General features: G+C 47.4%; 61 protein-coding genes and 1 pseudogene (2 of these 62 only partly in view). 31 read left to right on the plus strand and 31 right to left on the minus strand.

Annotated features, from left to right (window positions below; genetic code table 11):
- The 14 genes from cpxA to trmL form a co-directional block, all read left to right on the plus strand.
- Positions 1 to 40 carry the 3' end of an envelope stress sensor histidine kinase CpxA gene (gene cpxA, locus JL661_RS17835; protein WP_004236627.1) on the plus strand. The gene continues 1,331 nt to the left of window position 1, outside the view, so the window shows 40 of its 1,371 coding nt (coding positions 1,332–1,371); its start codon lies beyond the left edge, outside the window; it ends in the stop codon at positions 38 to 40.
- A gap of 500 nt (positions 41 to 540) precedes the next feature.
- Positions 541 to 1,437, plus strand: a complete 897-nt coding sequence (locus JL661_RS17840; RefSeq protein ID WP_046024810.1) for a choline kinase family protein — start codon at positions 541 to 543, stop codon at positions 1,435 to 1,437.
- A complete protein-coding gene (locus JL661_RS17845) occupies positions 1,421 to 2,356 on the plus strand; it encodes a DMT family transporter (RefSeq protein ID WP_036417418.1) in 936 nt (311 codons plus the stop codon). The genes JL661_RS17840 and JL661_RS17845 overlap by 17 nt, the downstream gene beginning before the upstream one ends.
- Positions 2,353 to 3,039 carry an NTP transferase domain-containing protein gene (locus tag JL661_RS17850; RefSeq protein ID WP_036417419.1) on the plus strand — a complete coding sequence of 229 codons (687 nt, stop codon included), beginning with the start codon at positions 2,353 to 2,355 and terminating at the stop codon, positions 3,037 to 3,039. The genes JL661_RS17845 and JL661_RS17850 overlap by 4 nt, the downstream gene beginning before the upstream one ends.
- 14 nt (positions 3,040 to 3,053) lie before the next feature.
- Positions 3,054 to 4,229 carry a CDP-glycerol glycerophosphotransferase family protein gene (locus JL661_RS17855; protein ID WP_079549407.1) on the plus strand — a complete coding sequence of 392 codons (1,176 nt, stop codon included), beginning with the start codon at positions 3,054 to 3,056 and terminating at the stop codon, positions 4,227 to 4,229.
- Between the two features lies 1 nt (position 4,230).
- A complete protein-coding gene (locus tag JL661_RS17860; protein ID WP_062773242.1) occupies positions 4,231 to 5,319 on the plus strand; it encodes a glycosyltransferase in 1,089 nt (362 codons plus the stop codon).
- A 106-nt stretch (positions 5,320 to 5,425) separates the two neighbouring features.
- Entirely contained in the window at positions 5,426 to 6,394 is a 969-nt protein-coding gene (locus tag JL661_RS18705; protein ID WP_350813835.1) for an EpsG family protein, read from the plus strand.
- 9 nt (positions 6,395 to 6,403) lie between these two features.
- Positions 6,404 to 6,874 (plus strand): glycerol-3-phosphate cytidylyltransferase, encoded by a 471-nt coding sequence (gene tagD, locus JL661_RS17870; RefSeq protein ID WP_036417425.1) that lies wholly within the window; start codon positions 6,404 to 6,406, stop codon positions 6,872 to 6,874.
- Entirely contained in the window at positions 6,874 to 7,875 is a 1,002-nt protein-coding gene (locus tag JL661_RS17875) for a sulfotransferase family protein (RefSeq protein ID WP_036417427.1), read from the plus strand. Before tagD ends, JL661_RS17875 begins: the two co-directional genes overlap by 1 nt.
- A 25-nt stretch (positions 7,876 to 7,900) precedes the next feature.
- Positions 7,901 to 8,710 (plus strand): glycosyltransferase, encoded by an 810-nt coding sequence (locus JL661_RS17880; protein WP_036417429.1) that lies wholly within the window; start codon positions 7,901 to 7,903, stop codon positions 8,708 to 8,710.
- Between the two features lie 4 nt (positions 8,711 to 8,714).
- Positions 8,715 to 9,863: a glucosamine inositolphosphorylceramide transferase family protein gene (locus tag JL661_RS17885; protein WP_062773456.1), complete on the plus strand. Its 1,149-nt coding sequence runs from the start codon at positions 8,715 to 8,717 to the stop codon at positions 9,861 to 9,863.
- Entirely contained in the window at positions 9,860 to 10,474 is a 615-nt protein-coding gene (locus JL661_RS18710; protein WP_218480992.1) for an oligosaccharide flippase family protein, read from the plus strand. Before JL661_RS17885 ends, JL661_RS18710 begins: the two co-directional genes overlap by 4 nt.
- An 854-nt stretch (positions 10,475 to 11,328) precedes the next feature.
- On the plus strand, positions 11,329 to 12,279 hold the full coding sequence (locus JL661_RS18515) for an NAD-dependent epimerase/dehydratase family protein (protein WP_062773462.1): 951 nt from the start codon (positions 11,329 to 11,331) through the stop codon (positions 12,277 to 12,279).
- A 55-nt stretch (positions 12,280 to 12,334) separates the two neighbouring features.
- The gene (gene trmL, locus JL661_RS17900; RefSeq protein ID WP_036417437.1) at positions 12,335 to 12,838 is read left to right on the plus strand and encodes a tRNA (uridine(34)/cytosine(34)/5-carboxymethylaminomethyluridine(34)-2'-O)-methyltransferase TrmL; all 504 of its coding nucleotides are present in this window, start codon (positions 12,335 to 12,337) and stop codon (positions 12,836 to 12,838) included.
- A gap of 73 nt (positions 12,839 to 12,911) precedes the next feature.
- Here the strand turns inward: trmL and cysE are convergent, their stop codons facing one another.
- From cysE to JL661_RS17920, 4 genes are all read right to left on the minus strand, one after another.
- Complete coding sequence (gene cysE, locus JL661_RS17905) at positions 12,912 to 13,712, minus strand: serine O-acetyltransferase (RefSeq protein ID WP_024473667.1); 801 nt, start codon at positions 13,710 to 13,712, stop codon at positions 12,912 to 12,914.
- A 34-nt stretch (positions 13,713 to 13,746) separates the two neighbouring features.
- Entirely contained in the window at positions 13,747 to 14,760 is a 1,014-nt protein-coding gene (gpsA, locus tag JL661_RS17910) for an NAD(P)H-dependent glycerol-3-phosphate dehydrogenase (protein WP_004240117.1), read from the minus strand.
- The gene (secB, locus tag JL661_RS17915) at positions 14,760 to 15,233 is read right to left on the minus strand and encodes a protein-export chaperone SecB (protein ID WP_004236643.1); all 474 of its coding nucleotides are present in this window, start codon (positions 15,231 to 15,233) and stop codon (positions 14,760 to 14,762) included. Before secB ends, gpsA begins: the two co-directional genes overlap by 1 nt.
- A 71-nt stretch (positions 15,234 to 15,304) precedes the next feature.
- Entirely contained in the window at positions 15,305 to 15,742 is a 438-nt protein-coding gene (locus tag JL661_RS17920; protein WP_004236644.1) for a rhodanese-like domain-containing protein, read from the minus strand.
- A gap of 354 nt (positions 15,743 to 16,096) precedes the next feature.
- Between JL661_RS17920 and envC the strand changes: the two genes are divergently transcribed.
- Together envC and JL661_RS17930 are read left to right on the plus strand one after the other, a co-directional pair.
- Positions 16,097 to 17,380 (plus strand): murein hydrolase activator EnvC, encoded by a 1,284-nt coding sequence (gene envC / locus JL661_RS17925; protein ID WP_062773465.1) that lies wholly within the window; start codon positions 16,097 to 16,099, stop codon positions 17,378 to 17,380.
- 6 nt (positions 17,381 to 17,386) lie between these two features.
- Positions 17,387 to 18,460 (plus strand): divergent polysaccharide deacetylase family protein, encoded by a 1,074-nt coding sequence (locus tag JL661_RS17930; RefSeq protein ID WP_032098033.1) that lies wholly within the window; start codon positions 17,387 to 17,389, stop codon positions 18,458 to 18,460.
- Positions 18,461 to 18,503: 43 nt separating this feature from the next.
- Here the strand turns inward: JL661_RS17930 and JL661_RS17935 are convergent, their stop codons facing one another.
- The gene (locus JL661_RS17935; RefSeq protein WP_223302436.1) at positions 18,504 to 19,433 is read right to left on the minus strand and encodes a hypothetical protein; all 930 of its coding nucleotides are present in this window, start codon (positions 19,431 to 19,433) and stop codon (positions 18,504 to 18,506) included.
- A 225-nt stretch (positions 19,434 to 19,658) separates the two neighbouring features.
- On the opposite strand from JL661_RS17935, the gene rfaD reads away from it, so the two are divergent.
- From rfaD to rfaC, 3 genes are read left to right on the plus strand one after another with little or no spacing between them, the layout of a single operon-like run.
- Positions 19,659 to 20,597: an ADP-glyceromanno-heptose 6-epimerase gene (gene rfaD, locus JL661_RS17940; protein ID WP_024473670.1), complete on the plus strand. Its 939-nt coding sequence runs from the start codon at positions 19,659 to 19,661 to the stop codon at positions 20,595 to 20,597.
- A gap of 10 nt (positions 20,598 to 20,607) precedes the next feature.
- Positions 20,608 to 21,669 (plus strand): ADP-heptose--LPS heptosyltransferase RfaF, encoded by a 1,062-nt coding sequence (rfaF, locus tag JL661_RS17945; protein WP_004236651.1) that lies wholly within the window; start codon positions 20,608 to 20,610, stop codon positions 21,667 to 21,669.
- Positions 21,654 to 22,631: a lipopolysaccharide heptosyltransferase RfaC gene (gene rfaC, locus JL661_RS17950; RefSeq protein ID WP_004236652.1), complete on the plus strand. Its 978-nt coding sequence runs from the start codon at positions 21,654 to 21,656 to the stop codon at positions 22,629 to 22,631. Before rfaF ends, rfaC begins: the two co-directional genes overlap by 16 nt.
- Before the next feature lie 2 nt (positions 22,632 to 22,633).
- Here the strand turns inward: rfaC and JL661_RS17955 are convergent, their stop codons facing one another.
- From JL661_RS17955 to rfaQ, 4 genes are read right to left on the minus strand one after another with little or no spacing between them, the layout of a single operon-like run.
- The gene (locus JL661_RS17955) at positions 22,634 to 23,611 is read right to left on the minus strand and encodes a polysaccharide deacetylase family protein (RefSeq protein WP_004236653.1); all 978 of its coding nucleotides are present in this window, start codon (positions 23,609 to 23,611) and stop codon (positions 22,634 to 22,636) included.
- A gap of 11 nt (positions 23,612 to 23,622) precedes the next feature.
- On the minus strand, positions 23,623 to 24,744 hold the full coding sequence (locus JL661_RS17960) for a glycosyltransferase (RefSeq protein ID WP_004236654.1): 1,122 nt from the start codon (positions 24,742 to 24,744) through the stop codon (positions 23,623 to 23,625).
- Positions 24,744 to 25,871, minus strand: a complete 1,128-nt coding sequence (locus JL661_RS17965) for a glycosyltransferase family 4 protein (protein ID WP_004236655.1) — start codon at positions 25,869 to 25,871, stop codon at positions 24,744 to 24,746. The genes JL661_RS17960 and JL661_RS17965 overlap by 1 nt, the downstream gene beginning before the upstream one ends.
- A complete protein-coding gene (gene rfaQ / locus JL661_RS17970) occupies positions 25,868 to 26,941 on the minus strand; it encodes a putative lipopolysaccharide heptosyltransferase III (protein ID WP_004236656.1) in 1,074 nt (357 codons plus the stop codon). The genes JL661_RS17965 and rfaQ overlap by 4 nt, the downstream gene beginning before the upstream one ends.
- A gap of 224 nt (positions 26,942 to 27,165) precedes the next feature.
- Here rfaQ and waaA point away from each other — a divergent pair, with 224 nt between their 5' ends.
- The 3 genes from waaA to coaD are packed head-to-tail and all read left to right on the plus strand — an operon-like array spanning position 27,166 to position 29,704.
- Positions 27,166 to 28,443: a lipid IV(A) 3-deoxy-D-manno-octulosonic acid transferase gene (waaA, locus tag JL661_RS17975; protein WP_032098072.1), complete on the plus strand. Its 1,278-nt coding sequence runs from the start codon at positions 27,166 to 27,168 to the stop codon at positions 28,441 to 28,443.
- Complete coding sequence (locus JL661_RS17980) at positions 28,443 to 29,222, plus strand: glycosyltransferase family 2 protein (protein ID WP_049247130.1); 780 nt, start codon at positions 28,443 to 28,445, stop codon at positions 29,220 to 29,222. Before waaA ends, JL661_RS17980 begins: the two co-directional genes overlap by 1 nt.
- Positions 29,219 to 29,704 carry a pantetheine-phosphate adenylyltransferase gene (gene coaD, locus JL661_RS17985; RefSeq protein WP_049247131.1) on the plus strand — a complete coding sequence of 162 codons (486 nt, stop codon included), beginning with the start codon at positions 29,219 to 29,221 and terminating at the stop codon, positions 29,702 to 29,704. Before JL661_RS17980 ends, coaD begins: the two co-directional genes overlap by 4 nt.
- Here the strand turns inward: coaD and mutM are convergent, their stop codons facing one another.
- From mutM to radC, 6 genes are all read right to left on the minus strand, one after another.
- The gene (mutM, locus tag JL661_RS17990) at positions 29,705 to 30,514 is read right to left on the minus strand and encodes a bifunctional DNA-formamidopyrimidine glycosylase/DNA-(apurinic or apyrimidinic site) lyase (RefSeq protein ID WP_036417443.1); all 810 of its coding nucleotides are present in this window, start codon (positions 30,512 to 30,514) and stop codon (positions 29,705 to 29,707) included.
- 10 nt (positions 30,515 to 30,524) lie between these two features.
- Complete coding sequence (locus JL661_RS17995; RefSeq protein WP_049247132.1) at positions 30,525 to 31,775, minus strand: O-antigen ligase family protein; 1,251 nt, start codon at positions 31,773 to 31,775, stop codon at positions 30,525 to 30,527.
- Positions 31,776 to 32,708 carry a glycosyltransferase family 2 protein gene (locus tag JL661_RS18000; protein WP_223302435.1) on the minus strand — a complete coding sequence of 311 codons (933 nt, stop codon included), beginning with the start codon at positions 32,706 to 32,708 and terminating at the stop codon, positions 31,776 to 31,778.
- 430 nt (positions 32,709 to 33,138) lie between these two features.
- Complete coding sequence (gene rpmG, locus JL661_RS18005; RefSeq protein WP_004236665.1) at positions 33,139 to 33,306, minus strand: 50S ribosomal protein L33; 168 nt, start codon at positions 33,304 to 33,306, stop codon at positions 33,139 to 33,141.
- An 11-nt stretch (positions 33,307 to 33,317) separates the two neighbouring features.
- Positions 33,318 to 33,554, minus strand: a complete 237-nt coding sequence (gene rpmB / locus JL661_RS18010) for a 50S ribosomal protein L28 (protein ID WP_015422374.1) — start codon at positions 33,552 to 33,554, stop codon at positions 33,318 to 33,320.
- A gap of 247 nt (positions 33,555 to 33,801) precedes the next feature.
- Positions 33,802 to 34,476: a RadC family protein gene (gene radC, locus JL661_RS18015; RefSeq protein ID WP_004236667.1), complete on the minus strand. Its 675-nt coding sequence runs from the start codon at positions 34,474 to 34,476 to the stop codon at positions 33,802 to 33,804.
- 196 nt (positions 34,477 to 34,672) lie between these two features.
- Here radC and coaBC point away from each other — a divergent pair, with 196 nt between their 5' ends.
- The 3 genes from coaBC to slmA all read left to right on the plus strand — a co-directional run bounded on the left by coaBC (position 34,673) and on the right by slmA (position 37,021).
- Positions 34,673 to 35,887, plus strand: coding sequence for a bifunctional phosphopantothenoylcysteine decarboxylase/phosphopantothenate--cysteine ligase CoaBC (gene coaBC / locus JL661_RS18020; protein WP_004236668.1), 1,215 nt, complete (start codon positions 34,673 to 34,675; stop codon positions 35,885 to 35,887).
- Positions 35,865 to 36,323, plus strand: a complete 459-nt coding sequence (gene dut / locus JL661_RS18025; RefSeq protein ID WP_004236669.1) for a dUTP diphosphatase — start codon at positions 35,865 to 35,867, stop codon at positions 36,321 to 36,323. Before coaBC ends, dut begins: the two co-directional genes overlap by 23 nt.
- A 104-nt stretch (positions 36,324 to 36,427) precedes the next feature.
- The gene (gene slmA / locus JL661_RS18030) at positions 36,428 to 37,021 is read left to right on the plus strand and encodes a nucleoid occlusion factor SlmA (RefSeq protein WP_004236671.1); all 594 of its coding nucleotides are present in this window, start codon (positions 36,428 to 36,430) and stop codon (positions 37,019 to 37,021) included.
- A 73-nt stretch (positions 37,022 to 37,094) separates the two neighbouring features.
- Here slmA and pyrE read toward each other — a convergent pair whose 3' ends face one another.
- Together pyrE and rph are read right to left on the minus strand one after the other, a co-directional pair.
- Entirely contained in the window at positions 37,095 to 37,742 is a 648-nt protein-coding gene (pyrE, locus tag JL661_RS18035; protein WP_004236672.1) for an orotate phosphoribosyltransferase, read from the minus strand.
- An 80-nt stretch (positions 37,743 to 37,822) separates the two neighbouring features.
- Positions 37,823 to 38,551: a ribonuclease PH gene (gene rph / locus JL661_RS18040; RefSeq protein ID WP_004236673.1), complete on the minus strand. Its 729-nt coding sequence runs from the start codon at positions 38,549 to 38,551 to the stop codon at positions 37,823 to 37,825.
- A gap of 124 nt (positions 38,552 to 38,675) precedes the next feature.
- Here rph and JL661_RS18045 point away from each other — a divergent pair, with 124 nt between their 5' ends.
- The 3 genes and pseudogenes from JL661_RS18045 to JL661_RS18055 all read left to right on the plus strand — a co-directional run.
- Positions 38,676 to 39,539, plus strand: a complete 864-nt coding sequence (locus JL661_RS18045; RefSeq protein WP_032098039.1) for a YicC/YloC family endoribonuclease — start codon at positions 38,676 to 38,678, stop codon at positions 39,537 to 39,539.
- Positions 39,540 to 39,685: 146 nt separating this feature from the next.
- Positions 39,686 to 40,012: a hypothetical protein gene (locus JL661_RS18050; RefSeq protein WP_073970199.1), complete on the plus strand. Its 327-nt coding sequence runs from the start codon at positions 39,686 to 39,688 to the stop codon at positions 40,010 to 40,012.
- A pseudogene (locus JL661_RS18055) lies at positions 39,945 to 40,335 on the plus strand (LysE family translocator); the annotation flags it as partial. The gene JL661_RS18050 and the pseudogene JL661_RS18055, both read left to right, overlap by 68 nt.
- Before the next feature lie 51 nt (positions 40,336 to 40,386).
- Here JL661_RS18055 and JL661_RS18060 read toward each other — a convergent pair.
- From JL661_RS18060 to JL661_RS18070, 3 genes are all read right to left on the minus strand, one after another.
- A complete protein-coding gene (locus JL661_RS18060; protein WP_004236677.1) occupies positions 40,387 to 41,787 on the minus strand; it encodes a nucleobase:cation symporter-2 family protein in 1,401 nt (466 codons plus the stop codon).
- Between the two features lie 320 nt (positions 41,788 to 42,107).
- Positions 42,108 to 43,100, minus strand: coding sequence for a dicarboxylate transporter/tellurite-resistance protein TehA (tehA, locus tag JL661_RS18065; protein WP_004236678.1), 993 nt, complete (start codon positions 43,098 to 43,100; stop codon positions 42,108 to 42,110).
- Positions 43,101 to 43,207: 107 nt separating this feature from the next.
- Entirely contained in the window at positions 43,208 to 43,669 is a 462-nt protein-coding gene (locus tag JL661_RS18070; RefSeq protein ID WP_062773468.1) for a hypothetical protein, read from the minus strand.
- A gap of 121 nt (positions 43,670 to 43,790) precedes the next feature.
- On the opposite strand from JL661_RS18070, the gene JL661_RS18075 reads away from it, so the two are divergent.
- Positions 43,791 to 44,234 (plus strand): DUF411 domain-containing protein, encoded by a 444-nt coding sequence (locus JL661_RS18075; protein WP_015422372.1) that lies wholly within the window; start codon positions 43,791 to 43,793, stop codon positions 44,232 to 44,234.
- Here JL661_RS18075 and JL661_RS18080 read toward each other — a convergent pair.
- The 3 genes from JL661_RS18080 to JL661_RS18090 form a co-directional block, all read right to left on the minus strand.
- Positions 44,228 to 45,136: a LysR family transcriptional regulator gene (locus JL661_RS18080; protein ID WP_046024821.1), complete on the minus strand. Its 909-nt coding sequence runs from the start codon at positions 45,134 to 45,136 to the stop codon at positions 44,228 to 44,230. The genes JL661_RS18075 and JL661_RS18080 overlap by 7 nt on opposite strands.
- A 63-nt stretch (positions 45,137 to 45,199) precedes the next feature.
- Positions 45,200 to 46,159 (minus strand): acetyl-CoA carboxylase carboxyl transferase subunit alpha, encoded by a 960-nt coding sequence (accA, locus tag JL661_RS18085; protein ID WP_062773471.1) that lies wholly within the window; start codon positions 46,157 to 46,159, stop codon positions 45,200 to 45,202.
- A gap of 102 nt (positions 46,160 to 46,261) precedes the next feature.
- A complete protein-coding gene (locus JL661_RS18090) occupies positions 46,262 to 47,665 on the minus strand; it encodes an MFS transporter (RefSeq protein WP_032098043.1) in 1,404 nt (467 codons plus the stop codon).
- A gap of 89 nt (positions 47,666 to 47,754) precedes the next feature.
- Here JL661_RS18090 and JL661_RS18095 point away from each other — a divergent pair, with 89 nt between their 5' ends.
- Both JL661_RS18095 and JL661_RS18100 read left to right on the plus strand, forming a co-directional pair.
- On the plus strand, positions 47,755 to 48,414 hold the full coding sequence (locus tag JL661_RS18095) for a helix-turn-helix transcriptional regulator (RefSeq protein WP_004236684.1): 660 nt from the start codon (positions 47,755 to 47,757) through the stop codon (positions 48,412 to 48,414).
- A gap of 38 nt (positions 48,415 to 48,452) precedes the next feature.
- Positions 48,453 to 48,881 carry a TOBE domain-containing protein gene (locus JL661_RS18100; protein ID WP_004236685.1) on the plus strand — a complete coding sequence of 143 codons (429 nt, stop codon included), beginning with the start codon at positions 48,453 to 48,455 and terminating at the stop codon, positions 48,879 to 48,881.
- A gap of 59 nt (positions 48,882 to 48,940) precedes the next feature.
- Here JL661_RS18100 and JL661_RS18105 read toward each other — a convergent pair whose 3' ends face one another.
- The 8 genes from JL661_RS18105 to fdnG all read right to left on the minus strand — a co-directional run.
- Entirely contained in the window at positions 48,941 to 49,174 is a 234-nt protein-coding gene (locus tag JL661_RS18105; RefSeq protein WP_004240163.1) for a GT-D fold domain-containing glycosyltransferase, read from the minus strand.
- A complete protein-coding gene (locus tag JL661_RS18110; protein WP_223302433.1) occupies positions 49,128 to 49,376 on the minus strand; it encodes a hypothetical protein in 249 nt (82 codons plus the stop codon). Before JL661_RS18110 ends, JL661_RS18105 begins: the two co-directional genes overlap by 47 nt.
- A gap of 389 nt (positions 49,377 to 49,765) precedes the next feature.
- Positions 49,766 to 51,628 carry a selenocysteine-specific translation elongation factor gene (gene selB, locus JL661_RS18115; RefSeq protein WP_036417463.1) on the minus strand — a complete coding sequence of 621 codons (1,863 nt, stop codon included), beginning with the start codon at positions 51,626 to 51,628 and terminating at the stop codon, positions 49,766 to 49,768.
- Positions 51,625 to 53,007, minus strand: coding sequence for an L-seryl-tRNA(Sec) selenium transferase (gene selA / locus JL661_RS18120; protein ID WP_032098047.1), 1,383 nt, complete (start codon positions 53,005 to 53,007; stop codon positions 51,625 to 51,627). The genes selB and selA overlap by 4 nt, the downstream gene beginning before the upstream one ends.
- A 20-nt stretch (positions 53,008 to 53,027) precedes the next feature.
- The gene (fdhE, locus tag JL661_RS18125) at positions 53,028 to 53,954 is read right to left on the minus strand and encodes a formate dehydrogenase accessory protein FdhE (protein WP_004236692.1); all 927 of its coding nucleotides are present in this window, start codon (positions 53,952 to 53,954) and stop codon (positions 53,028 to 53,030) included.
- Between the two features lie 139 nt (positions 53,955 to 54,093).
- Entirely contained in the window at positions 54,094 to 54,744 is a 651-nt protein-coding gene (gene fdoI, locus JL661_RS18130; protein ID WP_004236693.1) for a formate dehydrogenase cytochrome b556 subunit, read from the minus strand.
- Positions 54,744 to 55,685, minus strand: coding sequence for a formate dehydrogenase subunit beta (gene fdxH / locus JL661_RS18135; protein ID WP_004236694.1), 942 nt, complete (start codon positions 55,683 to 55,685; stop codon positions 54,744 to 54,746). The genes fdoI and fdxH overlap by 1 nt, the downstream gene beginning before the upstream one ends.
- Positions 55,686 to 55,696: 11 nt before the next feature.
- Positions 55,697 to 56,856 carry the 3' end of a formate dehydrogenase-N subunit alpha gene (fdnG, locus tag JL661_RS18140; RefSeq protein ID WP_079549259.1) on the minus strand. It continues 1,888 nt past the right edge of the window, so the window shows 1,160 of its 3,048 coding nt (coding positions 1,889–3,048); the start codon falls outside the window, past its right edge; the stop codon is at positions 55,697 to 55,699.

Consider the following 56,856-nt stretch of genomic DNA (forward strand, 5'->3'; position numbering starts at 1 on the left):
ACTTCGCCTGGAAATCTGGCTGCCGCTGCACCCACGCTGAGGCTCTCTGTAGTTACCGGGGAAATCAGCCCCCGGTAACTCTTCCTTCTTAAGCAGGAATTACCATTGCCATCAATATGATGTAATAAAACATTTCTGCTGTGATTGTGCATGTACCGATTAGAAAAAGTAATAAACCATAGCTATGGCTTAAAGTAACACTTTTTCTGCTGTTAACACAAAAAAGACAGATTTAAAGAAAAATATTGCCACATTAAACCGGATAAAGTTCGTTTAATGAAAGACTCACGAGTGTTATCATGCTTGACCTGTTCGTGTAATCGGACTAGCCTTTGGCTGCACATATAAACAGAGCTGATTGATTGGGTATAAACAACCCCCCAATTTATTGAAAAATCAGCCCTCTGTAACACACCAAAACTCTTACTGACTCGATTCTTAAATAGAATCAGTAAGATACACTCGCAATAGCGCACTCTGGGAGCGGTAACCCAGTGCGGTAGCTATTCTTTTAATAAATATGATGGCTGACATTTATTTATGGCAGATGATATCCATACAACTATTGCAGATATTGTACATTCTGCAATAGCTGAACCTCCGGTCAAAATAGAAAAAATCGGCGGAATGACAAATACAAACTATTATTGTGAAACACAAAATACGAAAACAGTTGTCAGACTACCGGGTGAAAATACTAATGTTTTGATTAACAGAGGAAATGAGAAGGCTAACTGTGAGTTAGCTACTGAACTGGGAATAAACCCCAAATTATATTATTACAATACCAACAATGGTATAAAAGTAACTGAATATATAAATAATGCTGTCACACTAACACCAAAAATAATCAACAAAGATGTAAATCTGGAAAATATAGCATTATTACTACGAACCTTGCACCAGTCAGATTTAAAATTTGAAAATCATTTCAATGTTTTTGAAGAATATAAACGTTATCTGAGTGACTTAAATAAAAATCAGATCAGCTATCCTGACTTCACAGAGACTGAATCTTATTTTTTATATTTTGAAGAAAGATTGAATAAATTAGGTCTGAATATCTGTCCTTGCCATAATGACCCTGTCCCTGAAAATTTCATCTATAACGATAATGGTTATTATCTCATCGACTGGGAATATTCCGGAATGAATGACAATATCTGGGATATTGCAGCACTTTGTGAAGAATCACATTTATCTGATAACGATGAGAATATTTTTTTAAATCATTATTTAAACGAATATTCTTCTGAATCAGAAGCGATAAAAGAAAAAATATTAATTTATAAAGCATGCCAGAATTTTCTATGGTCAATATGGACTTTAATCAAAGAAAAAAATGAAAATTTATTTGGAACCTACGGTATTGACAGATACAAAAAATGCCAAAAACAAATGAATCTCCATAGGAAAAAATATGCAACTACTGAATAAGTCTATTATTGTTGGTTTAGCATCAGGAGTACTCTGGGCACTTGATACAATACTTGTAGACTATAATATATCATCAGTCGATACACTAAAATATGCTATTCTTTTCTCTATTTGTATCGCCTTCCTTCATGACCTATTCTCATCGTTATGGTTATTTTCGTTTATAACTCTATCTGGAAGAAGTAAAAAATTAGTTAACTCCCTGAAACAACGAGATAGTTACATAATCTGCCTTGCGGCTCTCAGTGGTGGCCCTATAGGTATGAGCTGTTATATTTTAGGTATCTATTACAGTAATGCTTCAATAGCTGCTACCATATCCACTATTTACCCGGCATTAGGTTGCTTGTTTGCTTATATATTTCTGAGAGTAAAAACAACTTTTGTAAATTTCCTGGGACTTTTACTGGTTATTATTACTACTGCATATATTGGCCTAAACCTTGATAGTTTTAACCAAATATCATTACTTGGATTTTTATTTTCACTAGGCTGCGCAGTGGGCTGGGGACTGGAAAGTACCATTTGTTCTTATGCATTAAAAAATAATCTCAGCTATGAAATTGCATTATTTCTCAGGCAATTAACCTCATCCGTTATTTACTTCCTGATAATTGCATTATTCTTTAAAACAGAAGCACTCGCTGTCGCTGATATCATTCTGAATAATTCTCTGATATTGACAATGGCTGTAATTGCAATTTTTGGCGCCCTTTCATACCTGTTCTATTATCGTGCAATAGGTGAATTAGGTCCAATAAAAGCGATGGGGCTAAACATCAGTTATTCTGCCTGGGCAATTCTTCTTGGCCCATTATTAGGGTATGAGTTATCGCCTTTATTATTAGTGCTTTCAGCTATTATTATAGCCGGAGCGCTTATTACAAATCTGCAATCAAAGGAAGTTTTAGCAAAATGAATGCTGTGATCTTAGCTGCTGGTCTTGGTTCCCGGTTTGGTGATATAACAAAAAAAACACATAAGGCTCTTTTACCTATCGGTGGAATACCTAATATTGAAAGAACAATTCAATATCTGTCAGAATTCGGTATTACTGAAATAGTTATTGTCACCGGTCATCTCGCACATCAGTTTGAATATCTGCAAGAAAAATATGGCTGTATACTGATACATAATGAACAGTATCAAGAGTACAATAATATATATTCATTTTTGAAAATAGCCGATTATTTTAATGATACTCTGGTTATTGATGCTGATGTTGTACTGCTGAAAAATATCTTTATCAAAAGTGAACACAGCCTTTATTATACTGTAAAACGTACAACTCCTGAACATGAATGGATTCCTGTATTAGGCAGAAATGGATATATCGAACGAATAGATATCAAAGAACCAACAGCCCCCTCTTTATTAGGTATTTCTTACTGGAAATCAGCTGAATCAGAAAAAATTTTAGCTGAGCTACCAAAATTTACTGATGTAACGAGTCTAAATAATTCAAAGCTCTATTGGGATAATATCCCTATGTCTATAATTCATGACCTAAACATGAAAACTTATGAAGTTTCATCTGATGTCGCTGGCGAAATGGATAATATAGAAAATTATAATAGCCTTGTTATGTTATATAATAATTAATTAAAAACAAACCCATGAATAAAATAAAATTAATTCTTATAACAATAAGAAATATGTTAATATCTTTAACTAACAAGCCTGATAATAACATAGCAATATTCAGTTTTGACAAAAATAATTTTAAATTCAACTCTCGGTCATTATTTGAATATATCATTGATAATAAAAAAGAAGATTTTGAAATAAAATATATTATAAATGATGATGCCAAAAGGAATGATCTAATAAAAGAATATGGTGATTACTTTATAACAACAAAGTACAAAGAAGATATAAAATTAATATCCCGAGCAAAAATTTGGATCACTGATGGTGGCTTTCCGTTAAAAACACCTTTTAATCATAAGAACAGAATACTTGTGAATTTATGGCATGGAATACCACTAAAAAAAGTGGGCCTAATGGGTTATAGCGGAATTAATAAACTCCGGGTAGCACTTACTCTAAAAATGTTTGCACGGCATTATACATTATTCTCATCAACATCTGATAATCTTGCAGAGATATATTCAAAAAGCTTCTTAATTAAGAATTCTGTCATAAAAACGATGGGGCAACCACGAAATGATAAGCTTTTTGAGGAACCAAAGAATTTAAGTTACTTTATTAAGGATATTCCGGAGTATAAAAAAATTATACTGTATGCTCCGACATGGCGGGCAGGAATTTATGGTAAAAGCTGGATCGGGGAAGATACCCAATTTTTCCCATTTGAAGATTTTTCCCAGACTCAGTTAGAGCAATTTCTTGAGGAAAACCAATATTTATTATTATTACGTCCTCATCATCTTCAAAAAATAAATATTTCAGAATCAAAATGGATACGCTCTTTCAGTTCTGATGAGTGTGAAGAGATTATGGATGTTATGCCCCATTTTGATCTTTTAATCACCGATTATTCCAGTATATATTTTGATTTCCTATTATTAAATAAACCAATTATATTTCTCCCATATGATATTGAAACATATCAAAGCCAGGTAGGACTGAATTTCGACTACAACTTTTCCACTCCGGGTCCTAAGCCAAAAACTCAAAATGAGTTTATTCATGAAATACATCAGTCTCTAACTAATAATGAATATTTCCTGGAAAAAAGAGAACTTATTAATAATTACTTTAATCAAGTTAAATATGGTAGCAGCAAGCTTATCTACGACTATATTGTAAATAACCTTAGAAATAAATAATATGAAAAAAGATATTGTTTTCCTGACAGAAAGTATGGTTGGTGCTGGTGGTGTTGTCAGGGTTATAACAACATGGGCTAACTATTTCAGTACACATGGATATAAGTGTAAAATAATCTCTGTTGTTAAAGGCGAACCTTATTTTCCTTTACACGAAGGTATTCAATTTAAGATTAAGACATTCTTTTTTAAATGGAAACTACTTTCACTTCCTTTAAATCTACTGGCAATAATCCCAATATTAAAAGAGTGCAAAAACTCAATATTAGTTGTCAATAAATCTGCGTATATCGAACCTATTTATATTCTCAGGAAGTTAGGATTATTTAAAGATATTCAGCTGGTATATTTTTCTCACGGCGGCAATGCTGAATTTGAATTATTTTACATGTCCCGATTATTCACCAGACATCGTGTAAAAATGATCTTTTCAGTATTTGATAATGTAGTGTGTTTATTTAAAAATACAGATACAACTCCTGAATGCGTTATAGATGAGAAAATTACATTTATTGCTAATCCATGCCCACTTGAAATATATAAAAGAGACCTATCTCAGGAGTATAAAACGGTATCATTTATTGGCCGAGTCACGAAAGAAAAAGGTGTAGATACTTTAATTAAGTCCTGGAAAAAAATAGAAAGTGAACATCCTGATTGGAAATTATCAATAATTGGTGATGGTAAAGATAAAACTAATTTCATAACACTTGCAAGTGAATTAAACTTAAGAAATATCAGTTTCCTTCCTTCTACTAATGATATCAGTAAATATTTGAAAGAGACTACCATTAGTGTTCTTCCCTCTCTATTTGAAGGAATGCCAATGAGTATAATTGAAGCTCGTTCCCAAGGGTGTGCCTTAGTATCGACAAGTACTAACGGTGGAATAAAGCTAATTGATAATTTAAAAAATGGATTACTCGTAAATATAAATGATACATACGATTTAACTGAAAAAATAAATCAACTTATCACTGATAAAAACCTACGTAACGCATTGATTTTACAGGGTTATGATGACGCTCTAAATTATGATATTCAGGTAATCGCAAACAACTGGAAAGGTATACTTGGACATGATTTATGAGTACTCCCCTCTATTTATTATAATATTGTCATTATCATTTTTAACTATTTCTATTATATTTGATATACAAAGTAATAAGAAATTATCCGCTTTAATTGCATTGGTAATGATACTATCCTATGCAATACTATTTGGATTGCGGGATTATTCAATTGGCTCAGATACTAAAGCTTATATTGATAATTTTTTAAATCGGAATTGGGATTTTGAGTTACTATTTACCCTTTTAACAGATGCATTACGATTTATTTCAATAAATGAGAGAATATATCTTATTTCCATTACAGTACTATATGGAATATTTATATATTACTCTTATTATATTCTTGGTAAAAACATTAATGAGCATATAGTAATATTTATATGGTGCCTCCTATTTTCTCAAAGCTCAATAATTGGAACCATAAATTATTTTAGGCAAGTACTTGGCTTTTCTTTTTTCTTAGTTGGCTTTAGCCTATATATTAAAAACTTAAAGTTTAGCACAGCATCTATTTTCATAATGACATTGTCAATATTTATCCATTCTTCAAATGCATTGTTAATACTTATAGTAATAATATCTAAATATCTCAATATCCGTCTGATTATTTTAATATTATTACTCTCCTTGGCTACATTTATATTTGATGTTGGCGGGTACATATCTCGAAATTATAATGATTACTATATAATTAGTCGCACTATATCTCGGCATATCTATTTTAATGATCGTAGATCTATATCTACTATATATTTAAATATCATTATGTATGGTTTTCATCTATTAGTATTCTTATATCTATTAAAAAATAAAAATATTCCTGTTGTTCATAACAAATTATATAGAGCAATAAAATTCTATATCTTAGTATTCGCATTAGCAATATTTATGTCATTTAATAGGGAAATGGCAATTCGATATTATTTATTATTACCATTCTTAATCCCTATTATTTATATGTTATCAATGAAAATAGAAGGTATTAATAAAATAATAAAACCATTTCTGGTAACGATTACTCTAGTTCACTTAGGATACTTATTAAGTCGTCCATGGTTTATCGATCAACTTTCAGGTAATATCACACCCTAGAGAAGCAAAATGAAAAAAGTTATTACATATGGAACCTTTGATTTATTTCATATCGGACATGTTCGATTACTCAAAAGACTGAAGTCTTATGGTGATTATTTAGTTGTTGCGATCTCAACAGATGAATTTAATAAGCTCAAAGGAAAAGAGTCATTTTGTTCTTTTGAGGAAAGGAAAGAAATTGTTGAAGCCTGTAAATATGTTGATGAAGTAATACCTGAGTGTAATTGGGAACAGAAAGAACTGGATATAAAAAAATATAATATAGATATTTTAGGTATGGGGAATGATTGGGAAGGAAAATTTGATAGCCTAAAAAATATCTGTGAAGTCATTTACCTTGACAGAACTGAGAATATCTCAACCACTAAAATAAAAAAAGAATTATCTGTTATTACGCCGGATAAAGTTAAAGAGCTTGAAATTTCTGTTAATAACATATTCGATATTATTAAATCAATTTCAAAGGTCAATAATTAATGAAAGTACCAAAAGTAATAACGTGTACTGGTTATGGCGGCACAGGCTCAAGTGTTATTTCTGATCTACTCGGTGAGTTTAGTAATGTTTCTTCCATGGGTAACTTCGAATTCAGATTTATTCAGGATCCTAATGGTATAAGAGACTTAGATTATGGTATTAATGAAAATAATAATCGACTAACAACCAGTTATCATATAAATAATTTCATTGCTTATATAAATTATTTAAGCAAAAGTAAAGTATATAATTATGAATCATTTTTCAATGGTCAATTTAAATCAATATCAGATAAATTTATAAATAACATTGTCGATATTAAATGGGATGGTTTTTGGCACCAAGATATCATTGACTCATCTTTTTTCAGAAAATTCATTTATTATTCTGAACGAATAATTCAGAAAAAAATACTGCGAATGAAAGAAGGTGGTGCCAATTTTTATGGGTCTCTTTTTAATAAAAAAATGTATTATTCCTCCGGAAAAAACTTTCATCAACACGTCAAAAACTATATGAACGAGCTTATTTTAAGCTCTAACCATAATAATAAAGATTTCGTTGTATTTGACCAAATAATACCCTCTGATAATGTTGATAAATATACTAACTATTTCAATGAAATTAAAGTGATTATCGTTGATCGAGACCCCAGAGACTTATATATATTGAACAAAGCATTGTGGAAAGAAAAATGGATTCCATCTGACAATTTAGATACTTATATAGAATGGTTCCAGCTTTTAAGAAAAAATAAGACCGAGCACGAAAATGTAATTTATCTGCAGTTTGAAGATTTTATTTATAATTATGACTCTACCATTAGAACTGTATGCGACTTTTGTAATATAGACATTGCTAACCACCAGTGGAAAAATAAATATTTCGATCCTTCGGTTTCTATAAAAAATACCAATCTGATTGAGCGATTCCCTCAATTTAGGGATGATGCAAATATCATTAAAAATAGATTAATGCAATTCTGCTACCACCAATACTAATACATTATTTAATAAATATTAAAATATGAATTATAACTTTTCAGTTTTACTCTCTATTTACTATAAAGAAAATAGCCAATTCTTTGACGCTGCTTTAAATAGTATTTATACACAAACATACTTGCCTAATGAAGTTATCATTGTTCATGATGGGAAATTAACATCTGAACTATATAGCGTGATTGAAAAATGGGAAGCATTACTACCCATTCAGAATGTTATATTAGATAATAATTGTGGCCTTGGTATCGCATTAAACATCGGTTTAGAACAATGCTCTAATGATATTGTGATGAGAGCTGATACTGATGATATAAACTTACCAAATCGATTTGAGATCCAATACAAATATATGACTCAGAATCCTGAGATAACCTTATGTGGATCACATGTTAATGAATTTGAAGCATCTTCAGATGAAATCATCAGAGTAAAAAAAGTTCCTATTGGTGATAATATTGTTAAAGTAATAAAAAAAAGAAATCCATTTAACCATATGGCAGTTTGCTTTAGGAAAAAACATATTATTAATGTTGGTGGGTATATGGATCTTCCTTATATGGAGGATTACTATTTGTGGCTCAGGCTTTTAAATAAAAACTATAACCTCGTTAATCTCGATACTATCTTAGTTTCTGCCAGGGTCGGTGAAGCCATGATTAATCGCAGAAAGGGTTTTAAATATGTAAAATCAGAAATCACCATGTTAAAGTATATCCTCAACTCTGATTTAGAAAAGAAATACACTTCAATTCCATATTTTTCATTAAGAATACTAAGCCGTATTCTACCAACTTATCTTCTATCAAAAATATACAGCAAATTAAGGAATTAACTTCATGGTTTCGCTTAAAATAGGCAGTGGTAGAAGCCTATCATTAGAAATTATGTTATCTACTATTTTTTATGACAGCTTATTGTTTGAAATAACAGACGATAATGGTGAAAAGATAAATTACTCCCTTCTCCCAAACCGTATTTCTTTCAAAAAAAATAAGATATTAGTTGATAGTAAAATTTGCATGTTACAAGAGCGTTATGGCTATAAAATAAATATACGCAACCCATCATACTCTCGTTCTATATTTACTCCATTACTATACGCTATATTATTTTTTAAAACATTATTTACTAAAATTTTCATCCCCAGCCAATGGATTCTTGCATTTAAAGAAAAAAGCACCGATAAATGGTCAAAAATAAAGTTTGATAATAATGAATTAATGGCTGACCCTTTTATATACTATCATAACTCAAAATATTATGTTCTATATGAAGCATTAAATTATGATACTGATAAAGGCTATATTTCAATTGGTACACTAGATGTTAAAAACAAAGAAATAATTGATAATCATATAATTATTGAAGAGAATTATCATCTTTCCTATCCATTTATATTGAAAATAAATGATGAGCTATATATTATTCCTGAATCATCATATAACAACACTATTGATTTATATAAATGTATAGAGTTCCCTTATAAATGGGAAAAAATAAGAACACTCATTGATAATATATCTGCTGTTGATACTAATTTAATTAATAAAAATGGGCTATGGTACCTATTAACCTCTGAAAAAAAAATGGGTGTATCATTTGGTGATGAACTTAGTCTATATGTTACAGACGACCCATTAAGTGGAACATTCTTACCTGTTATCGGGAATCCTGTTGTTCATGATATTTCAAAGTCACGGAACGCCGGTGAGATATTAAATAATATAAGAGTTTCTCAGGATTGTTCAAAACGTTATGGTTACCGCGTTAATTTTATGGAAATAAATGAGCTATCGGAGAATAATTATAGTGAACGTTATATAAAGAGCTTGAAATTACCATTTGGAACAATAGCAATGCATACCTATAATAGCGCAGAAAATATTGAAATAGTTGATTTAAAAATCATAAATATATCTCCTTATTTTTTGTATAGGAACCTTTGCAGAATAATTAAAAAACTAAAAGCAAAAATATTAAAATGAAAAAATCGATAACCTTGAATGGTGTATATAAACTTGCTTTAAATTTATTCAGATTTACCTTACCAGCATTGATAATACCTTATGTATATAGAACATTATCACCTGATAACATCGGTTCTGTTAATTATGCTGAAAGTATATACTCATATTTTAATGCACTCGCCGTTCTCGGATTATCATTCTATGCCATAAGAGAACTAGGTAAAGTAAGAAGCAACAGATTAAAATCTTCTTTTTTATTTTCTAATATCTTTACTATCAATATACTTTTAGTTACCTTTTCGTTATTTCTATATTTATTACTAATCTTCTTTGTAATTAAAGATCCAAAAGTACAAATCATATCATTGGTTCTTGCTTTAAAGTTATTTTTGCTTGCATTTGATATTGAGTGGGTCAATGAGTCACATGAAGATTATAAATTTATTTCAATAAAAACAATGTTATGCCGCAGCGTATCATTGATTTTAATGTTTTTCCTTATTACATCATCTGACAATTATCTTATCTATGTCTGGCTGAATGTTTTCTTTGACCTAATAAATGCTCTTTTTTCTTTCTATTATATTGTTTTTTATAAAAAAAAGAGTTTTTTTTCTCATTCAAATTAGTTAGACTCAATAAGTTATTTTCACATTTTAAAAGGATAGCATCTACATTATTTTTAGTTGATGTTGGTTTTTTATTTTTTGCCTTTGATAAGGTTGCTCTGGGAGCATTTGTTTCTAATACTGAAGTGGCCTATTTTGCACTATCTGAAAAAATTATTGTCTTGGTAGTTGTTATTTCATCAACTATTACTCAAGTTACTTTACCCAGGTTATCTATACTTGCAAAAACTAACCGCGCGGAATTTTTATTGCTTATAAATAAAATATATACTTCCTTAATGATGATAGTATTACCATCTTTCATCGGTGTATATTTAATGGCTTCCGAATTTTTATTCATATTCGGCTCTTATGAGTTTATGCCAGCTCTCGATACTATAAAAATATTTTCATTCTACATACTATTTTTTTCACTATTAAAAATATTGGCTACTCAAACACTATTTGCACTTAACAAAGAAAAAGTATATATCATTCTTCTTATAGCTTTTGCTTTAGTAAATGCTATCGTGAAATTAGTTTTCCAAGAAAGTATAAATTCATCTATAAGTATTCTAATTACACTATCACTACTACTACTGATGTCAATTATCATTTACTTCCACATCAGAAATAAAGAAAAAATAAAAATACCTATTATTAACAAAAACATATGCATATATATCACTGGCTGCCTGCCTATGTTTTTTATTCCGTTTCTTCGTGAGCACATACATAATGTATTTATATTTTCTATTCTGTCTATGATTTTTTCTATATTTTCTTATACAATAGTACTATTGTTTTTTAAAGAATCTATTTCCCAATCTCTCATTAAAAAAAATATTGAAACGATAAAATTACCCGGAGTTAAAATGATCATCATTATCGGCGGCTCAGGCTTCATTGGTACTCGCCTGTCCACACAATTACAAAAAGACAATATCCCGTTCAAAATCGTTGATATTGAGAAAAGTGCTGCATTTCCTGATCATTGGGAATTTGGGGACGTCACTAAACCGGAATCTCTGGTTGAGCCACTGACAGGTTCCGACGTTATTATTAATCTGGCTGCAAAGCACAAAGATAATGTGCATCCTATCAGTCTTTACTATGATGTAAATGTCGATGGCGCTAAACATGTATGTGATGTCGCAGCTCAGCTTGGAATCAAACATATCGTCTTTACATCTTCTGTTGCCGTTTACGGTTTTGTTGAAAAAGAAACCGGTGAAGATGGTCAATATGAGCCATTCAATGATTACGGTAAATCCAAATTAGCTGCCGAACATGTTTATGATGCCTGGCAGGCAGAAGAAGCAGATCGCACACTGGTGACAATCCGCCCGACTGTAGTATTTGGTGAAAACAACCGTGGCAATGTCTATAATTTATTCCGCCAGATTGCATCCGGTCGTTTCCTGATGATTGGTGGCGGTAAAAACCAAAAATCAATGGCTTATGTTGAAAACATTGCCGCATTCTTAAAATTTGCTACTAACTTTAATTCAGGTCGCCATGTATTTAACTATGTCGATAAACCTGATTTTAATATGGAAGATCTTACAGATATAATCTGCAAAGCTATGGATAAGCATAAGTCTAATATCCACGTACCATATAGTGTTGGTCTGTTGGGTGGTTACTGCTTTGACATTCTGGCAAAAGTGACTGGTAAGGAATTCCCGATAAGCAGCATCCGCATTAAAAAATTCTGTGCCCGTACTCAGTTTAAATCCGATTTTATTGCTGATACCGGATTTGTTGCCCCAGTGAGCCTGGAACAGGGAATTGCTAATACTGTTCGCCACGAATTTAAGAAGTAACATTATAACACCATGTTTTATTTGATAAACTATTGCCCCTTAAGAGAGGGGTAATATGCTCAACATCGTCTTATTCGAACCAGAAATACCACCTAACACCGGCAATATCATCCGGTTATGTGCCAATACCGGCTTTCGGCTGCATCTTATCCATCCGCTGGGGTTTACCTGGGATGATAAGCGTCTGCGCCGGGCCGGGCTGGATTACAGTGAGTTTGCGGATATCAAACATCATCATGATTATTACGCCTTTCTCGACAGCGAGGGGCTGAGTTCTGATAATGCGCAGTCGCCAACCGGTAACCGGGTGTTTGCACTGACCACTAAGGGCACACCTCGTCACAGTAATGTCAGCTATCAGGCCGGTGATTATCTGCTGTTCGGGCCGGAGACTCGTGGGTTGCCGCCTTATGTCCTGGATAATATGCCTGTGGATCAGAAAATCCGCGTGCCGATGCTGCCGGACAGCCGCAGTATGAATTTATCCAATACCGTTGCAGTAATTGTATTTGAAGCCTGGCGGCAGCTGGATTATGCAGGGGCGTTATTACGGGATTAATGTGTTCTGTATTTCAGTCACAAAAAAGACAGCCTTGGCTGTCTTTTTTACTTTTGGCTGCTGAATCAGGAAACTAAATCCCCTCACACCCGTTAAAGTGCTGATCCATATCCAAGGACGGTTTATCGCAGCCCGGTTTGCCGACAATCTTTGCCGGTACACCTGCAACGGTGGTGTGTGCCGGGACCGGGTGCAGAACCACGGAGCCTGCGCCGATTTTGGCACCGCGTCCGATTTCGATATTGCCGAGGATTTTGGCACCAGCACCAATCATCACGCCTTCGCGGACTTTCGGGTGGCGGTCGCCGCCGGTTTTGCCGGTACCACCGAGGGTGACGGATTGCAGGATAGAGACATCATTTTCCACCACCGCGGTTTCGCCGATGACAATGCCGGTTGCGTGGTCAAACATAATGCCGTGGCCGATTTTTGCGGCCGGGTGGATATCCACACCAAATGTCACAGAAACCTGGTTCTGAAGGTAGGTTGCCAGCGCGCGGCGGTTCTGGTTCCACAACCAGTTGGCGATGCGGTATGCCTGTAAGGCGTGGAAGCCTTTCAGGTAGAGCAGCGGCGTGGAGTATTTATCCACTGCCGGATCCCGCAGGCGGACGGCTTTGATATCCATTGCGGCAGATTTAATCATCTGCGGATCATTGTGATATGCCTCTTCCACCACTTCACGGACAGAAATTGCCGGCATGGTCGGGGTTGCCAGTTTGTTGGCCAGCATAAAACTGAGCGCGCTGCCCAGATTTTCATGCTTGAGTAATGTCGCATGGAAAAAACTGGCCAGCATCGGCTCACAATCAGCAAAGTCCCGCGCTTCCTGCTTTATATAGCTCCAGACCTCTTCCAGTTCTTCGTAGGACATAATTACCTCACAGACTTCGGATAAAAAAACGGGCTTAAAAGTGCTCACCTTCTTCTTTGGTGGCTCGCCCCAACAGGGCACGGGCAGCTTCGAGCACATCTTTATTGCAGTAGAGTATTTGATAGATTTGCTCGGTGATAGGCATTTCAACGCCTGCACGCTCTGCCAGCGCACGAACTTCTTTGGTATTACGGTATCCTTCCACCACCTGACCGATGCGCTCCTGTGCTTCATCCACACTCACGCCCTGCCCCATCATCATGCCGAAACGGCGGTTACGGGACTGGTTGTCAGTACAGGTCAGCACGAGGTCACCCAGGCCGGCCATACCCATAAAGGTAGACGGATCTGCGCCTAATGCCACTCCCAGGCGGGTCATTTCTGCCAGGCCACGGGTGATAAGCGCGGTTCGCGCATTGGCACCAAACCCCATTCCGTCAGAGATCCCCGCACCAATCGCAATGACGTTTTTCACGGCACCGCCGAGCTGGATCCCGATAAAATCCGGGTTTTTATAAACGCGGAAGCTTTTGCCGCAGTGGAAAAGCTGCTGAACCTCATCCGCAAAGGCAGGCTCTGTCGCTGCGACAGCAATCGCCGTCGGCAGTCCGGCAGCCAGCTCTTTGGCAAAAGAGGGACCGGAGATCATGGCCAGCGGAATTTTATCCCCGAGGACTTCACGTACCACTTCACCCAGCAGACGCCCGGTTTCCGCTTCCAGACCTTTGGTCGCCCAGATAATCCGGGCATCAGGCCGCAGCAGCGGTTTGACACGTTTGAGCACATCCCCGAACACATGGCTCGGCACCACCAGCAGAATATTACGGCTGGCCGCGAGGGCTTTTTCAAGGGAGGCTTCAGGGATCAGGGTATCCGGGAACGGGACATCCGGCAGAAATGCCTGATTGGCACGATCAGCCTCAAGCTGACGGATATGTTCCGGGTCATGCCCCCACAGCACCACACGGTGCCCGTTACGGGCCAGTGTGATCGCTAAAGCGGTGCCGTATGAACCGGCACCGAGTACAGTCATAGAAGCGTCTGTCATTATGCTTCCTGTGTACCTTCCTGCGCAGCCTGCTGTTGTTCCTGCTGCTGCAGATAGTTCATGAACAGTGCATCGAAGTTAACCGGTGCCAGGTTCAGCTGAGGGAATGTGCCGCGGCCGACCAGACCTGCGATGCACTCACGGGCATACGGGAACAGGATATTCGGGCAGTATGCACCCAGGCAGTGTGCCAGCTGAGTACCTTCCAGACCGCCGATGGTGAAAATACCGGCCTGCTGAACTTCACACAGGAATGCGGTTTCTTCGCCCATAGTCGCTGTCACAGTGACGCGCAGAACGATTTCATAAACGTCATCAGCCAGTTTGGTTGAGCCGGTGTCCAGATCCATCTTCACTTCCGGCTGCCACTCCTGCTGGAAAACGGCAGGTGCATTCGGCGCTTCAAAAGAAATATCTTTGGTGTAAACGCGCTGAATGTTGAAAGACATTTCTGTGTTTTGTTGTTCTGACATAGTGTTACCTTTTGATATCCATATAAAGAGTGTGAGTTACAAAGGGGATGTTCCAATTATCCTTTGCCGGATTACTTTTTGCTGCGGGAAAGCGGTAAGTTATCACCGGTCCAGCCGGAGAGGCCGTCTTTCAGCACAAATACACGTTCAAAACCGGCTTTGAGCAGGCTTTCAGCCGGTTTGACCAGCTCCATACCGTTGGCGGAAACCAGGATAACAGGACGGTTTTTGTGTTTTTCCACTTCACCGAGGTTGTTGTCTTTAATTTCTGACGGCGTCAGATTGACCGCGTCAATGATATGACCACGGCGGAAATCGTCCCGGGTACGGGTATCCACGACAATCGCTTCTTCTTTATTAATCAGTGCGATAGCGGTAGAACGCGGAATTGTTTTCACTTTTGAAAACAGTCCTTTGACAGTCAGTACGATGACTGAGATCAGTAACGCGACCCATACAAGGCTGATAATAGGGTGCTTACTGACAAATGGCATAATTTCTTGCAGCATGGGGGACAATAACTCCCGTTGGTTAATAACAAAGATCAAAGGGCAGAAGTATACCTGTGTGCCGGTTCAAATACAGCCGGTCTTGCCCGGGTTATGGCTGTTTTCATCGTAATTTTGCGGCGCATGCCGCGAAAATTCATTTTTCCGACAGACAGAGGGGTTAATTTACCATTGATTCACGGCTAAGGTAAAAAACAAACGCAACAAATTCGCGGTGAATCTCCGCCGCCGGATTGTCCCGAAGTGTAAATCCCGGATAACAGGACTGGTAACGCTTTAAATGGCATGGAATAATTGCAGTTTAGAATAGTTAAATACGATCGTTTCTTTGGCGTAACGGCAGGGTCAGATAAATTGGCGCATAAGCACGTTTTCCGCACGCATTCCCGCCGGGTGTCCCCCGGTGTCCGCACATTACTGGCAGCTCTGCTGTTGCCGGTCTCTTTTGCTGTTTCTGCCGCCAATACAACCACCGCCGATGCCAGCAAGAATGAGCTGAAAAATCTCCAGCTGAATATCGCGGAGAAAGAAAAGAGCGTCAAAGAGCAGCAGGGAAAACGTGCAAATCTGTTAACCCAGCTGAAAAATCAGGAAAAGGATATCGCCGCTGCCGGTCGTGAACTCTATTCCACACAGAAAACCCTGAAACAGCTCGACAGTGAAATCACCACTCTCAGCGCAGAAATCAAACAGCTGGATGCGAAGCAGAAAGCCCAGCGGGCGCTGCTGTCAAAACAGCTAGATGCCGCATTCCGTCAGGGGCGTCATCAGGGTATTGAACTGATTTTCAAGGGTGAGGAAGGCCAGCGCGATGAGCGGATCCTCGCCTATTACACCTATATCGGTGCCGCGCGGGAAAAAACCATTGCAGAGCTGGAAGAGACCACGCAGCAGTTGCACGCCCGCCGCCAGACCGAGCAGCAAAAACGCGCAGAGCATAAAAGCCTGCTCGGCAAACAGCAGACTGAAAAGAAAAAGCTGGATCGTGCCCAGACCGCCCGGAAATCCACCCTGACTGAGCTGGAACGCTCACTGAAAGCTGATCAGAAAGATTTGCTGGTGATGCGGGAAAACGAAAGCCAGCTGCGCAACAAGATAGCCAAAGCGGAGCGCGAGGCCAAAGCCCGCGCGGAACGCGAAGCCCGTGAAGCCGCCCGTATCCGCGAGAAACAGGCTCAGGCGAAGAAAAAAGGCTCCACCTATACCCCGACTCAGGACGAGCGTTCGCTGATGTCCCGCACTGGGGGACTGGGCCGTCCGGCCGGTCAGGCTATCTGGCCGGTTCGTGGTCCGCTGCTGCACCGGTTCGGTGACAGTATCTCCGGCGAACTGCGCTGGAAAGGCATGGTAATCGGCTCACCGGAAGGCACACAGGTAAAAGCAGTGGCAGATGGCCGGGTCCTGCTGGCAGACTGGCTGCAGGGTTATGGTCTGATGGTGGTGGTCGAGCACGGTAAAGGGGATATGAGCCTTTACGGCTATAACCAGAGCGCACTGGTGAATGTGGGTGATCAGGTGAAAGCCGGTCAGCCGATCGCACTGGTGGGCAGCAGCGGGGGTCAGGAAAGACCGGGCCTCTATTTTGAAATCCGGCGCCAGGGACGGACGGTTAACCCGCAGCCCTGGCTGGGGAGATAGCACACAGTGACTTACCGGCAGAAAACCAAAAATATCGTACTGACTTCGTTACTTTTTATCACTTCGTCACTGATAACGTTTTCTGCCGCTGCAGCGCAGCTCGCCATTGTGATCGATGATTTCGGTTACCGCAAACAGGATGATAACCGCATCCTGGAACTGCCGCCGCAGGTCTCCATTGCTATCCTGCCGAATTCCCCGTTCGGCAAAGAAATGGCAGAAAAAGCACACCGCCAGGGCCGTGAAATTCTTATCCATATGCCTATGGCACCGATCAGCAAACAGCCGCTGGAGCGCGACACTCTACGCCCGTCCATGAGTGCCGCAGAAATTGATACCCTGATTAAAGCTGCGATTGCCCGGGTGCCGTATGCCACCGGCATGAATAACCATATGGGCAGCGCGATGACCTCTGATCTGACCGCCATGCAGCATGTGATGGCGTCTCTCTCCGGCTCCGGTTTTTATTTCCTCGACAGTGTGACCATCGGCAGCACCAAAGCGACACAGGCTGCACAGGGAACACCGGTTCGCGTACTGCGCCGCCAGGTTTTTCTGGATAATGTGCAGACAGAGGAAGAGACGCGCAAGCAACTGAACCGGGCTGTTGCTCTGGCACGCAAACAGGGGTCGGTGATCGCTATCGGGCACCCGCATCCGTCGACGGTCCGCGCACTGCATAAACTCATCCCGCAACTGCCTCCGGATATTGAGCTGGTATCGCCGGGATATATGCTGACGCATGCCGGTAAACCATCTGCCGTGAAACCGCAGCCGGAGAAACCGGTCGTGCCGGTCAAACCGGTGGTGAAGGAAAAACCGTGGCTGACACCAATGACTGAGCAGTGTGAGGGTAAAGCAGAAATCGGCGGGGAGTTCTACACCAACTATATCAATCTGCTGACGGAAGCACTCCTGAGAGATCAGATGAACGGCAAAGTGGCGGAAGTCCTGTTATCCGTCCGCATGGCGCTACCGCAGCCGGATACCGCGCCGCCTGCGGCAAAAGAGTCAGTCAGCACTGACCTGAAGGCCGCGGAAAAAGTACCGGCTGAACCGGCGGCAGAGACTCAGCGATAGCAGGACCGGGATAACCAGCCCGGCCGACAGTATGATCAGATTATCACCGGCGGAACATCACACCGGTGACAGCACGGCTTATCCACAGTGTCAGAGCGACACAAACCGCAGTTATAATCCATAACTCAGTCTCCCCGAAGTGCCGGAAACTGTTGGTGAGTAATACCATATAAACCGTTCCGGCGGTGATCGCCGCCATAACCAGAATACTGAGCACGGTACTGAGCAGAACGGAAATTACCAGCGGCCTGATCTGCAATATTCCGCCTGCCACCGGGAACCGCTGACGGACAGCAATAAAAACAATACCGCACGAAATCAGCAGACCCGCCGCGGTGGTATACGCATTATCAGACAGCGGTGCCGGTATGCCGCCGGGGAGGTGCGGTGTTATCACCGCCGTCAGAAATAATGCGATCATCCACATCAGATACACCATCCCGCAACTGAACAACAGTGCGTAAATATCCGGAGTTTTTCCGTCCGGGATAACTGCAGGATGGCTGACTTTAAGATAATATTTCGCCACCAGACGGGTCGCGATACCCAGTAATACAAATGAGATCAGGTACAGGCCAATATCTGCGGTTTTGACCAGCAGAATAACGTCAGCAAACTCCGCTTTCTCCGCAATCATTGTCGCCATCAGATGACTGAGCCATTCCGCTTTGAGGCTGCCGAGGATCATGTTTGCTGTATACAGAAAGAGAGTAAGACCGATAACTGCCAGAACAGTTTTACGATTCAGTTGTGTTATCCGGTAATGATAAAAAAATAATGATGTCAGAGTAAAAAGCCCGGTCAGCTGAATCAGCTGAAAAGCAAATACTTTTGACAAATAGGCCGCTAATGATAATTCAGGATAGCGGACACTGACATCCGGGTAAGAAACCAGGATCAGCGAACCACTCAGAATAAGTGCATAGGCCAGTACAAATAATAGCGGTAACCGGAAAACAGTGGTCGGGTTCATGCATATTCCTTTAAAGTCCGGAGACACTGTCCGGCCGGATAACATAATAAGATAACGTAATAAATAGTGTTCACGGTATAACAGATCATCAGCGGAAAACAACCCGGTAACACGGGAGATCTTCCTGCCGCTGCAATTTTTCATCCACGTCAGACCCCCTTCAATGCTATGATAAAAGCAGTGATTTTTTCATTTTCTTGAATGAACCGAACAGAGGAATGCGTGATGATTATTGTCACCGGCGGTGCCGGATTTATCGGCAGCAATATTGTAAAAGCACTGAATGATGACGGTTACACTGATATTTTAGTCGTGGATAACCTGAAAGACGGCACCAAATTTGTCAATCTGGTCGATCTGAATATCGCCGATTACATGGATAAAGAAGATTTTATCGCCGGTATTGTGGCCGGGGATGATTTCGGGGATGTCGAGGCTGTATTCCATGAAGGTGCCTGCTCATCCACTACCGAGTGGGACGGTAAGTACATGATGGATAATAACTATCAGTACTCCAAAGAGCTGCTGCATTATTGTCTGGATCGTCAGATCCCGTTCCTGTATGCCTCTTCTGCCGCCACCTACGGCGGGCGCAGCGATAACTTTATTGAAGATCGGCAGTACGAAAAACCATTGAATGTGTATGGTTATTCCAAATTCCTGTTTGATCAGTATGTCCGTGAAATTCTGCCGGAAGCAGAGTCCCAGATCTGCGGTTTCCGTTATTTCAACGTCTACGGCCCGCGTGAAGGCCATAAAGGCAGCATGGCGAGTGTCGCTTTCCATCTGAATAATCAGATTTTAAACGGCGAAAACCCGAAATTATTCTCCGGCAGTGAAAACTTCCTGCGTGATTTCATCTATGTGGGTGATGTGGCAGATGTAAATCTGTGGTTCTGGAAAAATGCCAAATCCGGTATTTTCAACTGCGGTACCGGCCGTGCGGAATCTTTCCAGGCTGTCGCTGATGCTGTGACCGGTTTCCACAGCGAACGCCAGTGCGCGCTCGATTACATCCCGTTCCCGGAAAAACTGAAAGGCCGCTATCAGGCGTATACCCAGGCTGACCTGACCAATCTGCGTGCAGCCGGTTACCCGGGTGAGTTCAAAACGGTCGCCGAAGGTGTCCGTGAATATATGGCTTGGTTAAATCAGGGGAATTAATTAAACGCACATGAAAATTCTGGTGATCGGGCCGTCGTGGGTCGGTGATATGATGATGTCACAAAGCCTTTACCGTACCCTGAAAACACGTTATCCGCAGGCAACAATTGATGTGATGGCACCCGCGTGGTGCCGTCCGCTGCTGGCAAAAATGCCGGAAGTGGATGAGGCTGTCGCTATGCCGATCGGCCACGGTGCACTGGCACTCGGTGAGCGCCGCCGTCTCGGTCATTCCCTGCGTGATAATAAGTATGATCGTGCTTATGTGCTGCCGAACTCGTTAAAATCGGCACTAGTGCCGTTTTTTGCGAAAATCCCTGTGCGCACCGGCTGGCTGGGCGAAATGCGTTACGGCCTGCTCAACGATCACCGGAAACTCGACAAAGCCGCTTTTCCGCTGATGGTGCAGCGTTATGTTGCCCTCGCGTATGATAAAGCGGATGTCCCTGCCGCCGCCGCTCTGCCGCAGCCCCTGCTGTGGCCGAAGCTGGTGGTGCGTGATGAGGATATTGCCGAGAGCATGGCTGCGTTTAATATCAGTGATCACCGCCCGGTCGTCGGTTTTTGTCCGGGGGCCGAATTTGGCCCGGCCAAACGCTGGCCGCATTATCACTACGGTGAATTAGCGAAGAAACTGATTGATGAGCGTGATTTTCAGATAGTCCTGTTCGGCTCAGAAAAAGATCACGCTGCCGGTGAGGAAATCCTCGCCATGCTCAGTGATGAGCAACGCGAAAACTGTCTGAACCTGGCCGGAAAAACCTCACTGGAACAGGCGGTGAATCTGATCGCCGGTTGTCATGCCATTATCACCAATGATTCCGGTCTGATGCATGTGGCTGCCGCACTGGATCGCCCGCTGGTCGCCTTATACGGCCCGAGCAGCCCGGATTTCACGCCGCCGCTGTCAGAGAAAGCCCGCGTTATCCGCCTGATCACCGGTTATCATAAAGTCCGCAAAGGGGATGCCCATGAGGGCTACCATCAGAGCCTGATTGATATTCAGCCGGAGCAGGTTCTGTCTGAACTGGATGATTTGCTGAAGAGTTCCCCGCCATGCGCCGTGTGTTAATCGTCAAAACCTCGTCGATGGGGGATGTGCTGCATACCCTGCCCGCACTGACCGATGCCGTGCAGGTATTCCCGGCTCTCACCTTTGACTGGGTGGTTGAAGAGGGTTTTGCCCAGATCCCGGGCTGGCACTCTGCTGTTGATCGCGTCATTCCGGTTGCTATCCGCCGCTGGCGGAAAAACTGGTTCCGCCGCGATATCCGTGATGAACGCCGCCGGTTCCGCGACGCTGTTCAGTCACAGACCTATGATGCGGTGATTGATGCACAGGGGCTGATTAAAAGTGCCCTGCTGGTTACCCGGCTGGCACGCGGCCGCAAACACGGCTACGACCGGCACAGTATCCGCGAGCCGCTGGCGAGCTTTTTCTATGATGAGAAACACGCTGTCAGCAAAACACAGCATGCTGTTGAGCGGATCCGTCAGCTTTTTGCCCTGAGCCTCGGCTATGAAAAACCGCAGACACAGGGTGATTACGCGATTGCCGCCCATTTTCTGAATAACCGTGCGGTATCGCCGGATGCCGTGCCGTATCTGGTCTGTCTCCACGCCACCACCCGTGATACCAAACACTGGCCGGAATCACACTGGCGGGCGCTGTTTGCCCAGTTGGCTGATACTGATCTGCATGTCCGCCTGCCGTGGGGTGCACCGCATGAACAGGAACGGGCACTGCGTCTGGCGGAAGGATTCACCCATGTGCATGTACTGCCGAAATTATCACTGGCGGATGTGGCGGCAGAAATTGCCGGTGCGGAAGGGGTGATTTCAGTCGATACCGGGCTGAGCCACCTGACGGCCGCGCTGGATAAACCCAATATCACCCTGTACGGCCCGACGGACCCGGGGCTGATCGGTGGTTACGGTAAGGGGCAGTTTGCCCTGACATCAAAGGACGGGGATTTATCCTCTGTCAGTGCGGATGATGTGCTCGCCGCCATGGCAGAGCACATGCCGCGTTAAGATTATGATGCGTGACGCTGTGCGAGTTTGCGCTGATAAAACTCCGCCAGCGTCATCCCTTCCGCCCGCTGGGCGATATACGCAAACAGTTGCTCCAGATCATCATACAGTGCATCAATCGCCGCCTCATCCCTGAATGTCGGGCTGCCGCCCGGCATAAATTCGGATGAATGCAGCATAAATTCAATGTGAGAGTTTCCCTGCGCCAGACAGGCATCCACCACCTGCTGCATCTGTGCCAGATTCCCGCCTTTCGGCCGCAGCCAGTTCACGGACGGCGAGCGTTTTTTGCCGCGTAACTTATCATAAAACTGTTTCAGGCCGTTCATCAGCGGGGAATGGCGGAACTGTACGCTCATCGGTACCTGTAACAGCGCTGAATCCCCGGGACGGCGGATATCATTCAGATCCATAAAATACGCTTCAGACGGAAAATTCAGGTAATTGGTGCCGCCGTTACCGATGGGTGCCGGTGCTCCCGGAGTATATGCCCAGTTCACCCGTGGTGTCACAGAGCAGTCTGTCTGATAACCAAATTCTGCCAGCAAACGGGCATATTTTTCATTGAATGCCCAGCGGCCCGCGCGGTGGCTGAGCATTTTAGTCTGTAATTTATCTTCCAGCAGCGATGTCATGACGTTAACTTTTTCTTTCATCACATCATCAGGGTATTCAATCAGGTAAGGCTGGAAGCGATCATCGTCTGACGTCAGTGCCTTCAGCGGCGGGCTGTTCCAGGCATGCAGATGCATGCCGATCTCCCCGGTCTGCCGGGCAATCACATCCTGCGCAAATTCAATATAGGCATCATCCGTTGCCATTTCATAGTTGGTCAGCCAGACCGGCTTAAAGCTGTATTTCTCGCACAATGCCTGAAAGCGCGGTAAAAACCGGGTATTCTGCGTGGTGATCACCGGACCGGATTCCCAGAGGTTATCCCCTTCCGTATCAAGGGTAATGATAAAAGCGGGTTTCGCCATAGTTGTGCTCCTCACGCGTGTGTTGACGGGACTGGCTGAATTAAATCACAGTACTGGCTGACAATCGTCTGCTGCTCAAATTTCTGATACATCTCAGGGGTGATCACCGGCGGGTGTTCATAAACCAGACGGATTTTTTCCGCCAGACTCACCGGTGTCATATCTGAAAGATACGCTGCCAGTTCGCCGGTCATGATCTCGCCGATTCCTCCCGGGCAATGGGTACTGACCACCGGTGTGCCGCAGATCAGTGATTCGATCAGAACAGAAGAAAGTCCTTCACTGTCAGAGCTTAATACCACAGCTTTCGCACCTCGGATAATCGGCATCGGTTTTGACTGAAAACCGATAAATTCCACCCTCTCTTCCAGCCCCAGTTCAGCTACCTGGTTTTTCAGTGTTTGTGTGGCAGACTGGCTGCCCTGTCCCGCCAGCAGCAGTTTGCACGGCAGATTAGCCAGTGCAAACGCGGTCAGTAACCGATCCTGCCGTTTCACCTCATGAAAACGCCCGAGGTGAACCATGTAATCCTGCCCCTGGTACGGGTTATCTTTCTGCGACTGGTACTGAATATCCGCAACATCAAACGGGTTATAAATGGTCACGCACTGCTGCGGCGTCACGCCTACGTTTTCACACAGATCCCGGCACACCGCACCGGAGACGCCAATAATATTCCGTCCGTTATACACCCGGCGGATTTTTTCCTGTTTCAGACGGCGGCGAAGGCCGGTTTTATTGCCGAGATAACTGGCTGAAAACATGCCGTGGAGGCAGAACCAGACATTCAGCCCGGTCAGTGCCTGTGATGCGGCGACAATACGGTCAGTTTTATGCAGATTGGACACCACCAGTACCGGTTTACCTTTGCGGGCAAACAGATCAGATAAGAAAGCATCCATTTTTCCGGCACGGCGCCGGATTTCAGTCTGGCGGTGGAACAAGCCACGGTAAGTATCCGCAGAGACCTGATAATCCACCCCTTCCGGGATATCATAATCGCGGGTATTGCTGAGAGATAACAGAGTGACATCATAACCGGTCAGAACCAGCCCGTGGCTCAGGCTCAGCACCACCCGTTCAGCACCGCCGCCCGGTAAACCGTCAATAATAAATAAAATATGCTGTTTCATTATGCCAGGACCCGCCCGTAGAGATCGATAAGCTGCTGTGATAACGCCGCCGGTGTATAAGGTAAAACCCGCTGCCGTGCACATTCAGACATCCGGCTGCTCAGGTGATCACAGGGCAGTTGCGAGACCGCCTCTGCCAGACCGCCAATATCCAGCGCATCACAGACAAAACCCTCTTCACCCTGTGAGATAAATTCCGCCCCGCCGCAGGTGGTACTGGTGATCACCGGCAGTGCGCAGGCCATCGCCTCGGGTACCACATTCGGGAACGGATCATACAGTGTCGGCAGCAGCAGCCCGTCACTCATCTGATAAAACGGCAGTGTCTGTTTCTGCATACCCGCAAAACGGATGCGATCCGCACAACCCAGGGATGCTGCCAGCTGTCGATATTTTTTTTCTGCCTTATCCTGACCGACCACCAGCAGATACGCATCATTGCGGCTGACCGCCATAATCGCCGCCGCCAGTCCTTTGCGTTCAAACCCGGAACCGACATACACCAGACATTTTGCCGCCGCCGGGATCTGATAAGTCTGCCGGAGCGCGAGACGCTCTGATTCCGGCAGCGGATGGAACTTTTCAGAATCAATCCCGTTATAGATGACGGTTATTTGCGACTCTGACAAACCAAAGTCTTCCATCACCTCTTTTTTTACCATTTCCGAATTACAAATCACCTGCTTAAAGTGCGGATCATGGTACATCTCCTGCTCCGCCTTCATCACATAACGGTGGTACGGCGAGGCAAACAACAGTTTTGCCCGCCAGGCGGGCAGTACCCGCGCCCGCTGTAACAGCCAGCGGCGGTGCACACCGTCCCCGGCCCGGAAAATATCACAGCCGGCAATGCGTTCATGGCTCTGAACAATATCAAATTTTTCATTCTGCCAGCAGGCACGGGCAGCGTTGGCAAATCCCCGCTCACGGCTGATCCGTCCCCATTTCGGCGGATTCACCACATGAATATGCCAGCCGGGAGCCGCAGCACCCTGCCAGGAACGGGTGATAACATTCAGCTCCAGATTCCGGTTATCCAGTGCTTCCAGCGCCCGGGATACAAAACGCTCCGCGCCGCCGTCCGGGCGGTATTTCTGACGAACAATCGCCAGACGCATATTTTTCATAAATATCTCCGTGCCGCGGTAATCACTGCGTCTGCCGGAATCGGACTCAGGTAACGTTCGTCCGTCCTTGTGTCCACGTCATCCGGGTCCGGCTGTTCCCCGTAATCCGATGCTTTAATAATTTCACCGGTTGCCTGCCACGGCGACCAGAACACCAGTTTCGTCGGGCCGAACAGAGCCACCATCGGCGTTTGCAGGGCGGCAGCCATGTGCATCGGCACAGAATCCACACCGATAAACAGTTTTGCACGATCAATCAGTGCCGCGAGCTGCGGCAACGTCAGTTCTCCGGCAACGGACACAATTTTTCCGTCGGCAACAGCCTGCTGACAGGGCGCAAGAATAGATTCAATCATCGCTTTTTCGCGCGGATCCGGCCCGCTGCTGAGCACAATCTGGTGCCCGTCATCCGCCAGTGTGCGGATAACCTCACTCATCTTGTCGTCATCCCAGCATTTATAGAACCAGCGGGATGTCGGCTGTACCACAATATAGTCACCGGTCACCTGTTTGCGCTGCAAAAGCTGTTCAGTCTTCTGCCGGTCTTCCTCTGAACAGGCCATGGTGACATGGTTATCAGTCACCGGCAGATTCAGCGGGGTTAATCCGTTAAGATTCTGCTCCACCGTATGCATGGTCAGTTCCTGTGAGGTATCTGCCAGCAGGGTGTAACATTTTTTCCAGAAAATACTCTGCCGTTTCCGCAGATCCAGCCCGATACGGATACGGGCACCGGTGAAACGGGTCACAATCGCGCTGTACCACTGATCAGCCAGATTCACCACGAGGTCATAACGGCGGCGGCGCAGTGATTTCAGTAAATGCCACTCATGCCCGATACGTTTGCAGGTTCCCTCTTTACGCCAGGCTCTGTCCATGGCAAAAATATGGCTGATGCCGGGATGGCGGCTGAGCATCGGTGCTGTTTCCTGATACAGCAGGACATCAACCTCAGCATCCGGGTAATTCGCTTTCAGAGTATTAATCACCGGCGTTATCAGCAGCATATCGCCGTGATGACGGAGTTTTATTACTAAAATACGCTGTACCGGCGCTGATGCTGTTTGCATAAGAGTTCCATTTGGGTCAGACAGAAATCAGGGAATAAGGTGTATCAATCTCTGAGGCACAGATTACCACAAATCGTTCCCGGCAGTATTAACAGATAGCGCAGTGTGTTGTGCCGGGCAGCGGGGATCCCGCCGTCAGCGACGCCGGGTTTATGCTTTTTAATGCGCTATTCGTGTTAGTTTTATGCTACTATTGCCGCAATCTTATCTGCGAAACTGATAAAATGTTACTGCGTGTATACCAGGTTCTGCTTTACCTGATCCAACCTCTTATCTGGTTACGTCTGTTATGGCGCAGCCGCCGCTCCCCGGCCTACCGCAGACGCTGGGGCGAACGTTATGGTTTCTGTAAAGGAAAAACCGGCACCGGCGGTATCATCCTGCACTCGGTTTCTGTCGGCGAAACACTCGCCGCAGTGCCGCTGGTCCGAGCATTGCGCCACCATTATCCGACGTTACCTATCACTGTCACCACTATGACACCGACCGGCTCAGAGCGGGTTTTATCAGCATTAGGTGATGATGTTTATCACGTCTATCTGCCTTACGACTTGCCGGGGTCAATGAAACGGTTTTTCAATACTGTTCAGCCGAAACTGGTGATCGTGATGGAAACCGAACTGTGGCCAAACATGATAACCGAGCTGCACCGCCGGAAAATTCCGCTGGTGATCGCCAATGCCCGCCTGTCAGCGCGCTCGGCCGCCGGTTATAAGAAAGCAGGCAGTTTCGTAAAAACCATCCTGAACCGGATCACCCTGGTGGCCGCGCAGAATCAGGAAGACGGGGAACGCTTTATTGAGCTCGGCCTGCGCCGCCAGCAACTGCATGTGACCGGCAGCCTGAAGTTCGATATTTCTGTCACACCGGAACTGGCCGCCAAAGCCGTCACACTGCGCCGTCAGTGGGCTGCCCGCCGTCCGGTCTGGATCGCAACCAGCACTCATGAAGGCGAAGAGGAAATTATCCTCAGTGCCCATAAAACCCTGCTGAACCACTTTCCGAACCTGCTGCTGATCCTGGTGCCGCGCCATCCGGAACGGTTTGCCAAAGCAAGGGAACTGACCGAAAAAGCCGGTCTGACCTACGTCATGCGCAGCAGCAACACGATTCCTTCACCGGAAACACAGGTGGTGGTCGGAGACACTATGGGTGAACTGATGCTGCTGTACGGACTGGCAGATATCGCGTTTGTCGGCGGCAGCCTGGTTGAACGCGGCGGACATAACCCGCTGGAAGCTGCCGCGCACGCCCTGCCGGTACTGATGGGACCGCACACCTTCAACTTCAAAAATATCTGCGGCAAATTACAGCAGGCCGATGCCCTGCTGACAGTCACCGATGAACAGAGTCTGAGTGACGCTGTCAGTAATCTGCTCAATGATGAGGATTACCGGCTGTACTGCGGACGGCACGCCGCTGAGGTACTTCATGAAAATCAGGGCGCACTGCACCGTCTGATGCAACTGCTCGGGCCTTATCTGCCACCGCGGAGCCACTGATGACAGATAAAAAACGTCTCTCCGTTGTGATGATCAGTAAAAACAATGCCGATGTTATCGGTGATTGCCTGAACTCTGTTCAGGGACTGGCGGATGAAATCATTGTGCTCGATTCCGGCAGTCAGGACGACACACTGACCATCGCCCGTAATGCCGGGGCTCAGGTATATGAAAACCGGGAGTGGCCGGGCTTCGGCCGTCAGCGGCAGATTGCCCAGCAGTATGCCACCGGGGATTATATCCTGATGCTCGATACTGATGAGCGGGTTACGCCGGAGCTGAAACAATCCATTGAACAGGTACTTACCGCGCCGCAGAAAAATACAGTTTATCGTTTTGCCCGCCGTAATCTGTTTCTCGGGCGTTTTATGAAACACAGCGGCTGGTATCCGGATCATGTCCTGCGGTTATATCCCCGTGAGCAATATCAGTACAACTGCAATGCAGTTCATGAATCTCTGGAGACACAGGGTGCCAATGTCATCACACTGAAAGGGGATGTCTTACACCTGACCTGCCGCGATTTACCGGAGTTTCAGCAAAAGCAGCTGCGCTATGCTGCTGACTGGGCAAAAGCCCGTCATCTGGCCGGTAAACGCTGCTCTTTCCTCTCTGTTCTGACTCACACCGCCGGTGCGTTCTGTAAAACCTGGCTGCTGAGAGCCGGATTCCTGGATGGTAAACAGGGGCTTATCCTTGCATTTGTGAACGCACAATATACCTTTAATAAATACGCCACTTTGTGGTCCGTCAGTAACAACGATGAGTCAGCATCATGAAAACACGCGCAATCTATCCCGGCACTTTTGACCCGATTACCTGCGGACATATCGATATTCTTGAGCGCGCCTCAAAAATGTTTGATCACATTCTGCTGGCGATCGCCAACAGCAGCCGTAAAAATCCGATGTTTACCCTCGATGAGCGGGTTGCACTGGCCAAAGACGTGTGTTCTCACATCCCGAATGTGGAAGTAATGGGGTTTTCTGAGCTGATGGCGAATTTTGCCAAAAAGCAAAATGCCAATGTGCTGATCCGGGGTGTCCGGTCTGTTGCTGACTTTGAATATGAATGGCAGCTGGCAAATATGAACCGCCATTTTGCGCAGGATCTCGAGAGTGTTTTCCTCCTGCCATCGCAGAATCTCTCTTTTGTTTCTTCATCCCTGATTAAAGATGTGGCCCTGCACGACGGTGATGTCTCTGCATTTTTGCCGGAGTCCGTCGCACAGGCGATGATGCAAAAACTCGGTAAGGCGTAATCAGTGCTGACAGGCGGGGCAGAAAAACGTGCTCCGCTGACCGACTTTCACCACTTCAATCTTCTGTCCGCAGTTTGCACAGCACTCTCCCTGTTTTCCGTACACAAACAGTTCCTGAGCAAAATAACCGGGTTTTCCGTCCGACTGTAAAAAATCTTTCAGCGTGGTACCACCCTGTCTGATGGATTCCGTCAGCACCTGCTTTATGGTGGCAACCAGGCGGGCAACCTCATCTTCAGTCAGATCTTTGGCAGGACGCAACGGATGAATGCGGGATAAAAAGAGGGATTCATTAGCATAAATATTCCCCACCCCCACCACAATTTTATTATCCATCAGCCAGCTTTTGACTGGTGTGTTTCGTTTGCGGGATTTGGCGAACAGATACGCGGCGTCAAAATCATCACTCAGCGGCTCCGGCCCCAAATTCGCCAGTACCGGACAGGTTGCCAGATCATCTGCCCACAACCAGGCACCAAAACGGCGCGGGTCGGTATAGCGCAGAATTTTACCGTCACCGAGCACCATATCCACATGGTCGTGTTTCTCTTCCGGCGTTTCTTCCAAAAGAATACGTAAACTGCCGGACATTCCCAGATGAATGATAATCCACCCTTCCGGCAACTCAATCAGCAGATATTTCGCACGGCGCTGCACACTGAGCACCGGCCGGTCACTCAGGCGCTCAATCTGCTCTGACACCGGCCAGCGCAGCCGCCGGTTCCGGACTTCAACATAACGCACTGTATTACCGACCAGATGCGGCTCAATGCCGCGCCGGCTGGTTTCGACCTCGGGTAATTCCGGCACAGATACCTCCTCAGCGATCAATCGGCAGCGGCTGTTCTGCGGTATCTTCTTTACCGCCGGTCACCAGGGCCACTGCAATACACAGGAGATAAACAGTAATACTCTCACGACTGAAGAACAAGACATCTGTCAGACCATAACCGGCCAGGCATAATGTAATCATTATCAGCAATACGTTCTTATTACGAATACCGGCATACAACAGAGAGAGATAAATCAGCACCAGCAGCACACCACCGATAACCCCCTGCAATGACAACACCTCAATCAGTTCACTGTGCAGATGTATCGTCAGGTAGACAGTGATTGAATCACTGATTGCACCGGCAGCTATTTTTTCTGAAATAAAATCATTACGGGCCTGAAAAGATTCCCCCATCGGGGCATGCTTAAACGCAGATAACCCTGCATACCACATGGTATAACGGTCACCCAGCGATCCCCCCGGCTTTGTCACATCATAACCCTGAGTTTCAGTGATTGCCTCATTAATACGGGATTTATATAAAAACTCATATGATGTACCGGCAAAAATTAGCAGAAGTACCACAACCATGCTTATTTTTTTTATATTCAGGCTCTTCCGGAAAACAATGACAGTATAAAAAACTGAAAGCAGAAGATAAATAGCTATTGCGGCACGGGTTTGTGTCAGAATAATAATCGCATTTGAAACAATCAGATTAGTAAAAAATAATGAAATATTCAGTTTATTTTTCACCCGCGAACAAAAATGAAGGCTGACAAAAAATATCGCACTGATAAAGTATGCAGTTACTGTTGCCCGGTTTGTATCCAGCTCAACTCTGTCTTTATGCAAAACAAAGATATCATAAAGCGCATACAATAAAATATAGAGCGGTAATACCTTAATGACAGATGAAATATATTTGTTACTGAAAAAACACTTCAACTCATTTTTTAATAAAATACAAACACAAAAAATAAATGCTCCGAGTATGATTCTCGATGCTGTGGGAGAGTAGTTTTTATAAATACTCAACCCGTCATCATTCATCAGAAATGACCAGGCAACCCGGGAAATACCAAACAACAGGAACGATACTGCAACAAGCAACACAGCACGGTCACGGAAAAGTGACATTTTTTTGAAAAAGACCAGCCAGAGTGTCACGATAACAGATAAATAACTCAGTATAAAATAAGAGTCCCGTGACAAGGTATCCACGAAAGAAGCAATAACCATTGAGAAAGTCATCAGCATACCAATGAGAATTGGTAATGTTCTGCTTGTGAACATTTAAAAAACTCCTGCTGATTTTATTTTTAAAAACATAATTTTTCTGCTTAATCTTACTTTAGAGCTGAACAGAAAGCGGAATATTTTAATATTATTAAACCGATCCATAACAAAATGGGGAAGCTTACGTTTATTATTTCTTGATAAATAATCAGAACATACTTTAACGAACAACCCTTCAAACATCACTTTTTCATTTTTATTTTTTACAAAGAAGCTTTCCATTGATAAAACAATTTGCAGGAAAAGAACGGTTTTATTCATACTTTTCTCTGTGGATAAGCTGCCGCGATGTTTATAGTAGCAATAAATCTGAGTATCTGTGATCAGAATATTCTGAGCAGCGCAAATAACATTTGCTGTAATAACCACATCTTCATAGCAATAAATTTCAGGGAACATATCATCTGTCAGGATATCCCTGCGGATAAACCGGCCGAGTAAATGACCTTTTACCGTCTTATGTTCCAGATAGAGTTCTTTTAACCTGTCCTGAGTGATTGATACTACAGGTTTATCCTCAATTTCTAATACCGGATTACGATCATGATGTTCATCCAGACGGGTTATCAGCAGATCAAACGGATGCTCCCGCATAATGTCCATAACCCGGCTCAGTGCACCATTTTTCAGCATATCATCACTGTCTAACGCTGTGATATATTCGCCGCGGGATAATGAATATGCATAATGGCGGACTTTCCCGACATTAGAAAAGTTAACTGTTTCAACGACTTTAATAAAGTTTCGTGGCTGATAATGGTTGATAAGATCCAGCGATTTATCGGTGGAGCCATCATTAATAATGATCGCTTCAACCTGCTCCGGAGAACCATTCTCATTCAGGGCATTATCCAGACTCTCTAACGCGGCCAAGATTGATGACTCCGCATTATGTACTGCAATCATGACCGAAATAACCGGGTTACTCATATCATATTCCAACATTCGTTTTTATCTGCGAAGTAAACTGATTCAGATTCTGGCTGTCACTGGCACGCCAACTCAGTAATCATATAAAAACTATATAAAAATAATAAATAAATCAGCCGTTATAGTTGTATGTTCTGATAAAACAATAGTACCCGTAAATGATACAACAATCTGAATATTTTAATACTCTTACAATCAGTATTTAAGATAAGTATCCGATTTATCTGCCATTTTATCTCCAATTAACGTTTGGAAAGATATCGTTTTATATAAAAACACCAATAATTTATAAAATAGCAATATATTATATCAACTAACCCAGAGAGTGAAAACAGATGACAATATTACCCTCTGTCAATCAAGCGTTCACCTGTAAACAGGCAATAAAAAACCCGGCCGAGGCCGGGTTTTTTCAATCAGGAAGCAGAAATTACTTAATTTTTGCTTCTTTGTACATTACATGCTTACGAACAACCGGATCGAATTTTTTCATTTCCAGTTTTTCAGGCATAGTACGTTTGTTCTTCGTAGTGGTATAGAAGTGACCTGTACCTTCAGAAGAAACCAGTTTGATCTTTTCGCGAATACCTTTAGCCATTTTTCAGCTCCTTAGTACTTCTCACCGCGGGTACGTAAATCAGCTAAAACAGCTTCGATACCCTTTTTATCAATGATACGCATACCTTTAGCAGATACACGCAGAGTCACGAAACGTTTTTCAGACTCAACCCAGAAACGGTGAGAGTGCAGGTTCGGCAGAAAACGACGTTTGGTCGCATTTAATGCGTGAGAACGGTTGTTACCGCTCATCGGACGCTTGCCAGTAACTTGGCAGACTCGGGACATGTCTATTCTCCAAAAATCTAATCAGCTCGAGCTTTGTATTGGGTGAGGCTGCCTCGTCAGGCTTAGGAGCCCATCTCAGCTTACTTTTGACTCGCCGGGAAATTGCTCTGTCAACCAGCAAAAATATGCTGAGATAGGCTCTTCTCGCCAAACCCAAGATCCTCAAAGGTGGCGTAGTATACGCTTTCCGGCGCAAACGCTCAAGACCCGAACAGTAAAGATCGTGTGTTTCTGCGAAAAAAACTGCTCAGATCAGCTCGTGTTCTGCAAACGAAAACATATTGAATTTCCCGATAATCAGGTGATCCAACACGTTAATCCCCACCAACTCACATGCCTGAACAATTTTTTTTGTCAGCAGACGGTCAGCCCGGCTGGGGTTTTCGTTACCGGAGGGGTGATTATGCGCCAGAATCACAGAAACTGCATTCACTTTGAGCGCCAGGCGCAAAATCTCTCTGGGATGTACTTCCACACAGTTTACCGTCCCTGAAAACATCTCCTCGTAACGTATAAGTTGGTTCTGATTATTGAGAAAAAGTACTGCAAAGACTTCCCGCTCCTGCCCGGCCATCCGCTGGTTAAGATACGCCTTTACAGTACAGGCACTGCTGAGAAATTGCGTTTCCTGAAACTGACTGCTGAAATAGCGCCTGGACAACTCGACAATCGCCTGCATCTGGCAAAACTTACTGTCCCCTATCCCGGGCAGAGGCTTAAACTCCTCATACCCTGCTGTCAGCAACCGGTGCAGTGACCCGAAGACGTCCAGCAGATACTCCGCAAACTGCCGCACCGGCCGCTCACGGGTACCGGTACGCAAAAAAATAGCCAGCAGTTCTGAATCACTCAGAACAGATGCCCCGTAAGCAATCAGTTTTTCTCTCGGCATCAGTGCCGTATTTCCGGTTATGTTATCCATTTTTCCCCCGCCGTTTTCTCTGCTTTACCGGAAAAAGTATGTCAGTACCGGCGGTTTTTTCGCATAAAACACGCCATTTTTGCGAGACGCGCCGAAGAAAAAACATTATTTAGCTGGATAAATACACAGCACCCTACCTATACGGCGGTGTTGTGGTAAAATCGCGTATCTCCGAAAAATAACTGGATAAAACACAATGTCCGAACTGACAGGAAAACAGATAGTTCTGGGTATCAGTGGTGGTATCGCAGCCTATAAAGCCCCTGAGATTGTCCGCCGTCTGCGTGACCGGGGTGCGGTTGTCCGTGTCGCCATGACACCTGCGGCAACCGCATTTATCACCCCGCTGACACTCCAGGCCGTTTCCGGCTTCCCGGTGGCCGAAAGCGTTCTTGACCCGGCTGCAGAAGCGGCAATGGGTCATATTGAGCTGGGGAAATGGGCGGATCTCATTATTCTCGCGCCCGCCACGGCTGACCTGATTGCCCGCCTGAGCGCCGGCATGGCAAATGACCTGGTCACCACTATCTGCCTGGCATCTGATGCCACTATTGCCGTTTCACCGGCCATGAACCAGCAGATGTACCGCGCACAGACCACTCAGGAAAATCTCGCGCACCTGGAACAGCTCGGTTTTGCGGTCTGGGGACCGGACAGCGGCAGCCAGGCCTGCGGTGATGTTGGTCCGGGACGCATGCTGGATCCGTCAGAGATAGTCTCACGGGCAGAACAGCACTTCCGTAAAAAACAGGATATGTCCGGCATCCGTCTGGCCATTACCGCCGGGCCGACGCGCGAAGCACTCGACCCGGTGCGTTTTATCAGCAATCACAGCTCCGGCAAAATGGGTTTTGCCATTGCAGCGGCTGCCGCAGCACGCGGCGCGGATGTCACACTGATTGCCGGGCCTGTCACACTACCGACACCAGCGGGTGTTAAACGTATTGATGTCAGCAGTGCCTGTGAAATGAATGATGCCGCACAGAAAACAGCCCCGCAGCAGGATATTTTTATCGGCTGTGCTGCCGTCGCGGATTACCGCGCCAAAGCGGTTGCGCCTGAGAAAATTAAAAAACAGGGCGACGAAATCACCTTCACGATGGTGAAAAATCCGGATGTGATCGCCGGTGTCGGTGCACTGGAAAAAAACCGGCCATTTGTGATTGGATTTGCAGCTGAAACCCAAAATGTGGAAGAATACGCGCGCGGCAAGTTGGTGAAAAAGCAGCTCGATATGATTTGCGCCAATGACGTTTCTGTTGAAAACCAAGGCTTTAACAGTGATAACAATGCCCTGCATCTGTACTGGCATACCGGCGATATCAGCTTACCGAACATGAGCAAATCCGAGCTCAGCCACCATTTACTGGACGAAATACTGAAACACTATGACCAAAAAAATCGACATTAAGATTCTTGATCCGCGCATCGGCGGGGAATTTCCGTTACCGGCCTACGCCACGCCGGGTTCTGCGGGTCTGGACTTACGTGCCTGCCTGGATGAAGCCACTGAACTGAAGCCGGGCCAGACACTGTTACTGCCGACCGGCCTTGCCGTCCATATTGCAGACCCGTCCCTGGCGGCAATGGTACTGCCGCGTTCCGGCCTCGGCCACAAACATGGCGTGGTTCTCGGCAACCTGGTGGGCTTAATCGACTCTGATTATCAGGGACAACTGATGGTATCCGTCTGGAACCGTGGCGACACCACCTTCACGATTGAACCGGGCGAACGTATCGCACAGATGATTATCGTTCCTGTTGTTCAGGCTGAATTCAATATTGTTGAAGAATTTACCGAAAGCGAGCGCGGAGCCGGCGGATTTGGCCATTCAGGCCGTCAATAATACTAATAACGCCGTTATTTCCGTCGCTTTTCTGACAGCAGTACTGGTGTACGGCTGTCAGTCGGCAGATTTGTTTTTGCGTTAACGCAGGGGTTTTATCTGACATGGCAGAAAGTACAAAAAAGAAGAACAGGCGCGAGGAGATCCTGCAGGCGCTTGCGCTGATGCTTGAGTCCAGTGACGGCAGTCAGCGTATAACAACCGCCAAACTTGCCGCCAGTGTGGGTGTTTCAGAAGCAGCGCTCTATCGTCATTTTTCCAGCAAAACAAAAATGTTCGACAGCCTGATCGTATTTATTGAGGACTCACTGATTTCGCGGATAAACCTCATCCTTCAGGATGAAAAAGAGACTATCTCGCGGATAAAACTGATTCTGATGCTGATTCTGGGATTCTCGGAAAAGAACCCCGGCCTGACCCGTATCATGACCGGTCACGCACTGATGTTTGAGCAGGATAAATTACAGAGCAGAATTAATCAGTTGTATGAACGAATCGAAGCTCAGTTGCGTCAGGTCTTAAAAGAAAAGCGGATCCGTGACGGCAGCGGTTTTACTTATGACGAAAGCCTGTTAGCATCTCAGTTGCTCGCCTTTTGCGAAGGCATGCTGTCCCGTTTTGTACGCTCAGAATTTAAGTACCGGCCAACACAGGAATTTGAAGCCCGCTGGCCGCTGATCCTTGCACAACTTCAGTAATACCGTTTTTAGTTAAACTACTCACCCCGCCCGTTTTATTGGGCGAGGGCTTTTTTTTTGCCTGCTGTCCGGCTCAGATCTCAATCCCGTACTGCTCACGGTAAGCCCGTACAGCCTGTAAATGGCTGTCCATCTGCGGATCTTCCGCCAGATAGCTGATTAAATCATTCAGTGTGATAATGGAAAATACCTGACAACCGTAATCGCGCTCCACTTCCTGGACGGCGGATAACTCGCCTTTGCCTTTTTCCTGACGATCAAGACTCAGCATCACACCGGTAAGCGAAGCATTGTTTTGTCTGATGATTTCCATCGACTCACGGATCGCCGTTCCGGCGGTGATCACATCATCCACCACCACAATCCGTCCGCTCAGCGGGCTGCCGACCAATGTTCCGCCTTCCCCGTGATCTTTGGCTTCCTTACGGTTAAAACAGTACGGCATATCAAGATCATGATGCTCGGCCAGTGCGACGGCTGTCGTCGTTGCAATCGGAATACCCTTGTAGGCAGGCCCGAACAGGACATCATACTGTACGCCGCTGTCGCATAATGCTGCCGCATAAAAGCGTCCGAGCAGTGCCAAATCCCGCCCTGTATTGAATAACCCGGCATTGAAGAAATACGGGCTTTTCCGGCCGGATTTCAGCGTAAATTCACCAAATTTCAGTACCTGTTTTTTCATCGCAAGTTCAATAAATTCGCGCTGATAAGCTTTCATCGGGATCTCCTGATTCTGATTGACGGATAACGTGCCTGAATCACAGGCATAAAAAAGGCGACTATCACGTCGCCTTCTGATTAATTTTCTAATGCCGCCTTCTGAGCGGAGAAAATGGTTTCCAGCCCGCCTCTTGCGAGGGCCAGTAACGACAACAACTCATCATGACTGAACGGCGCACCTTCTGCCGTACCCTGGACTTCAATCATCCGTCCGTCATCAATCATGACCACATTCATATCGGTTTCTGCCGCAGAATCCTCGACATATTCCAGATCACAACGCGGCTCGCCGTCCACGATACCGACAGAAACGGCGGCAACCATGGATTTCAGCGGGCTGGCTTTCAGCTGACCTTTCGCGACCATCTGATTCAGGGCATCAGCCAGTGCCACACAGGCGCCACTGATCGCAGCGGTACGGGTACCGCCGTCAGCCTGGATAACATCACAGTCGAGGGTGATGGTGAACTCGCCCAGTTTGGTCAGATCAACCGCAGCACGCAGTGAACGTGCGATCAGGCGCTGGATTTCCATTGTGCGGCCGGTCTGTTTGCCACGGGCGGCCTCGCGGGCATTACGGGAATTGGTTGCGCGCGGCAGCATGCCGTATTCGGCTGTGATCCAGCCCTGTCCCTGACCTTTCAGGAAACGCGGTACACCTTCTTCAACGGAGGCATTACATAACACTTTAGTGTCACCGAACTCGACCAGCACAGAGCCTTCGGCATGTTTGGTATAATGACGGGTGATAGTAATAGGACGCACCTGGTCTGTTCCCCGGCCAGCGGGACGTGATGACTGACTCATAGTGATTCTCCGGTTCAGTTAACTGTTGGGGGCGCATTATACGGCTTAAACCGGTGAATGCCTATGCCTTAACACCATAACAGCGCTATAATCAGAGCAATAAATCCATCACAGGACAGATATCATGATCCGTAGTATGACCGCGTTTGCCCGTCAGGAAGTCAAACGCCCGTGGGGCACTGCCGCATGGGAACTCCGCTCTGTTAACCAGCGCTACCTTGAAACCTACATCCGCCTGCCGGAACAGCTCCGCAGCCTGGAGCCGGTGATCCGCGAGCGTCTGCGTCAGCGTCTGACCCGTGGTAAAGTTGAGTGTAACCTCCGCTTTGACCTGAGCAGTAACGCGCAAAGCGGGCTGAATATGAATGAAGACCTGGCAAAACAGCTGGTTGCTGCCGCAAACTGGGTTAAAAACTACAGTCACGAAGGGGAAATCAATCCGCTGGAAATTCTGCGCTGGCCGGGTGTGATGTCCGCACAGGAGCAGGATCTGGACACCATCAGTGAAGAACTGCTGGCCGCTCTCGATAACACCATCACCGCCTTTATCGATGCCCGCGAACGTGAAGGTGCGGCACTGAAGACCTTAATCGAACAGCGCCTCGACGGTGTAACCGAAGAAGTCCGCAAAGTCCGTGCACAGATGCCGGATATCCTGTTATGGCAGCGTGAGCGCCTGCAGAGCAAACTGGATGACGCACAGATTCAGGTCGATCCGAACCGCCTCGAGCAGGAACTGATCCTGCTGGCACAGCGCATTGACGTGGCGGAAGAGTTAGATCGCCTCGATGCCCATGTGAAAGAAACCCATAATATCCTGAAGAAGAAAGAGGCCGTCGGCCGCCGTCTGGACTTTATGATGCAGGAGTTCAACCGCGAATCGAACACCCTCGCCTCAAAATCCATCAATGCCGATATCACCAGTTCAGCGATTGAACTGAAAGTGCTGATTGAGCAGATGCGTGAGCAAATTCAGAATATTGAGTAACGCTTCACAGTAACTCAGTACACATCCATAAGCCGGCTGATGCTCTGTATCCGCCGGTTTTTTTATTGTCAGAACAATACTCAATGGTACTCATGAGGACAAAATGAACAGTACTAGGCACTCTCCGCAATATATTGAATTAATGGATGTCATTGTTTCATACAAAAACTGAAACACGCCTGCTGCAGAAAATCCGCAGTGAAAAAATGTCAGATAAAGAAAAAGAAAACTTGTATAAAGAACTCACTGATGTTCAGAAAAACAGGAAATTTGGTAAATCAGTTACTGTCTTCAAAAAAGTGTGGAAAATCATGGTAGCGTATTCTTTCTTTGCCGTTTCTCTTATTGTTATAGTTGATACTTATTGGGAAAATATCGTTAAACCACTTTTTTATCTTTTTCCGGGGGCTTTTCGTGGCGCCGGGTCTCGGTGCACTGCTCGCCGCGTCTGCCACGGCTTACGATATCGTTAAATGGTGCGGGGCACTTTATCTGCTCTGGCTGGGTATTCAGTTAATTCTGCACCCCCGTCAATCATTCAGTACAACACAAGGGGATATTTTATGTCTCTTTCCTGCCGCAGTTTATTCCTGCCGGACAGCCGCTGATAGCCCGGACATTTCTGCTCGTCACTATTCATGTGGTTATCGGTACGCTCTGGTCATTGACTCTGATTATGATGACCGGTTACGCCTCACGCCTGCTGAAATCACGGCGCTTTATCCGGTGGATGGATCGCCTGACCGGCGGACTTTTTATGTTTTTTGCCGTGAAGCTGGCACTCAGTCACCGGTAAGTCCGTATACTGACAGCCCGCTGAGATAAGCGGGCTGTCAGGCTGTGCTGATTAAACTTCCTCTTCCCTCACGGATTCTTCAATATCATCCGGTTCGGTTTCCTTACTGATCGGAATAATTAAATTCAGAATAATAGCGGTCACACCGCCCATACAGATCGGGTTTTCTGCCAGCGCGTAAAGGGATGTCGGCAGGACGTGGAAAACCGCCGGGTCATAAGAGACACCCAACCCCAGCCCCAGTGAGGTCGCCACAATCAGGGTTTCGCGGCGGCGCAGACCGTTGGACAGAATAATACGGATCCCGGCAATGGCAATCATGGAGAACATCAGTGTCATCGCACCACCCAGCACCGGTGCCGGAATCGTCGTAAAGAACCAGCCGATCCCCGGAAACAGCCCCAGGATCACCAGGATAACCGCAATGATTTTCCCGACATGGCGGGAAGCCACCCCGGTCATCTGAATAACCCCGTTGTTCTGGGCAAAGGTGGTCAGCGGCAGAGAGCTCATCGCGGAAGCCGCCACAGACACCAGACCATCCGCCATTACCCCGCCTTTCAGACGAGACTGGAATTCCTGTCCCTGAATTTTCTGCCCGGACACCAGCGCGGTTGCCGTCAGGTCACCGACCGCCTCCAGCACACTGAGCAGATAAATAATAGCGACCACCAGGAAGTGAGCGAAGTTAAACGAGAAACCATATTTAAACGGTACCGGGATCGTGATAAACGCGGCTTTGCTCATCTGACTGAAATCCACCATCCCCAGGAACAGGGCGCAGATATAACCGACAATCAGCCCGATCGCGATCCCGCCCATGCGCAGCAGCGGGCTTTTACAGCAGTTAAACCCGATAACAACCAGCAGAACCAGTAACCCGACACCGATATTCTGATAATCACCGAAGGTGCCGGAGGACTTGGCGGAGAAGCCGCCGCCGAAATCAATAATCCCGACTTTTATCAGGCTCAGCCCGATCATCAGAACCACAATACCGCTGACTGTCGGGGTGATGACACGACGCAGATAGGGCAGGATAAAAGACGATCCCACAACTAAGAATGCGCCGGCAAACGAGATACCGAAGATAGTGGACAGTAACAGCTCTTCATCAACACCATCAGCCCGCATGCTGGTTCCGATGGCAATCATCACTGTCACAAATGAAAAGTTAACGGACTGAATCGATAATAACCCCGAACCAACCATGCCGTAGCGGTTTACCTGCAACCATGTGCCGACACCGGAGGCGATCATAGCCATGGAAACAAGATACGCATTGGTCTCAGGCGATAGCTGTAAGGCCGTGCCGACAATCAGCGCCGGTGTGACCATCGGAACGAAAATGGCCAGCAGATGGGTCACGGCACCAATAATCGCCTGTAAAAACGGGGGTTTATCTTCGAGCTGGTAAATAAGATCAGATGCTGTGTTTTGTTGATCAGACATCTCTTCTCTCCTGTACGTGAATTTGACTATCTGACTCTGTTAATAACTATCTGTTTTATTTAGGACTCTTGTGGAGAACAGACGGCTGTCATGCAATCTGTATCAACAGATAAAGCAATAACCACACCAGGAGGGCGGATTAGCGGGGAGAAGGGTTATAAAATGTGATTAATAACGGAATTTTTGATCACTTTGTGAAATTGTTCACTATTCGTACTGAACATCTCACGACAGCGGGGTTTTTCAGCGCAGATATCATTATGAGAATAATGATTAATAAATAATCAAATTGATAACCGCCGGGAACCGGCGGCTGAACATTAATTCTCTTCGCGGATACGGGCGCGGGTGATTTGCTTTCTGACCAGCAGACGCAGCGAATTCACCACCAGCAACAGAATAAAGGCGTTGGAAAAAATAAACAGGGTGAATGCCAGCAGGTGAATAAATTCATTATCTGAAGACATACTGATATTCAGAGAGGATTTTGCCAGTGCCGACACTCCGAATGAAAAGCTCCAGAATGACAGGGTAAATGCCTGTTGTGTAAACCAGGGGATGAGCCGGATCATAAACACCAGTTGCAGTAACCCGTAGCCGAGCAGCATTTTGGCAAAGAAATCAATATGATTCTGGTTTACCGCCAGATAGGCGCTGCATGCCACCAGTGCCGGAGCCAGCTGAATACCGAAAGAGAGACGCGATTTTTCATCCATCAGCCCGTCACTGCGGATCCGTTTCAGAATCGCCGGTTCCAGGCTCAGCCAGGAGAAAACGCCTGCACCGAAGAAAAGAATACCGAGGTCGGTAAAACCGAGTGCGCCGCACGCCATGGCGCAGATAAAATTATTGGCGACAGTCGGAAGATAGAGTACCGGGGTGGTCGCCGCTTTCGGGTATTCCCCTTTCCACTGGGAGCCGACCAGCCACGCGGCGTAAGACAGTTGTGCTACTGCGCCGAGGGAAAATAATCCGGTGGAAAACAGCGGGAAGTATGGTGTCAGCCCCATCGCCACCAGAACAGTAGTTGCCGGTAACAGGCTGGAGAACCCGCTGGCGACCGGATGACGGAACTCGTCGGTCATTTTTCCCGGGAAACAGAAACTGCGGATAATAAACAGAGAGATCAGCACCAACCAGACCGCACAACCGGCACCAATAATCACCTCACCGATGATTGCCGGATACCCCTGCTCAGCCGCTGCGTAACGCCATGCCATCCCGGTGCCGATCAGCCCCAGGACCATGCCGAAATACCCGGCCGAAAACCGGGAAGAAACGGATTTAATCTTATTTATCAGTGTAATGCTCATATCTGTTCTGCTCTGTCATCATACAATCGCCGGAGCGGCAGCCCCGGAGACTAAATAATAATACAAATTTTATAATTTATTTTGATAAGAGTCATTCTGTATACATGTTAAATCACATCATTTTTTCCGGCAGTTCCCGGTACCAGCCCAGCCAGTCCCCAGTGATGGGTGATCTCACGGATAATCAGTAAAAACGCCGTGAATTGTTTGTCTGACGGGAGTGATGTTGATGATACCGGGCTGCCGCTGATGACATTTACGATTTCATTAAACGCGCGTTCTGTTTCCTCAGTGGATAAGAAGCCCGCGTCATCACCGGTCAGTAAATAGTTTAGCCGCGGATCCGGGCAATGCAAAATCAGATCTCCCGCCGGTAATGCCGCCCGCGCCGGGATAATCCGGTTTTCAATATGCTCAATTGCCACTTCCGCTTCATAAGCTGTCACCGGCGAGTGCTGAAAAACAAACCCGTCAATCACACTGTCACCGAGCGGAAGCCGCACATCAGCCTCCGCAGAAAAAATCCGGGTTTCTGTTGCTGTTATCTGTAATGTCAGGTGCGTTACCATTATGACCTCCGTTTAAACCTTTACACTTCTCCGCATAACTATACGTTCCCCTGTATTGACCTTCCCCTAAGGTAAACCATTAATCTCATCATTATTATCCGACTCATTACAGGGAATACCGATGAAAAAATCCGTCTGGGCGTTATCTTTATTATTAACCACACTTTCTGCCGGTGCCATGGCAGCGAAAGGAACCGTCACCGTGTATAAATCCCCGACCTGCGGCTGCTGCGGCCAGTGGGCGGAAGGGGTGGAAAAAGCCGGTTACGATGTGGAAACCAATATTATTCCGCAGGCACAGCTGGAGAAAATGATGCTTGATTCCGGCGCCACCGCGAACCTGATGAGCTGTCACCTCGCCACGCTGAACGGCAAATATGTGATTGGCCACGTCCCGGCGGACAGCCTGGATGCCATTGATACGCTGCCGGAAAGTGCCAAAGGAATTTCGGTTCCGGGGATGCCGGTCGGCAGCCTGGGTATGGAATACAAGGATATGAAAGAGCCGTATGATGTGGTCGCCTATGATGCGGACGGAAAGCAGACGGTATTCCGCAGCTATTGATTTTTATCCTGATCCCGCAGCGAACTTTCAAGAAAATGCAGGAATTTGTCGACAACCGGTAACACCTCACGGCGGCTGGCATAAACGGCTCTCAGTTCGATGGGAGCCGGTTCTTCATTCAGCCGGACAGCCTGTAATGTACCGTCACGGAAAGCCTGCTGACACAAATGCGTGGTCAGAATCGCAAAACCCAGCCCTTCAACAGCCGCCGCCGCTGCCAGTGCCGCACCGTTAACCTGATAGCGGCTGTTAATGCGCACAGTCAGCCATCCGCCGTCCGGTTTACGGAAAATCCACGGCTGACCGTTCAGGGCACTCAGGCTGGAAATACAGGGCAGCCGGGGCAGCTCAGCGGCAGAAACCGGGATACCGGTCCGCGCCAGTAATGACGGCGCTGCCACCACCACACACGACCATGACTGAATCAGACGGCTGTGATAACTGCTGTCTGCCATCTCCCCGCGCTGATAAGTCAGCAGCAGATCGATATCATCACTGATAATATCCGCCGGAGTCAGCCGGGTGTCACACCGGATCTGCAAATCCGGATGCAGTGCGGCAAAACGGGCCAGTACCGGCGCCAGCATTTCTCCGCAGCCTTCACCGGGCACCGTCAGCCGGAAACAGCCGGTCAGCACATTATCATTGCGGATCTGTGAAAAAGTTTCCCGCAGCATGAAGTCCGTTTTTCCGGCGCACTGATACAGTTGCTGCCCCTGTGCCGTCAGGCGCATACGCCGGGTTGTCCGTTCAATCAGGCGGCAGCCGGTCTGGGTTTCCAGCTGTCTGATGGCCCGGCTGACATTGGATGACGGCATACCCAGCCGGGTGGCCGCACCGGTAAAACTGCCCAGCTCCGCCACCGCCAGAAAAACCGGCAGTAAATTCAGATCGACCGCCATGACCGCGTCCCCGTTGTGAGAGATATTCACCCATATTGTTATCACAAACAGGTTAATCTGTCCTCAGCAATAGCCGAAAGACATTAATTTCTGATAGCGCTGTGCCAGTAATTCGTCTTCCGGTAAGGCGGATAACACTGCCAGATCCTGCAACAGCTGCTCACGCAGGTTATCCGCCGCCTGCTGATAGTTGCGGTGAGCACCGCCCGCCGGTTCGGGAATAATGGTATCGATAATACCGAGCGCCTTCAGGCGCGGGGCGGTCATCCCCATGGTTTCAGCAGCCTGCGGCGCTTTATCCGCGCTTTTCCACAGAATAGAGGCGCACCCTTCCGGCGAAATCGCCGCATAGGTACTGTATTGCAGCATATTGATGCGATCACCGACACCAATCCCCAGCGCCCCGCCGGAGCAGCCTTCGCCGGTGATAGAGCAGATAACCGGCGTTTTCAGCCGCGATAACTCCAGCAGGTTACGGGCAATCGCCTCTGCCTGTCCGCGCTCTTCCGCGCCCACGCCGGGATAGGCACCGGCGGAATCGATAAACATCAGCACCGGCATATGAAAACGTTCAGCTATTTTCATCAGACGCAGCGCCTTGCGGTAGCCTTCCGGTGACGGCATGCCGAAATTGCGCAGTAACTTTTCTTTGGTATCCCGCCCTTTCTGATGACCGATAACCATCACCGGACGGCCTTCAAGGCGTGCCAGCCCGCCGACAATTGCTTTATCATCCGCAAAGGCGCGATCACCGGCAAGCGCCTGAAAATCCGTAAAAATAAGACTGATATAATCCAGGGTATAGGGCCGCAGCGGGTGACGGGCCAGCCGGACAATCTCCCATGCACCGAGATCCGCATAAATCGATTGAGTCAGTTTTTCGCATTTTTTCCGCAGGCAGGCAATTTCATCATCCGGATCAAACCCCAAATCGCTGCTGCGCTCTTTAAATGACTGCAATGCGGCGATTTTTTCTTCCAGCTCAATGATTGGTTTTTCAAATTCGAGATGATACTGAGACATAGCGGACATTACCCTGACAGAAAACATCCGGTCAGTGTAAAAAAACGCCGGAACGGGATACAGTCCTCATTCCGGCATACACTATTATCAGAAACGGGATAATCAGCCGTAAGAAATGGCCGCGCAGCGACGGGCGGTGAAAATCGCAATCAGCGGGGCAATGGCCAGTAACATCATCAGCCAGTAGGCTGAAGACATCACACCCGTCAATGTACCGTCATTGAAACCATTGACGTTAACAATCATTCCCGCCAGCGCCGCACCCAGTGCCGTGGCAAAAAGCTGCACGGTGGTGATGGAAGCGGCGGCGATCTCTTTATCCGCAGGCGCTGCAACCTGTAAAATCCGGGTCAGCAGATGCGGCCAGCCGAACCCGATCCCGAACCCGACCAGCGATAACCCCAGCAGGATCGGCGACATGATGCCCCATGTGCCGGCAGACGGTACAGAGAGCGTCAGTGCCAGCAGGACCAGCCCCGCCAGCACAAAAACCGGCCCGAGCAGAATACTGGCGCGCATTTTCGCCCCTTTCCATCCGGCGCTGATGATCTCACTGACAGTCCAGCCCAGCGCCATCAGCGCACTCATATAACCGGATGCCAGCGGCGACTGACCGTGCAGGCGCTGCAGGAAGTACGGCACGAACACTTCACAGGTCATACCGATCGCCAGCAGAGAAATAGTGATATACAGCGCGGCATGATGGCTGCCGCGCCGGAAGGTGTTTTCCGGCAGTAACCGGATGCGGCTGCGCTGCTCAATCAGCGCGAGCACAATCAGTAACAGCAGCGAGACCACCACGCCGCCCACATTCAGGAACACATCCGGGCTGAGGCTCCCGGCGGAGACCACCAGCACTGCGGCAGTCAGCAATGTCAGCTGGATCAGGGGAAGACACGGCCGGGTGCCGTCATCTTTCTGCTTTTTCGGCATAATCGTAAGCAAAAAGAGCCCATAGATAACCATCAGCGGCAACATCACACCAAAAGCAAAACGCCAGGCGTTTAACTGGGCAAAAATACCCCCGACTGCCGGACCGACCAATGTGGCAACACCCCACATCCCGGAAATCAGTGCCATGGCTCTCGGCCACAGCGCCGGAACATAAACTAAATTGATCATGGCATAAGACAGTGCGAACATAACACCGCCGCCGAAGCCCTGAATGGTGCGCCCCAGCAGCATAATTTCCATCCGGGGAGCCAGTGCACAGGCCAGGCTGCCGGCGAAAAAGGCCACCACCGATATAAGGTAGGCGATACGGGCACCGTATACGGCAAGCAGCCGGGCGGAGAGTACAGAACCGATAATGGATGCCGCCACAAACAGTGTGGTATTCCAGGCATACAGATTCAGGCCGCCGATATCAGCAACAACGGATGGCAAAATGGTGGTCGCCATTAAGATATTAACGGCGTGAATAACAACACCGAACGAGAGAGCGATTGAAATCGCAGCGTTTTTCCCTGAGAAAAGGTCACGCCAGCGGCTGTCATCGGGCAACATAGAACCATCCTTTAGTCTTGTGATACTTTGCTGAATACGATAAATTAAACAAGAATTAACTTGGATAAATAAATACCGGGCACGAGAATATGTCAAGAACTAACCTGGAAAGCAACCTCAGTTCCGCACAATCTGTCGGAGAAAAATTGCTTATTCTCCTGAAAAAGCATGGCCCGATGCAGGCATCCGAGGCCGGGGAACACCTGGGTACCACCGGGGAAGCTGCCCGTCAGCAGTTTACCAAACTGGCCCGGGACGGCATGGTTGAGGCACATTCCGAATGCCGGGGTGTCGGCCGTCCGGTGCAGCGCTGGCACCTGACCGCACTGGGCAATAAACGCTTTCCGGATTGTCACGCTGAGCTGACGGTCAAAATCCTGACCACCATCCGCCGCGAACTCGGCGAGGATGCTATCGGCAAAATTATTACCGCCCGTGAGAATGAAGCCCGCCGCGACTATTTTGATAAACTTCAGGGCGCAGAAACTCTGGAAGAACGCATTATCCGCCTCGTTGCCATCCGCACAGAGGAAGGCTATATGGCGCAATGGGAAAAAGAACCGGAAGGAAGCTGGCTGATTATTGAAAATCACTGTCCTATCTGCTCCGCCGCCCGCATGTGTCAGGGATTCTGCCGCGCCGAGCTGGAACTCTTTCAGACAGTTTTAAATGCAAGTGTGGAACGGGTCGAATATTTACTCACGGATTCTCGCCGCTGCGTATATCGTGTGATACAACAGGAAGATTAACCATTTCAGTTAATCACTAAAAGGAAAGAGGTCACACAATGAAAATTTCCGCACGTAACCAGCTCACCGGTAAAGTCTCCCGCGTTGTTGCCGGCGCTGTTAATAATGAAGTGGAATTAACACTTGAGCATGGTGAAATTCTGACAACCGTCATCACCAAAGAGAGCTGTGACGTATTAGGGATCCGCGAAGGAAAAGAAGCGGTCGCGATTATTAAAGCGCCGTGGGTGGTACTGGCAAATCCGGATTGCGGCCTGCGTTTTTCCGCCCGCAACCAGTTCCGCGGCAAAATCAGCAAAATGGTGAACGGTGCGGTCAACAGCACGATTCATCTGAGAACCGAAAAAGGGCTGCCGCTGACAGCGGTTATTACCAATGAAAGCCGCGACGAAATGGAATTACATGAAGGTAATGAAATTGTCGCACTGATAAAAGCTTCCAGCGTTATTTTAGCCACTAAAGCCTGATTCCGGCATACCGTGCAAAACAGGCCGCATTTGCGGCCTGTTTTATTATCTGCCGGTCATTACTCCGCCTGAAGCTGTTCAGGGAAAACCGTATTATAACTGCTGACCAGATTACCGATATCCAGCGCTGTTTTACCGTTGTCTGCCAGCCTTGCAGATAGCACCGTACCTGCCGGGCCTGCCGCAATCAGAAAGAGATCAATCTCTTTTTTCATCAGACACTGTTCGGTCAGCTGATCAATATCGTTATAAGCATCGGTGTCTTTTACCCGCCCAGATATCCATCCGGGCATCCGCCAGTTTTTTACCGGACTGATAAAAACCGTCCGGAGTCGTGGCGCGGGTATCACCGTAAACCGGTTGATCAAGATAACATTTTGTCAGAAACCAGTACTGAGACCAGAATTTAAGCCATGAATCGTTCTCAGTCTGCATACCCGGAACACACACCAGTGTATTGTAATTACCGGTGCTGATATTCCGTAATTCATACATCAGCATTTTATTCAGCAGATCACGGTACTGATGAGATTCAATCGCACAGGTCAGCTCCGTCTGTTTACGGGCATAAAAATCGGCAGCGATATCATTATAAAAACCGATAATCTCATTGGTAATTCCGCGGGCTATCGAGACAGTATCTGTTTCATCCAGCGGGATCCGGCTGAATTCATATTTCTTATTCCGGCCGTCATAAATCAGTGTTTTAAAATCAAAATCACGTTTAAGGCTCTTCTGAAAAAGATCCGGAGATTCATAATCCCTGAATACCAGCCATACATTTTTGCATTTCTGACGTAATAGCCCGGGAATTTCTCTTTATTGAATTCACTGACAAAATTTTCCAAATCGATCTTCATGTCTTAAATCCTTTTTGAAGAAAATCAGAATAGTCCCTCATCCCGCAAAATATGTTTGTCCCCTCTGCGGCGGGTAAAACCGGTCCTGTCAAAAAACTCCAGAATCTGTACGGCCAGCTTACGCCCCATGCCGTATTTATCCCTGAATTGTGCCGCGCCGATACCTTCTTCATGTGTCTGATTATATTCACGGATAACCTGCGCGAATTCCGTGATTTGTGACCGGTGATAATAGCGGTCAGGCACAATCGCCATAATATGACCCAGCTGTGCGGCTTTTTTCAGAAACTGACGGGCGGTGGTTTCATCAATGCCGAGTTTAACGGCCAGATCACGAACCCACCACGGCTCCTGCTGAAACAGCGGTTCCGCACTGTGCCAGAGCGCGTCCTGTGCCGGATCGAAAGCCAGACCGAATCCGGGCAGATGGAGCCAGCCACGGGTTCTGACAATCTGTTTTTCATCCAGTAATTGTGCAATAACCGGAAATACGATGGAATCAGAAAGCACCGGTAATGCCATCCGTTTCAGCCTGTCACGGCCGACGCCCATCTGGTCGCTGTGTGACTGATGATAATCCGCCAGAGTAGCCAGCAGAATGGCTTTTGCCGTTTCAACCCGTTGTGCCGAAAGGGCATAACCGTCGTTGATCAGCAGATTCAGCCCGGCAGTACATTCCGCCAGTTTTTCCGCTGTCAGCTGCCGCGCCCAGGCAAACACCGGCAGAGAAATTTCCCCGCGCGGCAGTTCGCACATCAGGACATCGCGATCATCCTGTGCCGCTGCCCGTTCTGATAACCACGCCAGAAATTCCGGGCGACGTTTTCCGCGTCGCGGGGAAGACAAATTCAGCACACGGGCACCCGCCAGTGTGCGCTGCGCACTGATATCGCGCAGGATCAGCCGGTCTTCCTCCGCCAGCCAGAGCGGGGTATCAAGGGTAATTTCCGCCAGCAGCGGACGGATGTTATCGTCACTCAGGAGGGAAACCCGCCCGGTGATATGGCTGGCGCCGTGGTGAATATGCACCGGCTGCCAGCTTTTCAGACCTTCATCTGTTTCAATTTCCGCCAGAATGCGGTGTGCAGACTGCACCGGTTTTTCGCTCAGCAGCCAGTCACCGCGGGAAACCGTCTCTTTGCTGACATCACCGCTCAGGTTGATCGCCACACGGTCACCGGCCTGAGCCTGCTCCTGCTGGCGGTTCTGGGCATGAATACCGCGCACACGGACAGATTTGTCACTGCCGGTCACCCATAAAGTGTCACCGGTGCTGACACGCCCGGCCAGCGCGGTACCGGTCACCACCAGCCCCGCCCCTTTGACACTGAAAACACGGTCAATCGCCATCCGGAAACGTTTTTCTGTCCGGCTTTCTGAAGATTGCTGCTGATGGTGCAAACGCAGATGGGCCCGCAGTGCATCCAGCCCTTCGCCGGTATGGGATGAGGTGACAAAGACCGGGCTTTCCGGCCAGCCGTCAGATAACAGCAGTTCTGTGATTTCCTGCCGGACTTCCTCAACCCGCTCCGCCGGGACGCGATCGGCTTTGGTCAGCACCACAGAGATTTGCGGACGCCCTGCCAGGCGCAGAATCGCCAGATGCTCGCGGGTCTGTGCCATCACTCCGTCGTCGCAGGCAATAATCAGCAGGATATGGCGGATCCCGCCGATACCCGCCAGCATATTGCCGAGAAACTTTTCATGGCCCGGCACATCCACAAAGCCGATAACCGTATCATCATCCTGCGGCCAGTAGGCATAGCCGAGGTCGATGGTCATTCCGCGTTTTTTCTCTTCCGGCAGATGGGTGGTATCCACGCCGGTTACCGCCTGAATAAGAGCCGTTTTTCCGTGGTCAACATGGCCGGCTGTAGCAAAAATCATGGTAACAGTGCCTGTAAAAGTCGGTTTTCATCTTCAAGGCAACGCAGATCCCACCACAGACGCCCGTCACTCACCCGCCCGATCACCGGAATGGTCAGCTGACGGTGAGACTGCGTCAGGGTGGCTAAGGCGCTGCCTTTTCCGTTTTGCGGGGTAAACGTCACTGCCCAGCCGGGCAGGCGTTCCACCGGCAGGGATCCGCTGCCAATCTGCGAGGAGCAGGGCTCTGCGCGGATCACCCATTCATCACCGTAATATGCCTGAATTTTCGGCACAAGCCGTTGTGCCATATCATAAATATCGTCAGCAGACCGGGTGAGCAGGCGCAGTGACGGCAGTGTCTGCGCCAGTTTTTCCGGACGGCGGTACAGACGAAGCGTGGCATCCAGCGCCGCCAGAGTCATTTTATCTGCCCGCAGGGCGCGTTTGAGCGGATGGCGCTGTATTGCCTCAATCCACGCTTTTTTGCCGAGAATAATCCCCGCCTGCGGCCCGCCGAGCAGTTTATCACCGGAGAAAGTCACAATATCAATGCCCTGCGCCAGATAGCGCTGCGGCATCGGCTCTTCCGGCAATCCCCACTGTGTCATATCAATCAGAGCACCGCTGCCGAGATCAATCACTGACGGGATAGTATATTCCCGGCCGAGTTCCGCCAGTTCCTGCCCGGAGACCTCTGCCGTAAAACCTTCAATATGATAATTACTGGTGTGGACTTTCATCAGCAGCGCCGTCTGCTCACTGACGGCATTTTTATAATCATGCAGATGGGTCCGGTTTGTGGTGCCGACCTCAACCAGACGACAGCCCGCCTGGCTCATCACTTCCGGCACGCGGAAGGCACCGCCGATTTCCACCAGCTCACCGCGGGAAACAATCACTTCCCGCCCGGCGGCCATCGTCGCCAGCACCAGTAATACCGCCGCCGCATTATTATTGACGATACAGGCCGCTTCCGCGCCGGTCAGCTGACACAGGCGCTCCGCGACAATGCTGTCGCGGTGACCGCGCCCGGCATCATCAAGGGAATATTCGAGCGTGACCGGCCAGCGCATGGCATTGGTCACCGCCTCAATAGCCGCTTCCGCCTGTAATGCCCGGCCGAGATTGGTGTGCAGCACGGTACCGGTCAGGTTAATGACCGGCCGCAGTGCTTCCCGATCGCTGTCCAGACGGCGGGACAGTTCATCCGCCCAGCAACCGTGCCAGTCCGGCAGCTGCTGCCGCTCACGGATCGCGTCACGTGCATCATCCTGCATCTCCCGCAGCACACCGACGATACAGGTCTGTCCGTACTGTTCTGTCAGTGCGGCAACCGGTGTTTCATGTAATAACCCGTCAATGGCAGGTATCTGACTGTATAATGCACGTTCGTTCATAGCGGACTCACTTCACTGACTTATTCATTCGGGAACAGGAACGGGTTGATACTGCTGCGGGCAAAACCTTCTTCTTCCATCCGGGCATCCAGGATCAGGGTTGCCAGGTCATCCGCCACGGTATCCACTTTCGCGTCTTTTTCCTGTGACAGAATTTTCAGGTAACTGCCGCAATCACCACAGCTTTCTGCTTTCACCGCCGCCTGCTCACTTTCCAGTGACCAGTAATTCAGATCACGGGTCTGTTCGCAGTTGGTGCACTTAATACGGACCACATGCCATTCGGTTTCACATAATCCGCAGTGCAGATAACGCAGCCCCTGCGTGGTGCCGATCTGGATCACGCCGGAGACCGGCATTGCCGCACAGACCGGGCAGAACTGACGGTGTTCACCGTGCTCTTCGCGGCCTTTGCCCGGGATCATCGACGCCATCTGCGCCCAGTACAGGGATAATGCGGCCCAGATAAACACGGACTTATCCGGTGATACAGCGGAAAATTCCTGATTAAACAAGGCCGTTGCCATGTCTTCCAGCTCATTCTCAGAGGCTTTGTCCAGGTTTTCCAGAGTCGGGCGGGCATGATCCGGCGCGACCGGCAGCAGCTCGGCAATAATGCTTTTCAGCAGTTTGCGCCAGTGTTCAGTGCGCTGAAAAGTGTGGCAGTCGAGCAGGGCTTTGCCCGGCATATTGGCGGCCATCAGGGCATCCATATCCATTTCAAGCGGATTGTCATACAGGGCTTTCTGCTGGGCGCGGGTGATTTCAGCCGCAAATTCCAGGTAATCTGCAAACGGGTTATCTTTGGCCAGCTCATCAAAACGTTCGGCACGGCGCTGATACAGATTCTTCAGATTAGGAAACAGTACGGCCGGGATAAAGCCAATCCCTTTTTCATTTTTCTGAGCCTGTCCCAGCTCTTCTTTGGATACAATTCGGATACTCATGATATTGCTCTTCTTCTGATATGGAGAGGATAAGCCGGTCCGGCAAGTAAAACCCTATTATGAACCGGCTGCCTTAAAATGTCGAAAAGGCAGGGAAATCCCTGCCTTCTGAATGGTCACACGAGAATAGTAAAAACGGTCACTGACCTTTTTTATCCTCTTCGCGCTCTTTTGCCACAATCTGACGGTACCAGCGCGGGTGATGTTTCTTCGCCCAGCCGCGCGTTACCCAGCCTTCCGTCATCGCACGCACTGACCCTTTCACCCAGATTGCCGCATACGCGTGAACAATAATAGTGATGATCAGCCCGATAGCGGAAATGGAGTGTACCAGCAGCGCGATACGGATCACCGGAATGGAGAAATACTCCGCAAAGTAAGGACGCCAGATAACGATACCGCTCAGCAGCAGCAGGAACAGGCAGATACTGGCCGCCCAGTACACCCCTTTCTGACCGAGGTTATACTGACCGACATCACCGGCTTCCTCATTCTTCATGATTTTGCCGATCTGCTTCGCCCACTCGATATCATCACGGTTGATAAAGTTGTGTTTAAAATAACGGAAAAACATAAACACAAACAGTAAGAACATCACCACACCGGTAAACGGATGCAGCAGACGTGATAACTGCGGGGTACCCAGAATGTTCATAAACCAGTTAAGCGACGGGAAGAAAAACCCGAGCCCGCTGATGGCCGTGAACAGAAAACAAATGACCACAGCCCAGTGATTGATACGCGCAATGGGTTTGTGGCGGATAATTTTTTCGCGATCATCCTGTTGCATTATTTCTGCTCCTCCTGACCTGCTGATTGCTCAGTCTTTGCCGGAACATCCTGAATATCTTTCAGGGCCTCTTCTTCCTCGCGTTTTGATACCCGGTTCGGGCCGATACCCACATAATGGAAGATTGCCGCCGCAAAGGTTGCCGCAAAACCGACTGCTGCCAGTGGTTTCCACGCACCTTTCCAGAATTTCACCGCAGCACTGATCTCGGGGTTCTCCGGCAGGCCGTGATATAACTGCGGCTTATCAGCGTGGTGCAGCACATACATCACATGCGTACCGCCGACACCCTGCGGATCATAAAGACCGGCTTTGGCATAACCACGGCTTTGCAGCTCAGTCACACGATCACCGGCCAGCGCTTTCATATCCTCTTTCGAGCCGAAATGAATCGCCCCGGTCGGACAGGTTTTCACACACGCCGGTTCCTGACCCACATCCACGCGGTCAACACACAGTGTGCATTTATAAGCGCGGTTATCTTCTTCGTTGATACGCGGCACATTAAACGGACAGCCCGCGATACAGTAACCGCAGCCGATACAGTGCTCTGACTGGAAGTCGACAATCCCGTTGGCATACTGAATGATTGCGCCCTCTGCCGGACAGGCTTTCAGACAGCCCGGGTCCGCACAGTGCATACAACCATCTTTGCGGATCAGCCACTCAAATTTGCCATTCTCTTCCACTTCGGAGAAACGCATGACAGTCCATGACTTGGCGGACAGATCCTGCGGGTTATCATACACCCCCACGTTGGTACCGATTTTGTCACGGATGTCGTTCCACTCCGAACAGGCCACCTGACAGGCTTTACAGCCGATACAGGTGGTCACGTCGATAAGCTTCGCCACTTCTTCCTTAAAATCCCGCACCTGAGGTGCGGGGGTCAGGGAATTGGTGGCAGAGCGACGAATAATGTCCTGTGATTGCATTGACATAATTTATCTCCTTACACCTTTTCCACATTAACCAGGAAGGCTTTAAATTCAGGCGTCTGGGTGTTCGCATCCCCGACAAACGGTGTCAGTGTGTTGGTAATAAAGCCTTTCACCGCCACACCCTCAAAGCCCCAGTGAATCGGAATACCGATGGTATCCACTTTTTGACCATTCACATCCAGGGTACGGATGCGTTTGGTGACCACTGCTTTCGCCTTGATATAACCGCGTTTGGAGCTGACTCTTACCGTATCGCCATGGGAAATGCCTTTCTCATTCGCGAGACGCTCACCGATTTCGATAAACTGCTGCGGCTGAGTGATAGCATTTAACCGTGAATGCTTGGTCCAGTAGTGGAAGTGCTCCGTCAGACGGTAAGTTGTACCAACATACGGGAATTCCGCTGCTTTACCCATCTGCGCCCAGTCATCTTTGAAGACACGGGCTGCCGGGTTGGAGACCACATCCGGATGCAGCGGGTTAGTGCCGAGCGGGGTTTCAATCGGCTCGTAGTGCTCAGGGAACGGCCCTTCCGCCATCTTATCGATAGCAAACAGGCGGCCCATCCCTTCCGGCTGCATGATAAACGGCCCGACATCCGAATCCGGCGCGGCATTGCTGTAGTCCGGCACATCCATACCGATCCACTTGCTGCCGTTCCATTCCAGAATCTGACGTTTCGGATCCCACGGTTTACCCGCCGGGTCCGCAGATGCACGGTTATAAATGACGCGGCGGTTCAGCGGCCATGCCCACGCCCAGCCGAGGGTATTACCCAGTCCGGTCGGGTCAGCGTTGTCACGGCGTGCCATCTGGTTACCCTGCGGTGTCCAGCTGCCGGCGAAAATCCAGCATCCGCTTGCCGTGGTACCGTCGTCACGCAGCTGTGCGAAGGAGGTGAGCTGCTCGCCTTTCTTCACAATAACATTGCCGTCAGCATCTTTCAGATCGACCAGCGCCAGACCATTACTCTCCTGAGCGACTTCTTCCGGTGTCGGATTATCGCGGTCGAAGTAGTTCCAGGTCATGTTCAGTACCTGCTCAGGTACCTTACCGCCTTCCGCTTCATACAGCTTGCGGACACGGTGGAAAATCCCGGAGAGGATTTCGCCGTCGCTGATAGCTTCGCCCGGGGCATCCGCGCCTTTCCAGTGCCACTGTAACCAGCGGG

The organism is Morganella morganii (genome assembly GCF_019243775.1).
Classification (GTDB): domain Bacteria; phylum Pseudomonadota; class Gammaproteobacteria; order Enterobacterales; family Enterobacteriaceae; genus Morganella; species Morganella morganii.

Bases quoted from the DNA above. Each gene is read 5' to 3' on its own strand.
- JL661_RS17960 (WP_004236654.1), bottom strand. From the start codon at position 24,744: ATGAAACAGCATATTTTATTTATTATTGACGGTTTACCGGGCGGCGGT.
- JL661_RS17995 (WP_049247132.1), bottom strand. From the start codon at position 31,775: ATGTTCACAAGCAGAACATTACCAATTCTCATTGGTATGCTGATGACT.
- JL661_RS18100 (WP_004236685.1), top strand. From the start codon at position 48,453: ATGAAAATTTCCGCACGTAACCAGCTCACCGGTAAAGTCTCCCGCGTT.
- JL661_RS18705 (WP_350813835.1), top strand. From the start codon at position 5,426: ATGATACTATCCTATGCAATACTATTTGGATTGCGGGATTATTCAATT.
- JL661_RS18090 (WP_032098043.1), bottom strand. From the start codon at position 47,665: ATGTTGCCCGATGACAGCCGCTGGCGTGACCTTTTCTCAGGGAAAAAC.
- JL661_RS17845 (WP_036417418.1), top strand. From the start codon at position 1,421: ATGCAACTACTGAATAAGTCTATTATTGTTGGTTTAGCATCAGGAGTA.
- JL661_RS18070 (WP_062773468.1), bottom strand. From the start codon at position 43,669: ATGGTAACGCACCTGACATTACAGATAACAGCAACAGAAACCCGGATT.
- rph (WP_004236673.1), bottom strand. From the start codon at position 38,551: ATGAGTCAGTCATCACGTCCCGCTGGCCGGGGAACAGACCAGGTGCGT.
- fdoI (WP_004236693.1), bottom strand. From the start codon at position 54,744: ATGCAACAGGATGATCGCGAAAAAATTATCCGCCACAAACCCATTGCG.
- slmA (WP_004236671.1), top strand. From the start codon at position 36,428: ATGGCAGAAAGTACAAAAAAGAAGAACAGGCGCGAGGAGATCCTGCAG.
- accA (WP_062773471.1), bottom strand. From the start codon at position 46,159: ATGTCTCAGTATCATCTCGAATTTGAAAAACCAATCATTGAGCTGGAA.
- JL661_RS18045 (WP_032098039.1), top strand. From the start codon at position 38,676: ATGATCCGTAGTATGACCGCGTTTGCCCGTCAGGAAGTCAAACGCCCG.
- tagD (WP_036417425.1), top strand. From the start codon at position 6,404: ATGAAAAAAGTTATTACATATGGAACCTTTGATTTATTTCATATCGGA.
- trmL (WP_036417437.1), top strand. From the start codon at position 12,335: ATGCTCAACATCGTCTTATTCGAACCAGAAATACCACCTAACACCGGC.
- coaD (WP_049247131.1), top strand. From the start codon at position 29,219: ATGAAAACACGCGCAATCTATCCCGGCACTTTTGACCCGATTACCTGC.
- gpsA (WP_004240117.1), bottom strand. From the start codon at position 14,760: ATGACAGACGCTTCTATGACTGTACTCGGTGCCGGTTCATACGGCACC.
- JL661_RS18110 (WP_223302433.1), bottom strand. From the start codon at position 49,376: ATGTATGAATTACGGAATATCAGCACCGGTAATTACAATACACTGGTG.
- JL661_RS18105 (WP_004240163.1), bottom strand. From the start codon at position 49,174: ATGCCCGGATGGATATCTGGGCGGGTAAAAGACACCGATGCTTATAAC.
- JL661_RS17850 (WP_036417419.1), top strand. From the start codon at position 2,353: ATGAATGCTGTGATCTTAGCTGCTGGTCTTGGTTCCCGGTTTGGTGAT.
- JL661_RS17880 (WP_036417429.1), top strand. From the start codon at position 7,901: ATGAATTATAACTTTTCAGTTTTACTCTCTATTTACTATAAAGAAAAT.
- fdxH (WP_004236694.1), bottom strand. From the start codon at position 55,685: ATGTCAATGCAATCACAGGACATTATTCGTCGCTCTGCCACCAATTCC.
- JL661_RS18080 (WP_046024821.1), bottom strand. From the start codon at position 45,136: ATGGCGGTCGATCTGAATTTACTGCCGGTTTTTCTGGCGGTGGCGGAG.
- coaBC (WP_004236668.1), top strand. From the start codon at position 34,673: ATGTCCGAACTGACAGGAAAACAGATAGTTCTGGGTATCAGTGGTGGT.
- selB (WP_036417463.1), bottom strand. From the start codon at position 51,628: ATGATTTTTGCTACAGCCGGCCATGTTGACCACGGAAAAACGGCTCTT.
- selA (WP_032098047.1), bottom strand. From the start codon at position 53,007: ATGAACGAACGTGCATTATACAGTCAGATACCTGCCATTGACGGGTTA.
- radC (WP_004236667.1), bottom strand. From the start codon at position 34,476: ATGGATAACATAACCGGAAATACGGCACTGATGCCGAGAGAAAAACTG.
- tehA (WP_004236678.1), bottom strand. From the start codon at position 43,100: ATGAGCATTACACTGATAAATAAGATTAAATCCGTTTCTTCCCGGTTT.
- rpmB (WP_015422374.1), bottom strand. From the start codon at position 33,554: ATGTCCCGAGTCTGCCAAGTTACTGGCAAGCGTCCGATGAGCGGTAAC.
- waaA (WP_032098072.1), top strand. From the start codon at position 27,166: ATGTTACTGCGTGTATACCAGGTTCTGCTTTACCTGATCCAACCTCTT.
- JL661_RS18515 (WP_062773462.1), top strand. From the start codon at position 11,329: ATGATCATCATTATCGGCGGCTCAGGCTTCATTGGTACTCGCCTGTCC.
- rfaF (WP_004236651.1), top strand. From the start codon at position 20,608: ATGAAAATTCTGGTGATCGGGCCGTCGTGGGTCGGTGATATGATGATG.
- JL661_RS18000 (WP_223302435.1), bottom strand. From the start codon at position 32,708: ATGAGTAACCCGGTTATTTCGGTCATGATTGCAGTACATAATGCGGAG.
- JL661_RS17875 (WP_036417427.1), top strand. From the start codon at position 6,874: ATGAAAGTACCAAAAGTAATAACGTGTACTGGTTATGGCGGCACAGGC.
- JL661_RS17885 (WP_062773456.1), top strand. From the start codon at position 8,715: ATGGTTTCGCTTAAAATAGGCAGTGGTAGAAGCCTATCATTAGAAATT.
- fdhE (WP_004236692.1), bottom strand. From the start codon at position 53,954: ATGAGTATCCGAATTGTATCCAAAGAAGAGCTGGGACAGGCTCAGAAA.
- JL661_RS18095 (WP_004236684.1), top strand. From the start codon at position 47,755: ATGTCAAGAACTAACCTGGAAAGCAACCTCAGTTCCGCACAATCTGTC.
- JL661_RS17920 (WP_004236644.1), bottom strand. From the start codon at position 15,742: ATGCTGCAAGAAATTATGCCATTTGTCAGTAAGCACCCTATTATCAGC.
- JL661_RS18060 (WP_004236677.1), bottom strand. From the start codon at position 41,787: ATGTCTGATCAACAAAACACAGCATCTGATCTTATTTACCAGCTCGAA.
- JL661_RS17855 (WP_079549407.1), top strand. From the start codon at position 3,054: ATGAATAAAATAAAATTAATTCTTATAACAATAAGAAATATGTTAATA.
- dut (WP_004236669.1), top strand. From the start codon at position 35,865: ATGACCAAAAAAATCGACATTAAGATTCTTGATCCGCGCATCGGCGGG.
- JL661_RS17955 (WP_004236653.1), bottom strand. From the start codon at position 23,611: ATGGCGAAACCCGCTTTTATCATTACCCTTGATACGGAAGGGGATAAC.
- JL661_RS18075 (WP_015422372.1), top strand. From the start codon at position 43,791: ATGAAAAAATCCGTCTGGGCGTTATCTTTATTATTAACCACACTTTCT.
- rfaD (WP_024473670.1), top strand. From the start codon at position 19,659: ATGATTATTGTCACCGGCGGTGCCGGATTTATCGGCAGCAATATTGTA.
- rfaC (WP_004236652.1), top strand. From the start codon at position 21,654: ATGCGCCGTGTGTTAATCGTCAAAACCTCGTCGATGGGGGATGTGCTG.
- pyrE (WP_004236672.1), bottom strand. From the start codon at position 37,742: ATGAAAGCTTATCAGCGCGAATTTATTGAACTTGCGATGAAAAAACAG.
- JL661_RS18710 (WP_218480992.1), top strand. From the start codon at position 9,860: ATGAAAAAATCGATAACCTTGAATGGTGTATATAAACTTGCTTTAAAT.
- secB (WP_004236643.1), bottom strand. From the start codon at position 15,233: ATGTCAGAACAACAAAACACAGAAATGTCTTTCAACATTCAGCGCGTT.
- JL661_RS17965 (WP_004236655.1), bottom strand. From the start codon at position 25,871: ATGAAAAATATGCGTCTGGCGATTGTTCGTCAGAAATACCGCCCGGAC.
- JL661_RS17840 (WP_046024810.1), top strand. From the start codon at position 541: ATGGCAGATGATATCCATACAACTATTGCAGATATTGTACATTCTGCA.
- rpmG (WP_004236665.1), bottom strand. From the start codon at position 33,306: ATGGCTAAAGGTATTCGCGAAAAGATCAAACTGGTTTCTTCTGAAGGT.
- rfaQ (WP_004236656.1), bottom strand. From the start codon at position 26,941: ATGCAAACAGCATCAGCGCCGGTACAGCGTATTTTAGTAATAAAACTC.
- cysE (WP_024473667.1), bottom strand. From the start codon at position 13,712: ATGTCCTACGAAGAACTGGAAGAGGTCTGGAGCTATATAAAGCAGGAA.
- JL661_RS17980 (WP_049247130.1), top strand. From the start codon at position 28,443: ATGACAGATAAAAAACGTCTCTCCGTTGTGATGATCAGTAAAAACAAT.
- JL661_RS17860 (WP_062773242.1), top strand. From the start codon at position 4,231: ATGAAAAAAGATATTGTTTTCCTGACAGAAAGTATGGTTGGTGCTGGT.
- JL661_RS18050 (WP_073970199.1), top strand. From the start codon at position 39,686: ATGTCATTGTTTCATACAAAAACTGAAACACGCCTGCTGCAGAAAATC.
- JL661_RS17935 (WP_223302436.1), bottom strand. From the start codon at position 19,433: ATGAACCCGACCACTGTTTTCCGGTTACCGCTATTATTTGTACTGGCC.